The following is a 57,671-nucleotide window of genomic DNA, read 5'->3' as shown; positions in this document are numbered from 1 at the left end:
TCTACAGGACGACCAAGGTGAGAAAACACCATAACCGCTGCGCCTTTTTCTAAAGCAGCTTGAATGGTCGGCAACGCTGCACGTAGACGTGCATCGCTAGTAATTTCCCCACTTTTTACAGGAACGTTTAAGTCTTCACGAATAAGAACACGTTTACCTGCTAAATCAAGGTCAGTCATGCGCTGGAAATTCATGGATGGCTCTCTAATTGATTTTAAAAACGGCACAATTTTAAATGATTCTCAAAAATAAAGGTGAGTTTTTTTTGTAGAAAAGCTGTCGAAAGCCTCACTTTTGATTATGATAACTCTCGTCTTTATATCTTTTTATTATTATGTCTATTCATCCAGATCCTAAAATTAATCGTTTAAACGTACTTGGCGAACCTTTAGCCAGTTGTTGTTATGACCCAATTACGGGTTACTTCCGTAATGGTTTCTGCCACACATCTACTACCGATTTAGGTCAGCACACCATGTGCGTGCAAATGACCTCTGAATTTTTAAATTTTTCCCAAAAAGTCGGCAATGATCTGATCACACCTTTGCCAGAAATGAGTTTCCCAGGTCTCAAACCTGGGGATTTCTGGTGTATCTGTGTGACACGCTGGGTAGAAGCCTATGAAGCAGGTCAAGCGCCACCGATCAAACTGAATGCCTGCCATAATGCAGTGCTTCACTATGTACCACTCAATATCCTTGTGGAATACGCAGTGTAATGAACCAGTTTGAGCTTATTTTGGCTTCAAGCAGCCAAACACGTAAAGCACTCATGGATCGCTTAGGCTTGGCTTATCACTGTATTTCGCCTGATATCGATGAGTCGGCAAATGGTGAAATGCATGCTGATGATCTGGCCAAACGTTTGGCTTATGAAAAGGCACGTGTTATTGCTGCACAACACCCCCATGCCATTGTGATCGGTTCTGATCAAGTGGCTTGGCGCGAACATGCACCTTATGACTTTATTGGTAAACCTTTAACCGTTGAAAATGCCATTCAACAACTACAAGCCAACTCAGGTAATACGGTCTTCTTTAGTACTGCTTTAAGTGTTCAACACGCACAATCAGGTTATGAAACCACGCTGGTTGAACATTACCAAGTAAAATTTCGCACACTAACGCTTGCTGAAATTGAACGTTATATTGAAATAGATCAGCCTTTGCATTGTGCCGGTAGTTTTAAATGCGAATGCTTGGGAATCAGCTTATTTGAAAAAATGATCGGTGATGACCAAACCACGTTGATGGGCTTACCCATGATTCAACTGTGTAAAATTTTGCGTCAGTTTGGGGTAAATGTGCCTTAAACGCCAATAAACTGCTGCTTAAGCCATTGTTGAAAAGACTGTAGCCCCTTGTGATCTACATGTCGCTTAGGCAGTATGGTGTAATAGCTGAACGGACTTTCCCAAGCAACTTGGCTAGAGTCATTTTCACATAACCAACCCTGTGCAACAGATTGCTGCACCAATATTTTACTAACCACAGCAACCCCCAACCCAGCCAAAGCAGCCTGAATGACCTGATTTTCATCCTCAAAAAAATCAGGCTTCGGATATTCTTGTCCTAATAATTGTGATAAGAAATCAGCGTGATCATGTTTTAACAAATCTGCATTTTTCCACTGAGTCATAAACAGTCTCATTTGAGATTGATCTGAGAGATTCGCCCAATATTGTTGAGTTGCAAATAAACCAAAAGTATCTTTTACAAGCGCGACAACATGAGAATTTTTAAGATCAGCTATACCGTAACGAATCGCCATATCGATACTTAAATCATGATTTATATCGACCACCTGATCATCTGCTTTAATTTGTATATCAATATCGGGATGTAAATTTTTAAAGTCATTTAGTCGTGGCACCAACCACATTGCTGCAAAAGCATTTGTGGTGCTAATGGTGATTTTCTTAGCACTAACTGTTAATTCAGACAAAGTTTGTTTTAATTCTGAGATCATTTTTGTACTGACCTCTGCAAGCTTTTCACCTGCTTCGGTTAACGTTACAGTTCTAAATTCACGTACAAATAGCTTTATTTCTAACTCTTTTTCCAGCTCACTGATTTGATGTGAAACCGCTGTGGGCGATACATTTAATTCTTGTGCAGCAGCTTTAAAGCTTTTTAAGCGCGCAGTGGCTTCAAACACTTTTATACTATTCAATGATGGTAATCGCTTCAGCATACTGCACTTCTTACTTAAGATGAGAAAATTTCATCTTATACAAAAATAATGTCATTTGTCAGCTCTTACACAAATCATCAAACTCTAAAGTATGTTCTATAAGATTGAGTAAATTTCAAATGACTACCCTGCTACATATTGATACTAGTGCCCGTTCATTTTACGGTGAAGGTGAAAAGCATAGTTCCATTTCTAAAATGTTAGGACAACACTTTTTTGCACATTGGAAAAATCAACATCATCACGATCAAATTATTCATCGAGATCTTGGAGCGCAACCACCAAACTTTGTTTCGCAAAAATGGCTTGAAGCGGTATTTACACCAGCGTCCAAACGTACTGAAGCACATAGAGTGTTACTGGCAGAATCTGATCAATATATTGATGAAGTTGCAAGAGCCGATATCATCTTGATCACCACACCAATGTATAATTACGGCATGCCTGCTGCGCTAAAAGCATGGTTTGATCAGGTGATACGAATCAATAAAACCTTTACTTTTGACTTAGCTAGAGGTGATTTTCCGCTTGAACCGATATTTTCAAATAAGACTTTAATTTTACTCAGTTCATGCGGAGAATTTGGTTTTGGTGAAGGAGGAATCAGGGAGCACATGAATCATCTTGGCACCCACATCAAAGTACTCAGTCATTATTTAGGTGTGGATCAATTCTTCGAAATTCGCTCTGAATATCAGGAATTTGGCGACAATAGACATGAAGGCTCAATACTCAGCGCAAAGCAAAAAATTGAAAAACTTGTATCCGAGCTAACAACAACGCAATCAAAGAAAATGCTCACTGCATAAATAAAGTACGAGCAACTTTGTTTTCACATACATTTCCCCTCATCCAGATGCTTGATTTGAATGAGGGGGATAAAATCTATCCTTCAACTGTGACTACTTTTTTCGGCAAAGCGAACCAAATAAATATGGTGAGTACCAAGAAAAGGAATGCAGCAACAGTCAAGACCGAGCGATGTGATTGGCTAAAAGCTTGTTTCGCCGCCTGAATGACGTTTTCAGCCACCACTGGCTGTAATTGTTTACTAGCTTGAATCGCCTCACCAATAGAACTGCTGGTTTGTTCTAGCAAATGATGAGGTAAATTGCTTGGTATCACGATCGAATTTGCATAGAACCACGAGAGCATCAACCCGAAAAATGCGATACCCAAACCAGCACCTAGCTCATACGCCATTCCTTCAATCGCACCTGCTGCTGTCGCCTTACTTGGCGGAACCGAAGACATAATCGCTGAGGTTGAAGCAAGTAAAGCAATTTCTACACTCAAACCTAATACCACCATCCAAGCCCACGCTTGTATTTGTGCTTGCATAAAATCAGTATTTGCTAGCCCCCACAAACTGATTGCACTCATCAACATCCCAAAAGATGCAACTGATCGTAAACCATAGCGATTTACCAGTAGACTTGCGATTGGACCACCCAGACTAATCGCAACCATGAATGGTAAAATAAACGCGCCTGCTGCGAGTGGTGAGAGTTGATAGACGAACTGAAGCTCTTGGGAGATGAGCAACTCAAACCCAACTAAAGCCATCATTGAAACAATCGCCATCACCACACCTGTGGCAATCACGGGATGCTTAAACAACTGAATATCAATCATCGGCGAAGTTGATGTTAATTGTTTACGAACAAAGCCAATCAATAAACCCAAGCCGACGACAAAGATTAAAATTGCCCCAATTGAACCTCCATGCATGGCAGATTTAATCGCATAAATCATACTCAGGATTGCGACCACGAGAACAATGGCCTGTAATAAGTTCAGACTTTGCTTTGGTTGCCCTGCTTGCTTAGGCACGACATAAGCAGCCAATACCAAAACAAACAACACAATCGGCACATTAATCAAGAATACTGCACCCCAATGAAAATGCTCCAGTAAAAAACCACCAACCAATGGACCAAAAGCTGCACCGCCACCGCCTACAGTCGCCCAAATACCCAAAGCAAAGTTACGTTGTTTTTCATCGAGGAAAGTATTCCGAACTGCCGATAAAGTTGCAGGCAAAATCATTGCCGCGCCAACAGCCAATAAAGCACGTGAACCAATCAATGCCCATGCTGTTGAGGAAAATGCAGCCGCTAATGATGCGAGACCAAATAAAATGCCGCCGATGATCATCAAACGTTTAAAACCGATGCGGTCGCCCAGTGCACCCATCGGTAAAATAAGTCCCGCCATGACCAATGAATAGATATCGATAATCCATAGCAGTTCATTTGCTGATAAAGAAAGCGACTCACTCAATGTAGGTGTCGCGACATGTAAAACGGTTGCATCGATGGAAACTGGGAGATAGATCAATACAACGATTGCAAGAATTAACCACTTGCGTGACATAAATGCCTCTAAATTTGGACAGATGTTCAAGTTGTTGCTATTATAATCAAAATTGAACACTTGTCCAATTTTAAAATTTAAGTTACTTTGTTGCTGGTTGTGACACAGCTCATCAGGTTTGGAAAAATGGCTTATTTAAATCGAGAACAACGTCGTGAAATGATTTTGCAGGCAGCAATGCAGGTTGCTTTAAACGAAGGATTTTCAGCAATGACGGTTCGGCGTATTGCAACTGAGGCACAAACCTCTACTGGACAAGTCCATCATCACTTTTCGTCAAATTCACATTTAAAAGCAGAAGCTTTTATCAAACTGATGCAACAGCTCGATGAAATTGAAAATCAAGTCGATACCGTGAATTCCTTACAACGCCTATCTTTACTACTTGGTTGTGAAAACATCGAACAGATTCAACCTTACCTTCGACTTTGGAATGAAGCAGAAGTGTTAATTGATCAAGATCAAGAAATAAAAAATGCCTATAACATTGCGATGCAAGACTGGCATAAATCAATCGTTAAAATGATTGATCAAGGCAAAACTCAAGGCGAGTTTAAATTTGAATCAAACAGCCAAGACATTGCTTGGCGTTTGATTGCATTTGTGTGCGGTCTCGAAGGGATTTATAAACTAGGACTCAATGGACTCAATGAAGCAGATTTCAAGCGTCATACTGAAATCATAATACGTGCAGAGTTATCTGCTGAAACTTAGTGTTCATGATCATGTGCATGCAACTCATGATCTTCAACGCCTTCGTCCATACTCTGTACAACACCCTGACCATTTTTGATTTCAGCGGTATAGTTGCCTTTATCGCTGTAAATCTGAATAATCGTATATTGATCTTTTTGACTTTGAGTAATGGTAAAGAAATTTCGTTCAGGGCTTCCTTGTTGAAAACGACCATGCCAGCGCAAAATATCATCATCCACTTTTTCAATTTCAACAATTTCACCGCTACGATTTATTCCATATTCAAGCATTTGAAACTTAACAATGTCTCCGACTTTTTTGGTCTCAATAATGTTTTGGTTGTAACGAACAGCCATTCCTTTACCGCTTTTCGACAAAGGTAATGCACTACTCACTTTCAAATCATCATCTTGTATTTCATGAAATAGAACCGTTTCTTTTACAGCTGTTTCCAATTCCGATTTAGAAAGATTTAAATTTTCTCTCGGAAAAACAGAAAGCTCTTGAACAGATGACTTTATTTTTGTTGAGGCATCATCTTGCGTGGATGCAGCAACATGATCTGGCTTTAAAAAGAAAATTAAACCTGCAATCACGATGAACGTGATTGCAAGTAGAAAAATAATTTTTGAATGCTTCATGCTCAAGAAATCACTTAATGGTATTGTGAAATTCGGACTGCAGTAGCGTTAATCACGCTGACTGCATCTTTTTTACCTTCTTCACCCAAACGTACACCATATTTAGGATTATACAAATACGGACTAGAATAAAAATTCAGATTGTTTCCACCCAATGCTGTACTACCTAATGGATGAGCAAAACCCGAACCTATATTGGTAGAGTCATTATGATATATACCCAAATTATGACCTACCTCATGACGCATAGCTGCAACCGAGCAGCCAGCAATATCATTAGCACCAATCATATTGTAGTAACTTGCATTAATCCACGCCCAACCACAACCACCAGCTCCAGGTTCATTCCCCTGATAATACACGCCATCCGCCAAAACTCGTTTTCGTTCATTTTGCACAGTTGTATCAGAACGCCCCACATAAATTGCATCTAATAATGTTGAAGCTGGCATCTTATAAGTGATGTATCCAGTTTGCCTCAAATAAAACTTAGCAGATGAATTTTCAGCCGTAACATTGGTTAAATTCAATCCTTCAATCAAACGGAGTTTTGCAGCGCTTTCTCCTATGATTGCAGTTACTTCAGGACTATTAACGAATAACATATCGATGGTATGACTATCGATAGTCCAACCTTGACTAGTAAAGATAAAACGACGGTTCTCGCCATTCTTAATCGTAGTCGACAAGCCATTTGTAGCCAAAACAAAACTATCTGTATCCGCTGTTGACGATAAGATGACTTTATCACCCACCCGTGCGCTTGTAGGCAAATTGATTGTTTGTCTCCAATTAGTATTGGAAATTCTGACTTTCAATGTTGGCTCAGTCATATTTGGTAAAACTGATGCAATACTGCCATTTGCTTCTATCACTTTGGTTGGTGCAGACATTAATACCCAATGCCCTTTATCACTCACAAACATGAACTCGTATTGATCACCCTTTTTAAGTGTTAAAGTCGCATCACTACTGATGTTGGTATTATTAATTTTTGCAGACCAAGTTGCAGTTGATTTTATCCAAATGCGGTCACGATCATTCGCAGTAGTCGGCAAGGTGAAATTAGGCACCCAATTTGCATCTGCAAAGTTAATTTCTGTCACTGGAGCAGTTACCGTAGTCAAACTTGCACCAATGTCTTTTACATTAATTTTTACAGGTTTAATAAATTCAGGTACCCACTTCTGCAATGCAGCATTGTATTTCAACCAGTATTCACTTCCTTGCGTAAGGTTGAAGCTACTCGGAAACAGTAAATTAGTTTTAGAGATTTCTGAAGGGTACGTCGCAGTAGAGGTAATTTGCACGAGAGTACCATCATTAACATTTGATGGTAGTGCGATCGTTTTCGCCCACTTACCATCAGCCAGTAGAATACGTTGCAATTTCGTATTGTTCAGGGCGATTTCTTCAAATTGTGCATTAGTGGTTGGGCTAATGGCTGCAAGCTGAGTTACCCATTTTTTTAGATTTGCATCATATACAAACTGGAAGGTGTCACCACTTTGAATTTCAAGTACTTCAATTGGCAAATTGGTATTGGAGGTATCCAAATAACTTTTCCAACCAGCACTTGATTGAATCGTAATCTTATCTTGGTGATTGGCAGTGTTTGGCAAATATATATTTTTTACCCAATTTCCATTAGATAAAACAAATTTTAAATCAGCATGACCGCTTGGGATACTGCCACTATTGTTAATCTGGTTTGGAGATAATGTCGTTGAAGCATATACAGCTGTTGTTACAAGCACACCAGCCAAACAAATCGCTTTGAGTCCAAATTTCATTTATAAGTCCTTTTTTGTGTATTTTTTACACACTCAACTTTAGCAAAATGCCTAGCCACCATCAAGCTTTAATTTTATAAATATTCATTAAATATCATGAGCTTATTTTTATCACATTTCTTTGGATATGTGTTTTCTAGCTCAAATTTCAAAGCAATAACACCAATTAGACGAGCAATTTTGAGCTTACTTAATACTGCGGCTGAATTATAGCTACAAGTGAGTTTTTGATCACAAAACAACCTATAGTTGTTTAGTTTTTATAAACAATACGGTTTTTTGATTACTTAACTTTAAATGTCAGCAGATTACTTCCATTACCTTACCTAAACTCAATTAATTTCAGTCTTAAAACGTTGTTTTTTAGACGCAATTTGAATTCAACTTATCTTTTTTGCAACATGGAAATTTTTAGAATCAAAAAAAAGGGGGTTAAAACCACCCTTTTCGCCCCGTCAGAATCGCATCTGCGCAACGTAATGCTTCTTGGCTTAATCCCCACAAACGATAATCACCTGTGGAAGAGGTAATATTAAAGTTGTGCGTATATGCAAAGCTCAGCTCGCGATCAAGATCACACCAAGCACCTGAACCATTAAAACCTATATGGCCAAAACCATGAGGCGTGCGTTTTCCCATCGTTAAAATACGGTGATAACCTAAGCGCCAATGCATTGGAATTGGCATTACCCGATCACGAGCCTTGTTTTGAACTGTACTGAGCTGCTTAAAAACGTCTGGACGAATTAATTGCTGTCCATCCCACTGCCCTTTATTGGCAAGCATGGCATACACTTTCGCAAGACTATTCGCAGTGAACACTCCATTTGCAGCAGGAATTGCAGCCTGTAACCCTAGATCGCTAAAAAAACTAAATCCACGCATGCCTTTAGGAATCATCGCATCTTTGAAATCTTGAGGATCTTGCCCAGAGAGTTCCAATAATTTTTCCGACCAAGAGCCTTTACGAGGTTGATTGGTTTTTTTGGTTGCTGGTTTCGGTGACGTCGGTGCTTTTGGCTTTTCTAAAAGACGTGCTACACGAGTTAATTCTTGTTCTGGCACGCCAAAGTACGCACCATCCAATGCCAATGGCTGGACCAAATAGTGTTGCATTAACCAATTTAGAGGTTGTTTTGCCGCTTTTTCCAATATACCGCCGACAATCCATCCATAAGTCAGTGGTTGGTAGGCAAAGCCTTCACCTGCTATAAAACGTGGTGTTGCTGCTGCGACAACATTTAACATATGGGGCCAATCCAGCATTTCCACGGCTTCATTGATCATATTACGAATATCAAACAAGCCACTTTGATGGGATAAGACATGACGCAAAGTCATATTGGCTTTGCCATTTTGAGCAAATTCAGGCCAATATTGCGCGATCGGTGTATCGTAATCGAGTAACCCCTCACTCACCAAAATATGTGCAAGTGTTGCCAGAATGCCCTTACCTGTGGAATAACACATCGAGAGGGTATCGGATTGCCAATCTTCTTGTTGAGATTTTTTACCTGTAAAAATATCGACAACTTTTTGCCCTTGAAAATAGACGACTAAAGCAGCGCCTCCTAAGTGACTTCGAGCATCCTGAAAACGACTGAATTGTGCTGCTAGATCAGTAAACCGTTCATCGACATTGCCTTGATAATGATGTGTATCGGCAAATAAAATTTCTTTCATCAATGCAAATATCCTTATAATATTTATGTTTTTAGAATATCCCTCTTGCGAACAAAAGGGATAATTTAGCATGCTATTTTGTATTAAAGCGCTTTCACTGTACCTGCAACATGAGGCTTTTTAGATTTCACATTACGAATCAAAAAGTCAGTTTGCTTTGCTTCAGCAACAGTTAAAAATTCAACTTTTGAAGGCAAATACATTGGTAATTTGAACCAAACGTCAGCTTCATAAGCCTCTGGAAGCTCCATATTTGCTAAAGCTTTTGCTTTGCTCCACATACCATGCGCAATTGCTTGTTTGAAACCAAACGCCTTCGCAGTTACTGCATGGATATGAATCAGGTTAAAATCTCCCGAAATCTTTGCATAACGGCGCCCCGTATTTTCTGAGATGTCCCATTCTGCTTGAACTTCATAAGCAGGTGCTTGAGTCTCTTTGGCTTTCTCAGCCGCTTTTTTCTCAGTTTTTTGGCGAGATAGGTAAGTCGTTAAGCTTTCCATTACCACTTCACCACCGACCTTAGCTGTGGTGATAAAATCAAACTGTAAGCCTTTATCATGTGGCTGAAGTTCACCGAATTTGCATGACAAGGTAATTTGTTCATTTACACCAATTTTGCGTGTCTGTTTGATTTGGTTGCGAATATGCACCAATCCCAAAATCGCAAATGGAAATGCTTCACTGGTCATCATGTGCATTTGCAAACTTTGGGACAAAACAGCTAAATAGATCGCAGGTACAAAACCATCATTTTTAAAACCACAGATTTCGTTGTAGCTTTCTAAATGCTTCGCATCAATCTGAAGTGTATCCACTACATATTCGACTTGTGGAAGTACTTTTTCGCCTTTTGGCTTTTTGAAAATTAAACCTTGAATGACTTTTGGATAAGCTAAGTAAGGTTTTGGTAATTGACTAAAATGACGTGTATTCATAATAAACCTTTCAATATTTTTTATAAAAAAGGGATGCACAAGCACCCCTCTTCAAAACCCTAATGCTTTACGCACCTAATAAGCTTTGACCACATACGCGAACAACGTTACCCGTCACACCTGTTGAACCAGTTGAAGCATACCAAGCAATCGCTTCAGCAACATCTACAGGTAAACCACCTTGGTTCATTGAGTTCATACGGCGACCAGCTTCACGAATCGCAAAAGGAATCGCAGCAGTCATCTGAGTTTCAATGAAACCAGGCGCAACCGCATTAATCGTAATGCCGTTCTTTAATGTTGGTGCAGTAAATTTAACTAAGCCAATCACACCTGCTTTAGAGACAGCATAGTTGGTTTGACCTAAGTTACCCGCGATACCACTGATTGATGATACACAAACGATACGGCCATTTGCATTTAAACCATCATTTGATAGTAAGTAATCGTTAACACGCTCGATCGCAGACAAGTTAATGTTGATCACAAGATCCCACAACTCTGGCTTCATGTTTGCCAAAGTCTTGTCACGAGTAATACCTGCGTTATGAACAATAACGTCTAAACCACCCTGTTTTGCAGCAGCAGTTTTGATTTTCTCACCAGCATCAGCAGCAGTAATATCAATCGCCAAAACTGAACCACCAATCGAACCTGCAACACGCTCAAGATCGGCTTGCTGTTGTGGAACGTCCAAGCAAATCACATGTGCGCCATCACGCGCAAGTACGTGAGCAATCGCTTCACCGATACCACGGCTTGCACCTGTAACTAGAGCAGTTTTACCGGCAAGTGGTTTCGCCCAATCTAAATCAACAGTATCTGCTTTAGAAATACGGATCACTTGACCAGATACATAAGCAGAACGCGGAGAAATTAAGAAACGTAAAGTTGATTCAAGATTCGCTTCAGCGCCTTGATCGACATAAACCACTTGAGCAGTAATACCCTTTTTAAACTCTTTGCCTGCAGACTTGACGAAACCTTCTAGCGCACGTTGCGCAATCGCTTGTTTTACTGTTTTAGCAGTTTCAGGTGTTGTACCAATGACAATGACACGACCTGAACTTGAAATTTGACGCGCGATTGGATTAAAGAAATTATACAATTCTTTAAGTTGTTCAGAATCCTGAATACCAGAAGCATCAAATACAACCGCTTTAAATTTAGATTCTTTATCATCTGCATTAAGTGGACGAAGATTTAACCCTACTTTTGCAGCAGTTTGTTGTAATTCAACATTATTACCCACATAGCTATCTGCATGGATATTGCTAAGCACTTGAGCAATTGCGCCAGAAATTGTGCTTGAAGGTGCTGCGCCAAGCAAAACTGCACCATTCACAACTGGTTGAGCGCTTTCAAAACGATCTAACGAAACTGGTGATGGTAAACCTAGATTTTTTACGACAAATTTACCCAAAGGTGATTGCGTAAATGCTTGGTATTGATCAGTCATGGTTATTATCTCTCATACAAATGAATTTTTTACAAACACATGCATCATGTTAGCGAAATAACATGAAATCAATGTCTGATTGACTCACAACAAATCATACTTGAGTTCATGTTCCGATGTCTTGACCTGAATGTGGTCTAAAGCGTCATTCTAGTCAATACCGCAATATCGTAAATATGCTATTGTTATAGCAAGAATATCGCAATTATGCTTGGAAAAGCCTTATGAGCAAAACAACTCAAGAAAATCCAGCAGTCGAGAATTCTGCTCAAGAGACTGTGTCAAATACATCAAAAGCAACTCCTACCAAGAGTAAGAGTGCTGGCACAACTCCTAAAGCAGCAAGTACGACAACTAAAACGACTCGCGTTCGTTCTGCTAGTCGTAGTACCAAAAGCACTGCTTCTTCTACATCTACAAAAGCTGCTACAGCTAAAACAACCAAACCTTCTGTTCAACAGGATAAAACCATGAGCCAAAACACTGTCCGTCGTGTAGCCATTATTGGCGGTAATCGTATTCCATTTGCTCGCTCAAATGGTGCTTATTTTAAAGCCTCTAATATGGATATGCTAACGGCTGCCTTAAACGGTTTGGTTGAGCGTTTCAACCTACAAGGTCAGCGTTTAGGTGAAGTGGTTGCTGGTGCTGTATTAAAGCACAGCCGTGACTTTAACATGACACGTGAATGTGTTTTAAACACACAACTTGCACCAGAAACACCTGCTTTTGACATTCAACAAGCATGTGGTACTGGTTTACAAGCTGCATTCCTTGTTGCAAACAAAATTGCGCTAGGTCAAATCGAAGTCGGTATTGCGGGTGGTGTAGATACAACTTCTGATGCCCCTATTGCTTTCGGTGATGGTTTACGTAAAGCTTTACTTGAACTTAACATCGCTAAAACAGGTAAAGATCGTTTAAAAGCACTCTCTAAAATCAATCTAAAAGATTTGATGGATGCACCTAAAAATGGTGAGCCACGTACTGGTCTTGCAATGGGTGATCATGCTGCAATCACAGCATTAGAGTGGAATATTGCTCGTGAAGCGCAAGATGAACTTGCTGCATCTTCTCACCAAAAAATGGCAAAAGCATACGAAGAAGGTTTCTTCGATGACTTAATCACACCATTTATGGGTTTAAGCCGTGATAATAATTTACGTGCTGACTCTACTGCTGAGAAATTAGCTAAATTAAAACCAGTATTTGGTAAAGGCGAAGCTGCGACGATGACAGCGGGTAACTCTACGCCACTTACTGATGGTGCTTCTTGTGTTCTTTTAGCTTCTGAAGAGTGGGCTAAAGCGAATGGTCACGAAGTTCTTGCTTACCTAACTTTCTCTGAAACTGCTGCGGTAGATTTCGTAGGTAAGAAAGAAGGCTTGTTGATGGCTCCTGCTTATGCAGTTCCACGTATGCTTGAGCGTGCTGGTCTTAAACTTCAAGATTTTGATTACTATGAAATCCACGAAGCTTTTGCATCACAAGTTCTTTCTACTTTGAAAGCTTGGGAAGATGAGAAATTCTGCAAAGAGCGTTTAGGTTTAGATGCACCTTTGGGTTCAATTGACATGAGCAAACTTAACGTTAAAGGTTCTTCTTTAGCTGCTGGTCACCCATTTGCTGCAACTGGCGGTCGTATCATCGCAACTGCTGCAAAACTATTGAATCAAAAAGGTTCAGGTCGTGTACTCGTTTCGATCTGTGCTGCTGGTGGTCAAGGTGTAACAGCAATTATTGAAAAATAATTTCTAAGCTGTTCAAAAAAGCTGAATCTCTTGATTCAGCTTTTTTTATGCATCAATTAAAAAAAGCATCTTCTAAAAGATGCTTTTTTTAATTTATTTTATTGTCCGTACTGCTTTTTTAGATATTCAACAATCTTGGCAGATTCAAACATCTTCACACCTGTGTTTGGATCAATCAAATAAGGCACTTGAATATCACGCCCCATGATTTCCACAACTTTCTCACGCTTGCCATTTGGTAATGGAATATATTGACCTGGTTTTAATCGCAAAATCGCAGGTCCCATATCTTGCCAACGCTCTTTCGGTACGTTGTGCAAAACATATGGCAATTCTAATTCACATAACAATTCACGCACTAAACGTGTATATGGGCTCGCTTCAAAGCTCCATAATTCCAATAATTGCTCCGGCTCAGGACGATCAATTATTTGTTTATTGATCCAAACACCTCGCGCCGCATTGACCACCGTTGCTAAGGTAGACACATAAGGGAGCTTAGGATAATGACTAAATTTCCTAGGTGTTTGTCCTGTTTTCCCATAATGCTTAAAAAGATGATGAATAATTTCTTGTGACTCATAAAGTTGATCACCTGTATTTTCATCAATCAAAAAGGGAAACTGCCTTTTCCCACCTTTTTCTTTTACGATCTTGCGATATTTTTGGCCACCTTTAGGGCATGGATAAACTTCCACGTCCAAATTCAATAAGGTGATGACTTCACGAACACGACGACAAAATGGTGAGCCCTCAAACTCATATAATTTAATCGGCTTTGATGGTTGATTCGGAAATGGAGTTCCCGATACACCTCGCCCACCTTCTATTAGCGTTGCCGCAACAGATTGTAAAATCTTGAATTGATGATTCACCATTTTTAGCATATCGCGATCCTTTTAGCAGTCGACCAATTTTTCTTTTGCGATCACGATTCCATTATTATCCGCATAGATATAATCACCAGAATTGATCGTTACACCACCAAAATACAGTGCAATATCAACTTCACCTATGCCCTTACGGTTACTTTTTTGCGGAATTGCAGCCAATGCATGCACACCTAAATCAAGCTCTGCTATTGCATCCACATCACGTACACAACCGTAAATTACCACACCGTTCCAGTGATTTTTTACTGCAGACTCAGCAATTAAATCACCCATCAATGCACAACGCATAGAAGCGCCGCCATCAACCACCAGTACTTTGCCAGTACCGTCTGTTGCCAAAAGCTCTTTTACCCGAGAATTGTCCTCAAAACACTTCACAGTTACGATTTGCCCACCAAAAGTCTTACGTGCGCCATAACTTTTAAAAAACTTACCATCCATCGATGGCGTTACCACTTGTAAGTCTTTTTCAGGATTATCATCTAACAAATCACACGTTACAAAAGCTGCTGTTGTCACCGAAGTTCTCCATTATTGGGTCTGTTGTATACTCAAATTATCATATAGCTTAAAAGCCGCAGTTTGGCTCTGAGCTGCGACAAGCATAGTATGCGCCAATTGCTCAGCTGTTACAGGCTTAAATTTAAACGGTTTCGTCCACTTTTTTTCAACCAATTTAAATAAAGTTTGGGCCATATCTTCAAGAAAACGCATCTCACTGCGCTTACCAATTAAAAGCGAAGGTTGAAAAATGGATAGCTTATAAATAGATAAACTTTTTAAGTAGGTTTCCAGCTCACCTTTCACTTTATTATAGAAAACTGGTGAATTAGCATTCGCTCCTAATGCACTAACCACTAAAAAATGAATATTTTTATCCTGGATCAAATCAGCAAAATGAGCATTAATTTCATAGTCAATTGCATAAAAAGCTTGTTTTGATCCAGCCTGTTTTATGGTGCTACCCAGACAACTAAATGCATGGGTATGAGCATTGACATCTTCATCATTGAGCAAAAGAAGATCTTCCACAACGAGCTGTGTAACTTTACTATAAGAGTCTAATATAGTTGATTTTTTACGAACGACTACAGTGATTGAGTGAAAGTCATCTGACTGCTGTAATTCATTGACTAACGCCTGCCCCACCAAACCCGTTGCACCAATTACGATTGCTTTTTTATCACCGATGCTCATTTATAGTTCTTCCAATTCATCATTTAGATTAATGTAACGTTTTCTTGCGTGATTATCATCTGTTAAATGCACTTAAAAACATTACAAGGCTTGACTTCGGGGCGTAGTTTCCTCAAAATATGCCACTTGTTTACGGGCTGGTGAATGTTGCCAATTATTTGGTTTTAACTTCAGCCCGCCCAGACCAACTTATTTTTAAGGAGTGCACGAGTGGCAAACTCTGCTCAAGCTAAAAAACGTGCTCGTCAAAACGTTAAAGCACGCAAACACAACGCAAGCTTGCGTTCTATGGTTCGTACTTACATCAAGCGTACAGTAAATGCGATCGCTGCTGGTGACTATACAGTTGCTTCAGAAGCTTACAAAACAGCTGTTCCAGTAATCGACCGTATGGCTGACAAAGGCATCATCCACAAAAATAAAGCAGCTCGTCATAAGAGCCGCTTAAACGCACAAGTTAAAGCTTTAGCTAACTAATTTGATGCATGTAAAAAAGCCCGTTTTCGGGCTTTTTTATTGTCTTTAATTTTTTATATAGGGCTGTAGCGCTGTTCCCTCATCTTCTACTATCTTTAGTAGCTTTTGGCAAAGCTTATAACTTTCTTCCAATAAACCTAAATCATGCGCCCGAGCTTTATTCTGTGTGAATAATGCTTTTTGCTTCTGATAACACAGCTCCAATTGCTCTACATCTTGACTCAAAGCAATCATCATCAGTTCAAAACGAAAATCCAAATCAATTATCATATCAGACGGCATATCCCCATAAACCCAAGCCTGTAGCGTCTCTAATCTACCTTGCCCCAAATGAAAAAATATAAAATTGATATACTCATTTAGATTTTTAAAAAAGTCCTGAATATCCGCTTCACTGTCCCATCGTCCGATCAAAGGAAAGCACACTTCAGACCGCTTACTTGATGTAGAGGGTTGATGAATATCCATAGAGCGTAAACGGAAAATTAAACGTTCAGGTAACTGGTCTTGTAAATGTTGAGGAATAAAATAATCGGTAAAATCCATTGCAAACGACAACATTGGAGTTACCGTTAGTTTTCTTAATACCATTTTCAACTGATAAAAAACACCTGCTTGCTTTTGAGTCAGCAAAAAACAGCGGTAGCCTGCATCCAACGCTAATTCAGGACGTTCCAAATTCCCCCAGTTAGAAATAAAGTCGTGTGCGATATTAAAGACATCAAGCTGCAAATCTTTCGTGTAGGTCTGCTGCTCAAACCATTGACGTATGAGTTGTTCAGCCTCTGGCATCGTTTTGGGTGCTTGAAAGTGCTCATCTTCCCAAACTGATATAGGTTGCACATTCAATGCTGTCACTTTCTGAAGCTGAAGAGGTTCTAACAAATAAGGTTGTAACATCTGTTCAACTGCATTTTCTGGCGATTGTAATTCACCAATTGCCCATACATTATAATTTGGCTCATAGAAACCAACCCCAGTTTCACGTACCGCTTCATAAAACACGCGGTACACAGCATCATTCTGTGCATCTTGTGCTAAAGCTTCTAATTGAATAATGGCACAGACATTTTGCGAAAATTCTTCTTTAATGCTCTGAATCCATTGTTGAGTTTGTGCTGGGAAAAAAGATTGGTTCTGAGGATCACAAATTTTATCCGCAAATGAAAATAGCCATGCCCGTAGAGTTTGCCCATGGCTAGGAATATGGCCATATTGTTGATGTAATTCAAATGCCACTTGATATGAGTTATCTTCTGAGGGAACTTTGCCTGTGAAAATTTCAGGCTCCCACAAATAAATCGTGTTTAATGACATATTTTTATCCATTTATGTGTCTAATTTCTCTTTTTATTTTCATATAATGACGAATAAAAATTATTTTTAAAAGTAAATTCTTTATTTTTATAAGCAGGACCGATTGAAATTCCAATCGGTCCTGTCTTCTCTTGATCATCAAAAGTAATCTCAATATCTATATATCAATCGATTACTATTTTAAAAACGTCTAAAGATATTAAGGATTACCCATTAGTTTTTTGGTAAGCGCTAAGTTATTAGCAGACAGCCCTGCAAGCATTAAACTATGATTGACATCAGGTATCGTCCACTTTTGATTTGCACCTCCAGTACAAGTGTAACGGATTAAACGTGCACGATGATTTATTAAACTCCCGCCCTCCAAATCAAAACATTGATTTGTTTGCTTAATCGTTTGCAATGATAAATCCATCGACCAAACCTGAGTGCTCAGATCACGACCACAAGGCATGAGATTGATGACATTGCCTGCTGTCGTTGTTAAACATTGGCCCACATATTTTTTATTGTGAATTTTGCCTAGAGCATCATAAATCCACTGTTCAACATCATCCCCAATACAGCCATTAGCACCACTGATATATACATTTAATTCACCATTTTCTAGTGATTCAGCTTTAAGACAATACGTTCGGTTCATCAATGTTACAGCCGAATTCAGATTGAAATCACTCTTCAGTCCAAGCTTTTCAACAAATAAATGAAAGGCACTCACTGCCTCCGTATTGAGATTGTTTAGTTCCTCATGGTAAAGATTCATCCAACGATTTAAACGATGTAAAACTGCCTGTTGTTGAATATATCGAGACATTTCATTTTGAGCACCTGTTGAAAGCTGTTCTTTAAATGGGTGATATGAATCAAAAAGTAACTTTGACTCTGGAGATAAGCTCACCACAGCTTTCCCTTTATTCTCAAGTAATGCTTGCTCAAATTGCGGAAGTTCAATTGTTCTCAGCGCTGAATATCCCACTGTCTTACCAATTTCAACATATGGCGCCAATACAGATGTATCCGTTGTGTCTATGGCTATCGTCGATAGTAAAGTGGCTGCTTGATTGGCTCTTTTACAATATAAATTTACTTTTTGTGGAGCGTCACTTTGTGCAAGATTGATATGAAATTTATTTGCATGGCTATTTGCATTCACTCGTTGAGGCGCTAATGCAATATTTTGAGTCCCCTTAGCAAACTCAACCTTGAGCCAACAATTCGCCGTCGTATTACTCGGATCTACTTGAGGCAAATTGAACACATTACCCCAGTTGCCTTTTGCCGCCGGATAAATCAATCCAACCTGATTATCTGGATCATACCCACCCAAAATCGTATAAACAGGTACCCCAAATAATCGTGGTTTTAAATAGTTCCCATCAGCACTGTTGTACCAAACATTTGATGAGCGTGGTGTTTTAGGTTGGCTAACCTCCATCATTCGAGTGGTTGAGTTCCATTTTTTATAACCCGTCGGAGAGTTTACATCCCAAACGTAACGATCCAGTGCAGGTTGAATTTTTGAATAAGTGCTATAGCCCGTATAATGTGTATATTTGGAAATACTGCTGGATGTTCCCCCACCAGACATTGCGTCCCAACCATACGCATATTTATTTAGAAAATTTGGAACACCATTATTACCATCACCCAGATTTGTCGTAGTCCAATTTAAATTACTACGCATTTTATTTCTAAAGGCAATATACCCCCAACCGCTATCGGCGTGATGAGCTGCCCAAAACATATTATCGCCAACCGAACCCGGATAATGCCCCAACCCAAAATGATGACCAATTTCATGACTAAACTCATTTCCGATAGAGTCAATCAACGTCAACATACCATTCCCACCACTTAAACCATGTGTAACATCACCATTACTATACTTACCACGAGCATAGTGAGTCACAACACTCTGAGTAAGTTGTGGCTGCTCTTGGCTTGCCATAGATGCACTGGTCACGCCCCAGTTCGCCAAATTAATGCCGACACCAAAGGTTGATTTAGCCGTATTCTCACGCATATCACCACTATAAACATCTCCCGTGGTTACACTTGCCGTATCATAAATTACTCCACTCGCCACCATGACCTTATTTAGTTTGAGATCATCGTATTTGGTCACGATCATACGTGCAGCCGGAATCGTCTGAAAATAATCTGTTCCAGCTTTTTCAGGCGCTAGCAGCATATGATGCCCATTTGATTTCGGTGGATCAGTCAACAAACCCAATCGAATATTCTGTACAACCAGCTCAGCAGGCGCTGCAAAGTCAATATCTTCTGCACGTAGATCACCATTTCGCTGATTGAATGGATCAATGACTTTGATACTTAAACCTGCCCGAATCTCATCCCACTTTAAAGCAGCAGTCCATGCACGTTTTGAATAACTCACAGGTGGACGTCCATCAGAATTGGACTGATCTGATGCAGCGATTTGCGATGGCTCGATTAAACGAATCATTCTTAAAAGTTTATTTTGATAATATATTTCAGCGTCTAGGGCCTGAATATCCCCCATTTCTGCTAATGGGGATACCAGCAACAAAGCCTCCTTTTCACTGGTCAGCCTTGGCATATAGTCTTTTTCATTGTTATTTGGATTGACTACATGGTTTTGCGCAAACTGAACCATCGCTGCGAAACTACCATTTAGATCGTTTCGTAAAGTTCGAGTTTGGCCTAATTTGTCATAGTCATAAAAGCCCAAAGTGGACTCATCAATCATATCCCGAGTCGATTCTGGATATTTATCCAGTACAGAAGGAAGCGTATTTTTATCATCCCCACCTGCACTTTTTGTTTCCCCACTCCCGCCACCACAAGCCAACAACATAACTGGAAGCAGACAAGCTGTTAAATACTTAAGTCGCAATTGCATCACATTCCCCAAATTAAAATACAATGAATTATCGTTAGTGATAAATTTTGTGAAATAGTTAATTTAATAAAATCATATATTTATATATAATATCAGCTTAATTTTATCGCTGTTAATTAATTTTTAAATTTAAAAGAGATAAAAAATTCTATGCGAAATTTATCAAAATACGAATGATGCCTTATCGGCAAATATAGATTTTATTTATTTTGAAAATGCTCAATGATCAACTCTTGTTGCTTACCTCGCCAAATCCATTTCAATTTGCTGCTCGCAAAGTCTTCACCCTCAAACCACACGAATAAGCCCTCCATCATCTCAGGCCAGTCGGTTTGTTCAATTTGATTTTTACCTGAAATGACAGCAATGATAGCTGCAAGAATGGTGTCATGGCTGACTGCCAAGCTTAAACCATTATGATGGGTTGGATGTGTGTGATATAGCAGTTCCAGTACATCAAATACGCCTGTTATCGGGTGCTTCATTCCCGGCAAGTCATTATTGACAAAACTATTAATGAACCCCAATGCGCCTTGCTTACGGAAATAGGGTGCAGCTTGTTGAATATCTAATACAAAACTTCCTGGTTCTACCAACAATCGCTGTTCTACAATCTCAATAGTATGCGTATTGATTGCTTTATGCACCCCATCTGCACCTTCAATCATTAAAGCGGCGGTATCTACACAACGCTGGATCGGGCTGGAAATACAATGTTGAATAGCGCGATCTGTATTTTGAATTAAATACTCTCCCCATGCATAAGCCAAATCACGCCCAGATTCGGTCAATTGCAGATCGTACCCTGCCAAACCCTGCCCACTCAGTAACTCACGCAAAGAATGGCGAGTAAATAAAGTTACTGGTGTTGAAGCATTCGGGAGGAGATCAATTGCTTCAAACATACTTTTCGGCAATAAATGCAAGGCCATATTTAACATCAAAAAATGAAATCTATTCCACTATACCATGTGCCAAATAACTCTCAATCTAAAATGCCAGAATGGCTCAACGCATCATAAGCAATATTTCTGCAGTGTTGATCTCTGAAAGCGATAAAACCACCATTCAAAACGGTTTCACGTTGATTATATTGAAATGGCTTTCCAGACAAAGTCATTAATCCACCACCAATACTTTCCAAGAAGGCTTGTCCTGAACTGGTATCCCACTCTGACGTTGGATGGAATCGTGGATAAATATCAATCTCACCCTCCAGCATCATACAAAATTTATATGCACTCCCCGCTTCACGACGAATCACTTCATGCTGCTGCAAAATAGGTTCAATAAAGTTTTTATATTTGGGGTTTTTACTATTATGACTCAGCCCAACCTGAATCGGCGCTGCATGATTATGCTCTTCAATCTGATATTGAAACCATTCTTGGCGGCTAAAGCTATATTTATAAGGAAGTTGTGAATGATAACCAATGTACATCACTTGCTCACAAGGCACCGCGATGATCGCAAATGTCGTCTGATGATTTTCAATTAAACTGAGATTAATCGTGAATTCATCACGTTCATGAATAAACTCTTTGGTACCATCTAATGGATCAAGCATCCAACAACGCGGCCATGCTTGTCGGGCTGAATAATCACTTTCTTCTGATAAAACAGGCAAATCAGGTGTAATTTCAGCTAAACACTTCAATATAAAGTGATTTACTTTTAAGTCTGCCTGTGTCACTGGAGAATCGTCACTTTTTTCCTGAATATTAAACTCACCACCCGCACAATAATTTTGATATTCTTCCAGTAATATTTGACTAGCCTGCGCCATGATGGGAACAAGTTGCAAGATGATGTGATCTTGTGGGGCAAGCGTTTTAATAAACATAGATCAACCTTATGTCATATTCAGATTTACAGCGGCCAATTATCATGTTTGATATGGACGGCACATTACTTGATTTAGCCTTTGATGATTTTATTTGGAATCATTGTTTGCCTGAGCGTCATGCACAAGTCCATCAATGCAGTCTTGAGCAAAGCCAACAGACACTATTTCAATTCTACCACCAACATAAGCATACACTATCTTGGTATTCTTCGGCGTATTGGACGGCTAAAGTCGGTGTTGATGTACTACAACTACAATATGAGCATCGAGATAAAATCCAAGCACGTATTGGCTGCCATCAACTGCTCGAACAACTAACTACACAAGGTTATCGTTGTTGGTTATTGACCAATGCTGATCGGGCTGGATTACAGCTTAAACTTGAAAATATCCAACTCAGCCCTTATTTTGAATTAATGATCAGTAGTGAAGAATTAGGCCACGCCAAAGAAGATGTCGAATTTTGGCAAAAGCTTCAACAACTTCACCCTTTTGATCCTGCTCGTGCGGTATTTATTGATGATACCGTTGCAGTGCTTAAAGGTGCAGAAGATTTTGGTATTACGCAGCTATTTAGTATCTTACAGCCCTCTAGTAATAAAGGTGTAAGAGTCGCAACTGAGATTCCTTACCCTGCACTTGACCATTTAACTGAACTTTTTGATTATCTTGAAAACTCACAGGTAATAGATGCCAAAACAGCATGAACCAGCAAGCATGGATGCCATGCGGATTGACAAATGGCTTTGGGCAGCACGTTTTTTTAAAACTCGCTCAATCGCTAAAGCTGCCATAGAAGGTGGGAAAGTACATCACAACAATGAACGCGTCAAAGTATCAAGAGATGTGCGTGTTGGAATGCAACTCACCATTCAACAAGGTTTTGAGAAAAAAACGGTACTGGTAAAAGCACTTTCAGCCGTGCGCGGTGGTGCACCTATAGCTCAGCAACTTTATGAAGAAACAGCCGAAAGTATCGAAAAACGAGAGTTGCAAGCCTCACAGCGAAAATTGCATAATCTAGCCCGACCAGATCATCGACCGAGCAAGAAAGATCGTCGTGATATCAATCGTTTTAAACAGGAAAATACGCAATCATGGACCTTCCATGAAGAGTAAGAATTTCTAATTATGGGTACGTCATCTCGTGTCGCACAGACACAGATACGATGTAGAATAAACAACTAGAATCTGCCACTATACTCAAGTCCCAACAAGTTGAGATTCAATACATCCACTTGGGTTAGTCGTTAAGAAGATAAAGTTTTGAGGTTTTGAGATGGATGATAATAAAAGCAAAGCGTTGCAAGCTGCGTTAAGCCAAATTGAAAAACAATTTGGTAAAAATACAGTAATGCGCTTAGGCGATAATACGGTACTAGCAGTTGAAGCTGTTTCTACAGGTTCTCTAACGCTAGATATCGCATTAGGGATTGGCGGATTACCTAAAGGCCGTATCATCGAAATTTACGGTCCAGAATCATCAGGTAAAACCACCATGACATTGCAAGCCATTGCACAATGTCAAAAAACTGGCGGTACATGTGCCTTTATCGATGCTGAGCATGCATTAGATCCTGAATATGCGCGCAAGCTAGGCGTAGATATTGATAACCTACTGGTTTCTCAACCAGACAATGGCGAACAAGCCTTAGAAATCGCAGACATGCTCGTTCGCTCGGGTGCGATTGACATGATCGTTGTCGACTCGGTTGCTGCCCTTACTCCAAAAGCAGAAATTGAGGGTGAAATGGGCGACTCTCACATGGGCTTACAAGCGCGTTTGATGAGTCAGGCTTTACGTAAAATCACAGGTAATGCAAAACGTTCGAACTGCATGGTGATCTTCATTAACCAAATTCGTATGAAGATTGGTGTAATGTTTGGTAGCCCTGAAACCACAACAGGTGGTAATGCGCTTAAATTCTATGCCTCTATTCGCTTAGACATTCGTCGTATCGGTGCAGTCAAAGAAGGCGATGAAATTACAGGTAATGAAACGAGAGTCAAAGTTGTTAAAAACAAAATGGCGCCACCTTTTAGAGAAGCTGTTTTCCAGATCATGTATGGTAAAGGTACCAACCAATTGGGTGAACTCGTTGATCTAGCGGTTCAACAAGAAATTGTCCAAAAAGCTGGTGCATGGTATTCATACAAAGGCAATAAGATCGGTCAAGGTAAGAATAACGTGATTCGTCATTTTGAAGAAAATCCGCTTATCGCTCAAGAAATTGAAAAGCTTATTCGTGAATTGCTTTTAACCAAGAATAATGAAGCAGTGCAACCTGAAGATGAAAAAGAACCCGATTTGTTAGAAAGCTAAGCCAGAACGCCCTTCGGGGCGTTTTTATTTCAGAGGAAAGAATGTTTAACACCCATAAATCTGATAAGCCTAAAACCCTCACAGGACAAAGACTTCGTTCATACGCCTTTGCACTGCTGACTCGCCGCGATTATTCCCAAGCCGAGCTGATTGAGCGACTCAATCGATATGCAGCCAACCCCGAAGAAGTGAATGATTTAGTTGCAGAATTAGCACAACAAAACTATCAGAGTGATCAACGTGTCGCTGAACTCACACTTGCAAGCCAAATTCGAAAAGGGAAAGGTTTACAACGCATCAAACAGGCGTTAAAAAGCAAACAACTTGATGCCGAACTGATTACAGATGAATTAAGAGAGGTTGACTGGCTCGAACAAGCCTACCAACTAAAGATCAAAAAATTTGGGCAAGAAATTGCGAAGGACCCCAAAGTCAAGGCAAAGCAGATTCGTTTTTTACAGTATCGAGGTTTTGATATGGATGTGATTCTAAAAGCGATTGCTCGAACGAGCGAAGAAGAATAATTAGATATAAAATGGTGGCAACCCTACCAGCATGACTTCGGCACATCATAATTCTACTACCGTTGCTACCTTCCGGTCCTGGCGGGGTTCGTAGAGTACAATTGCGAAGCTACCAGCAGGGCTACCATTGCAAGACAAAGTATAGAGATTTTTATGTCAGTTGCAAGACTTGTCTCTGTTTTTCAGTGAGTTTTTAGTTCAACCGCCTAATTCCTCATCAATTACAATCCCATTAATGATCTATTTTTAAAAGATGTACAAACATTGAACAACAATAAACCAATTCCCGCTAAAAGTGCTTGAAGATTGTAAATGCTTATTGCATTTAAGCGAGTTGCTGTTTTAATGACTTAATCAGAACGTATATATGCTGTGCTACACGTAAAGAGTGAAGACTTGTTCGCCCACAGCTTTATTTTTCAACTTAATGGATAAATTTTCATGCTAAAAAAGCATTCTGTACTTTTTGTTGCCTTACTCAGCAGTGCACATTTATATGCCAATGTCCCAATTGAATCTCGAGCATTAAGCCAACAGACTGCCAATAATGGCAATACCGCAAACTCAGGTTCAAACTTAAATTGGGATCTCATTCAGAAAAATCAAAGACTCGAAGAAGAAGTCCGTAAATTACGCGGCCAACTCGAAGAGCATGATAATGCGATCGAACAACTCAAAAAAGAACTCACAAATCGCTATACCGATTTAGACCAACGCTTGGAATTACTGTCTCAGAAGATTGATCCTCCTGAGGAACATGCAGATGAGGCTATTGATGCTTCACAACCAGTTTCGAATACTATTGTGGCAAGCACACCTGTTGAAGCACAGCCTCAACCCAGTACGGCAGCTGCGAATATCAATGCAAACAATCAACTAGAATTAGAAAAAGCCGCGTATACGGTGGCGCTAGATGCATACAAACAAGGTGGCGCGAAACAAGCTATTCAACCGATGCAGAATTTCATTAAAAATCATCCAAACGGAATTTATATTGGGAATGCATATTTTTGGTTGGCTGAATTTTATTTAGCAATTACCCCAGCCAACTATACCGCAGCTAAACAAAACTATAATACCGTCGTAAATAAATATCCAAACTCTGCGAGAGCCTCACGTGCATTGTATCAACTGTATAGCATCGCAACTGAAGTCGATAAAAATACAGCACAAGCAAATCAGTATAAAACCAAGTTGTTGGCTCAATACCCGCAATCAGAAGAAGCTAAATTTATTCAAAAGAAATAATTTTCAACTCTGCATAAAAAAAGCCAGTTCAATGAACTGGCTTTTTTGCTTCAATCAAACTTATTTGATTTCCGCTTGTGATTTTAAATACTCAGTGTAATCTTCCAAAATTTGTTGCCCGCGGAACTGTTGATAAAGTTGCTTCAACTCTTTCAACTCTTTTTCTGGCAAACTACTTGCTACACTACTATCTACTTTTGAAACCGCAACGATCACCAACTCATTTGGCAGCTTAGTCGTTGTTGCAGACCACATCCCCTCTTTGCTCGGTGCTGCAAGACTAAATGCAGCACGCTCAATCGCACGTTTCAAACCTTGGGAACGCGCAAAAGTACCTGCATTTTCAAAAGAAACTTTTGATTTTGCAATAACATTAACGGCTGGTTGAGCCTTGAAATCGGCTAAGGTCGTCGCAACTTTTGCTTGTGCTGCTTTATAAGCCTTCTCTTCAATCACTTTGCTTTTCACAGCAGCTGTGACCTGTGTCAATGGCTTTGTGCCCGCTGGATGATAATTCCGAACTTTAATCCAAATAGTATCGCCATTCGCCAATTGAATATTAGATGAGGCATTGCGATCACCATTTTTCACATCATCGCTGAACAATTTTGCTTTGACATTTAAATCACTTAAAACTGGATTTTGTGTTGCTAGAGTCACTGTATTTGCAGATTCGATACGTGCACCTTTAATCTCTTGCGCAACCACATCTAAGGAGTCGCCCCCTACAACCATTTCATTTAAGTTGTTCACGGTATCGCTAAACAAATTAGCAACTTTCGTCTTTTCAACTTCTGCTGTTAAACGTGCTTTTTCAGATTCAAATGATGGAACTTTTGCTTCTGGCGCGTTGGTCTCAATAATATGATAACCATATTGAGTTTTCACAGGTTTAGAAATTTGACCATTCTTCAGGGCATTTACGGCACCGTCAAAATCAGCCGAGAAAGCACCAGGTGCATAAGATTCAACTAAACCACCTTGCGACTTTGAGCTAGGATCATCAGAGAATTGTGCTGCAGCTTGAGCAAATGTCATCCCTGCTTGGATTTTTGCATAAACGTCATTCGCAAGCTTTTGAGCAGCAGCATCACCACGCTCGTCCGCTGTAATCAAAATATGTTTAACTTCACGCTGTACATCTTTTTGTTGTTTTTCCACAAACGCCGCATAAGCCTGTTGTAAATCAGTCTCTGTTACAGCCAAATTTGCTTGAGGCAATAAAGCTGGGCTTAAAACAACATAATCAACATCCACACTTGCAACTTGCTTAAATTCATTTTTATGCTTGTTGTAGTAATCAGTGATTTCTTGATTAGTGGCTGTTATCCCTTTTTTGTAGTCATCTAATTTGATACTTGCTAAATGTAAAGTACGCTGTTCCGTTTGTAAATTAGCAAGTTGCTGTAAATCAGACTTGCTTACCAATGCATATTCCATTAATGATGAAGAAATCATTTTCAAAGCATGATCTTGGCGCAGACTTGCAATCAACCCCTGATTGGTCATACCTGCAGAGCGTAAATAGTTTTCGTATAATTTTTGAGAAAACTGACCATTTTCTTGAAAACCTGGCTGTTGAGCTAACATTTGCTCGAGTTGCACATCACTTAAAGAGATCCCTAACTTATCTGCTTGTTGTGACAATAAACTACGAGCAACGAGTGCATCTGATGCTTTTTCTTGGATAACAGGCATATTCAACAGTGACTCATCACCTTGAACCATTGCTAAATATTGATCTTTATAATTTTTGACCGCACTTTCTAATTCTTTATTAGAAATATCCTGACCATTTACCGATTTGGCAACATCTACTTTATTGCCACCACTAAAATATCCTTCAATACCTACAAGTGCTAAAGGGGTCAAAAACAAAACTAATAGGACTTTGCCAAGCCAACCCTTAATGACTGTACGAAATGATTCCATAAGTATTCCAATATTTTATTTCGAGGCAATTTTAACTGAAAAAACAAAGTGAATGAATGCCCAATGAAAATCAAATTAATTTTTTCATTCGATAAATAAAAAACGCACCCAAAATGGTGCGTTTATTGATTTAGAAAGATTACGCAACCGAATCTTTTAAACCCTTACCAGCTTTGAAGCTAGGTACTTTGCTTGCTTTGATTTGAAGCTCTTCACCAGTTTTAGGATTACGACCAGTACGTGCAGCACGTTCTTTTACGCTAAAAGTACCAAAACCGACTAAAGTAACCGTATCACCCTTTTTAAGTGCTTCAGTGATTGATGCGATTGTCGCGTCGAGTGCTTTACCAGCATCCGACTTAGACACTCCCCCTTTCTCAGCGATCGCATCAATTAATTCTGATTTATTCATGATAAAAAATATCCTCTTAATATCGTTTGTTAAGATCCAAGGCTATAGTTTAAAAGGCCATGCAGCCTTTATAGCAATGCTTTAGGGGAGAACGCAATACTAGAAAGACCTTTTAATTAAAATAAATACCGAAATACGACATAAACGGACGAGTTGCTAGCAATTTTTTTACTTTTTATTCAATTTAGCCTTAAGTTGATCATTTTCTTCGATTAAAGCATCAACTTTAATATGAAGTTGCACCAATAACTGTTCAATATGCTGAAGATCCTTTGGTGTGACCAAACCAATTCGATTTAAAGAGTGGTTCACCCCACTATCTAAAATCTTTTCAACCTTATCTTTAGTGTCTGTAACTGATTCTTTGGCTTTCTCAGTGACCTTTCCTACGGTGTTATCAGCAAAATCTACGGTCTTTGACTCTAACTCTTCCCCAACCTTAACCAAAGAGTCAAATAATTTATTTCCTTCTTCTTCTGCGCGAGAAAATGCCCCCAAACCGGCTAACCAAATTTGTTGTGTGTATTTTTTAAAATCAAGCGCTGATTTTTTGGAACTCTTTGATTTTAGCTTAGTTCCCGCCTCTGCTTCTTCACTTACATTTTCTCTATTTGCCTTATCCATGAACCATTACTCCTAAGCACTTTACAAACAACATGTCGTATTTAACCATAAAAATGTTTTTATAATATCAAAAATAGGACTTGATCGTTTTAAAAAACTGTTCTACAAAGCAATATAGTCATGTAAATTGTTTTTAACAGTTGAGTAAGGATACTCAAGTTTACAGACTTTGCTTTTTAGATTAATCAGGTAAGGAAAAAGAGACTTATGAGTGATACGCAACAAAGACATAAACACCCACATTTGTTGCTAAACATTGTCATCATTGTTTTAGAAACTTTTTTCTCTTTCATCCTCACACATGATGCCGCATTACGTTTGCAAGCAAAAAATTTAATTGATCAAAAAATCACGATTCGTATTAACAGCTATATCCCATTCTTTGACTTTTATATTCAATTCACAGAAAAAGGTCTGTTGTTTGATATGAAAGCCCTCGATCGGAAAATAGATTTAGAAATTAATAGCACGCTTATCGATCTGATTAAAATCTTTGTGTTTAACAATCAACGCAGTATTAATAATATGCGTATTTTAGGCGACGCGACACTCGCTGAACAATTTACTGATCTCGTTCCTCACTTTACTTTATCGAGCATCCTGGTTAACTGGAAACAATGGTTGAACACTTTTGGTGATGATGCAGATACTATTGCTTCACAGCATCGGATTGCCCCACTACTCGATAAAATTGACCAACAACGCTCCGAAATCAACACATTACTTGTAGAGGTGAAACAACATCAAAACCGTCTTCTCCGTTTACAAAAACGTCAGCGTTTGATCAATATTAGCTTCGCGGTATTAAGCTTTATTTTCATTGCTTTTTTTGTTTATAATACGTGGATACAATAAATCCAAGCTATTTTACTTTTCACCTGCACAATGGCAATTAAAAAACTTGACTATTTTAGTCGGAATTCATAAAATTTAGACATCTAGTCTAACCATGTGTATCGAATCATGCGCCTTACTACTCGCGGTCGTTACGCAGTGACTGCTCTACTTGATTTAGCTTTGCAGCCAACTGAACAAACGATCACGCTTGCTGAAATAGCAAATCGTCAATCCATCTCAGTCGCTTATTTAGAACAGTTATTCGCAAAACTCAAACGACATGGCTTGGTTTCAAGCGTTCGTGGTGCAAATGGCGGATATCATCTTGCTCGCAAAGCAAGTGAAATCACAGTACTAGCAATTATTGAAGCTGTAAATGAAACTGTCGATGCAACACGTTGTGACCATAAAGGCAACTGCCAAAATGGTGCAATGTGTCTAACGCACGACTTATGGCAAGAACTCTCCCACCATATTGCCGATTATCTTGCAAAAATCACCCTTGCCGATCTAATCGCTCGTGACAACGTGCAAACCGTTGCAGTCCGTCAAAATTCAGCAAGTTTAGATTCAGCCCTTCTATCGGTTACAGGTATTTGACATGAAACGTCCAATTTATCTTGATTACGCAGCAACCACTCCCGTACTTCCTGAAGTTGCGGAACGTATGATGGAATGCTTAACCTTCGAAGGGTCTTTCGGTAACCCTGCTTCACGTTCGCATGCCTATGGTTGGCAGGCTGAAGAAAAAGCTGAATATGCACGTGAGCAAGTTGCGAATTTAATCAAAGCAGATCCACGCGAAATCGTTTGGACTTCAGGTGCAACTGAATCAGACAACTTGGCTCTAAAAGGCATTGCCCAGTTTTACGGCTCAAGAGGCAAACACATCATCACAAGTAAAATCGAACACAAAGCAGTGTTGGATCCTTGTCGTGAACTTGAAGAACAAGGTTTTGAAATCACCTATTTAGAACCCGAACCACGCACGGGTTTAATTACCCCTGAAATGGTTCAGGCTGCTTTACGCCCAGATACGATTCTTGTCTCATTGATGATGGTCAATAACGAAATTGGTACAGTAACAGACGTTGCTGCGATCGGTGAATTGACACGTGCCAACAAAACCTTTTTCCATGTTGATGCGGCTCAAGCAGCAGGTAAAGTTGAAATTGATCTTTCAACAATGAAAATCGATTTGATGAGTTTCTCAGCACACAAAATTTATGGTCCTAAAGGTATTGGTGCACTCTTCGTTCGCCGTAGTCCACGTGTTCGCCTTAAAGCACAAGTGCACGGTGGCGGTCATGAGCGCGGTATGCGTTCAGGTACTTTAGCGACACATCAAATTGTGGGTATGGGTGAAGCTTTTGAAATTGCGGGCAAAAACCTGCAAGCAGAACAAACACGTATTCGTCAGCTCCGTGACAAGTTATGGAATGGTTTACAAGACCTTGAACAAGTCTTTTTAAATGGTCACCAAACTCAAAGCGTTGCAAATTATTTAAATGTCAGCTTCAACTTTGTTGAAGGTGAATCCCTGATGATGGCACTAAAAGATGCAGCTGTTTCAAGTGGTTCTGCTTGTACCTCTGCAACACTAGAACCATCATACGTTTTACGTGCTTTAGGTTTATCAGATGAGTTAGCACATAGTTCAATCCGTTTTAGTTTTGGTAAATACACAACTGAAGCAGATATTGACCACGTGTTAACAATTACCAAAGCTGCTGTTGAGAAATTACGTGAACTTTCTCCGCTTTGGGATATGTATAAAGAAGGTATTGACCTTTCTACAGTTGAGTGGGCTGAACACTAATTCATTGAACTTACAATTGAAAAACGTGTTTTAACCCTCATATTAATATTAGGCTGACCCCGAGGTTTGGAGAAGCAACATGGCTTATAGCGAAAAGGTAATTGATCATTACGAAAATCCTCGTAATGTTGGTGTTTTAGACAAAAATGCAGAAAATGTAGGTACAGGTATGGTTGGCGCACCAGCGTGCGGCGATGTCATGCGTTTACAAATTCAAGTCGATGATAATGGTGTCATTGAAGAAGCTCGCTTTAAAACTTATGGTTGTGGTTCTGCGATCGCATCAAGCTCTCTTGTAACCGAATGGTTAAAAGGCAAGACGCTAGATGAAGCTCAAGCAATCAAAAATATTGATATTGCTACTGAGTTAGCACTTCCTCCAGTAAAAGTACACTGTTCTGTATTGGCTGAAGATGCGATTAAAGCTGCGATTGAAGATTATCGCGGCAAAAAAGTTAAAGCTTAATTGATGACCGATCAAACATTGGAGTTTTCATGATCCATTTAACTGAAAATGCTGCGACTCATATCAGCAATTACCTCAAAAATAGAGGTAAAGGTGAAGGCATTCGTGTTGGTGTGAAAACTTCAGGTTGTTCTGGTTTGGCGTATGTGCTCGAATTTGTTGATAACATAGACACACATGATCAAATTTTTGAACAATCTGGCGTTAAAGTTTTTGTTGATCCTAAAAGCCTAGTATATCTCGATGGTCTAGAAATGGACTATGTGAAAAACGGCTTAAATGAAGGCTTTGAGTTTAGCAACCCAAATCAAAAAGGTGAATGTGGCTGCGGTGAATCATTTACTGTTTAACCACACGCTCCTTTCTTTCTTCTCGTCAAAACAGTGTGTTCCGCACTGTTTTAACGTATTTAACAATAGCGGAATTCATCTCCCATGAATCATTTTGAGTTGTTCTTATTACCCGAAGCACTCGATATAGATTTAGCAGCTTTAAAAAAACAGTTTTTAAGTTTGCAACAGCAATATCATCCAGATAAAACGAGTGATAAAGATCAAGCTTTGATCAAGTCAAGCGACATCAATCAAGCGTATAAAGTTTTATCACACGTTGATAGCCGCGCTGCGTATTTGCTCGCCTTAAAAAAGCAGGATCATCATCTTGATCAATCCATCAATGATTTTGAGTTCTTACAATCTGCACTGGAAATGCGTGAGCAACTCGATGAAGCAACATCGACAGATCAACTCCACACCTTAAAAATAGATGTTCAACAGTGGATTGATAGCTTAGTACGCGAGTTTAAAATTGATTATGCAGACGAAGATTGGGCTGAGGCACGCGATACTGTACGTAAGCTACGTTTCTTTCAACGTGTTATGAATGATATTGATAAAGCTGAAGATCGCATGTTCGACGCAGAAGATAGCTTCGATTTAGACGATGATTTTTAGTCCGCTTTAACCGATTATTTTCAAGGGATAACTCACGCATGGCACTTTTGCAAATTGCTGAACCTGGTCAATCTACTGCCCCGCATCAACATCGTATCGCGATTGGCATTGACTTAGGGACAACCCACTCTTTAGTGGCGACAGTGCTATCGGGAAAACCGAAAGTTCTACAAGATGAAAAAAATAGAGTGTTATTACCCTCTATTGTTCATTATGCAAAGGATATAACAACGTTTGGTTATGAAGCCAAACCCTTTATGATGACCGATCCCAAAAACACTATCGTTTCAGTTAAACGATTTATGGGACGCTCACAATCCGATATTAAATTTCAGCACCCTTATACGCTTGTTGGTGCTGACAATGAAATGCCAGCTTTTGAAACACCAGCGGGTCGTAAAACCCCTGTTGAAATTTCTGCTGAAATTTTACAACAACTCAAACAACGTGCCGAAGCAAGTTTCAATAATCCAGTGAATGGTGCTGTCATCACTGTTCCAGCTTATTTTGATGAAGCACAACGTCAAGCAACCCGTGATGCAGCCGAACTGGCAGGTCTGAATGTTTTACGCTTGTTGAACGAACCCACTGCCGCTGCCGTTGCTTACGGCCTTGATCAAGAAACCAATTTGAGTACTGATCGTAACTATGTGATTTACGATTTAGGTGGTGGTACATTTGATGTATCTATCTTGCGTTTTTCACAAGGTGTATTTGAAGTATTAGCGACCGGTGGACACACTGCATTAGGCGGAGATGACCTAGACCGTCTCATCGTGAAATGGGCAAAAAAACAACTCAACATTGAGACACTCAATGATGAAGAATATGCCGTTTTCATTGTTGCTGCTCGCCAAGCAAAAGAATATTTAACAGACCACGATTCTGCTGAATTAAAACTATTAGATGACCGTTTAACTTTAGATCGTTCGACTTTTGAATCAATCATTCAAGTAGCACTCGATAAAACTATAAGTGTATGCAAACGCGTTCTACGTGATGCAAAACTTAAATTAGATGATATTGAAAACGTGGTTTTAGTCGGCGGCTCAACACGTTCTTATGCTGTTAAAAAAGCAGTAGCTGAACTGTTTGAACGTGAACCTTTGTGCACAATTAACCCTGACGAAGTTGTTGCGATCGGTGCATCGATTACAGCCAATCAACTAATTGGAAATAGCCAGGATGGTTCACTCCTGCTGGATGTGACACCCCTTTCTCTTGGTTTAGAAACCATGGGTGGCTTAGTCGAACGCTTAATCTCACGTAACACTGCGATTCCAGTGGCTCGCCGTCAAGAGTTCACCACCTATCAAGATGGTCAAACAGCAATGTTAATTCATGTTGTACAAGGTGAGCGTGATTTAGTAGAACACTGTCGTTCATTAGGGCGATTTGTTTTACATGGCATTCCACCAATGACAGCTGGTCAAGCCCGCATTGAGGTGACTTTCCAAGTGGATGCAGATGGACTTCTGACCGTATCCGCAAAAGAAACCACATCTGGCGTTCAAGCTAAAATTGACATCAAACCTTCGTATGGTTTGTCATCAACAGATACCGAACGCTTACTCATAGAAGGTTTCCAACATGCCGAAGAAGATAAACAACTCCGCCATTTGCAAGAAACCAAAGTTGAGGCACAGCGTGAGCTAGAAGCTTTAGAACAAGCTTTAAAAGCAGATACGGATTTATTAACGCAGCAACAAGCTCGTGATTTAATCCTAGCCGCTGAAGCTTTAAAAGTTCGTCTTGAAACCAATGAACTTGAAGCGATAGAAACTGCTGTTCAACAACTTAAAACTCATAGTGATGCATTTGCTGCACTTCGTATGAACCGACATATTGACCATGCCTTAAAGGGTACAAAACTTGAAGATTGGTCAGACTCAAACTAACGGTATAGGTGATCAATATGCCACGTATTAAAGTTCTCCCTCACGCCCAAATTTGTCCTGAAGGTGCTGAATTTGAAGTCGAACATAATGCCAATTTATGCCAGAGCTTACTCAAGCAAGGTATTAAAATTGAGCACGCATGCGACATGTCATGTGCTTGTACAACTTGTCACGTCGTTGTTCGCAAAGGTTTTGATAGCCTTGAAGAAATGGATGATGTAGAAGCCGATTTACTTGATCGCGCATGGGGTCTTGAACCAGATTCTCGCCTATCATGCCAAGTGGTCATCGTTGATGAAGATTTAGAAATTGAGATTCCTAAATACACCATCAACCATGCTTCGGAAAATCATTAAGTTAATCGCTAAATGATGTAAAAAATCCTCTTTTAAAAGAGGATTTTTTTATTTCTGAAATGAAAAATATGACGAATTGAGCTTTATTGCTTAACTTCATCATCTAGTGTGAGTTTCGGAACACCCTGTGCATTGGTAATTTTTTGATGCGTCTGAATGCGCTCAATCATGGTTTCTAAAATCTCAACCAACTCAGGATATTCATAGTTTTGGACTTCCTCTAGGTTCAAGACCAAATGGAAACCCTTATAATCATAATCAAACCATTTTTGTGTATCAGATTTTTTGCCTGTGAACTTTTCCATCACTTGCCAAGTTTTAACAGGTCCTTGAATTCCTTTTAAGTAGATCGGAACTTTAGGCACACAAAGAAATTCACTTTTGATGAGTTGATGTGTGTCATCGGCAATAAGGATCTCGTCAACTTCTGCGGCAGATTGTAATCGTGATGCCAAATTCACATCGCGTCCGACGATAGTATACGCCATACGATGTGATGCACCATAATTGCCTACGTGGCAATACCCTGTACTTATTCCCATGCGTATATGAAGTGCTGGATAGCCCATTTTCTTCCATCGCTCACGCAACAATTTCATTTGTTGACGCATCGCAATCGCCATTTCCACACAAGATTTTGCATCTTGTTCTGTACCTTGCGAGTTCGGATCACCAAAGAAAATGAGAATGGCATCTCCCATAAACTTATCTACAGTTGCTTCATATTGTTTAGCGATTTCAGTCATATGACTTAAATAGTCATTGAGTAAAAAAGCCAAATCATCTGGAATAAGCGTTTCTGACAGTTCAGTAAAACCTTGTATATCAGAGAAGAAAATGGTGAGTTTTTTACGCTTGTATTCAATTTTTGCTTCAGCTTCACCGCGCATAATCGATTGCCACAATTGTAGTGGTGCGTAGCGACTTAACTGGTTTGCGAAAGCGATATAGCGTGTCATTTGATTATGATAATGCTGACGCTGCTGACCCAAGATACTCAAACGACGATGCTGGTAATAATTACCAATCACGATAAAGACCATTAAACCCAACAAACTGACTACGGTTAATTCAGGGTTGGTCGGCTCAAAATATTGCTCAGCGCCGAATATAAAAAAAGTACTAAAATAAAACGTAATAACGCCAATAAGCCCGATTAGACAAGCAATCGGTAAAGAAATCCTATTGTTCAATCCAACATATAATAAGGCAAAGATAATAACAAAGGTTGGAACTAAACTTAAATGAAGTGCAGCAAGAACGATAGAAACAATGATCGCCTCATTGGCAAAAAAAACATTTTTTTCAGTTTTTTTATCGTATTTATATTGCAGCCATTTTTCCAATCGAGGACAAAATAAAAAATAAATTAATAATAAAGGGAGGATATAAAGTTGATAGTTAGCACTCGATGAGGTAAATGTATAAATTACCAAAATTAGTGACAGAATCGAATACCCCATCAAACGATGAAAGTAAGCGAACTGTCTAGGTTCTTTATCAATCAACCTATCTAGCGGCACTCTATCCTCCTTTCTTATTATAGAATACTATTTTTCTTCTATTTTTTAGATCAGTCCATGCGCCAATCGAATGGCATATCACCTTGACCACGCAATGCAAGCATTAATGTTTGGCGCATATGTGCCAATACTTCATTACTGTAAGGAACTGCTGGAGCTCCCCATACAGGTTTAGGCCATGCAACATCATTTTGATAACGCACGACATGATGAAAATGCAATTGAGGTACAACGTTTCCTAAAGCAGCAACATTCATTTTATCCGCACGGAATACACGCGAAAGTTGGCTTGATAACCAGCTTGATTCACGTAAAAACTGTTCCTGATCTGCTTGGCTGAGTTCATATAACTCTGTTACACCTGGCACTCGCGGCACAAGGATCAACCAAGGAAATTGCATATCATTCATTAAACGACATGTTGAAAGCGGGAAATCGCCTACAAAAAATGTATCTTGAGCAAGTTGGGGATGCAAACTAAACATATCTTTATAAATGATGCAGAATAATGATGATCAATACTACCACATCAGTTCTAATGTGAATATTCTAAGTATGCTATTTGATTACAAATAACAATGATTTTCCTCATTTATTAGATAAGGGTTCGATCAAAAAAAGTCGTTAGCTTGCAAAAAACCAAACTTGCTCAATTAATCAACAAATCATGGTTTTCTGTTAGTCATTTATTTCACTTAATAATTTATTCAATAAATCTACAATAAATTGAATACGCTTATCATATTCAGCAAGCTGCACCATAATTTTCAGGCGCTGACCACCTTCCATCCGATAATAAGTCGGATTTTTCTGCATTAATTGAATAATACTAACCGCTTGTACTGGCGTATCAGGTGAAAATTCAACATAGCCTCCATTGCTATTGACATCAACTTTAGTTATCCCAAGTTGTTCAGCTCTTAAGCGGATTTGATGAACGCTAAAGAGTTGCTTAACAGGTTGTGGTGGAATACCAAAACGGTCAATCAATTCCATGCGGATATTATCCAACTTCTCCTGAGTATCGGTATTACTAATACGCTTATAGAACAGCAATCGCTGATGTACATCACCCAAATAATCATCTGGAATGAGTGCTGGCATATGCAGATTAATCTCAGCAGTCAACGACAACGGCGCATCAAAGTTTGGCGTTTTACCTTTTTGAATTGCTTTGGTCGCTTTTTCAAGCATTTCCATATACAAACTATATCCAATGGCGTGCATTGAACCACTTTGCTGTTCCCCGAGCAGTTCACCCGCGCCACGAATTTCCAAATCCTCTGTCGCCAGCATAAAACCAGCACCCAAAGTCGAGGCGCGCTGAATCGCATCCAAACGCTTTTCTGCATCACCTTTTAAGTGTTTCAGTGAAGGTACAAGTAAATAAGCATAAGCTTGATGATGCGAACGACCAACACGTCCTCGCAACTGGTGTAATTGTGCTAAACCTAACTTATCTGCACGTTCGATGATAATCGTATTGGCATTTGGGACATCGATCCCTGTTTCAATAATCGTCGAGCAAACTAAAACGTTGTATTCTTTGTGATAAAACTGCTGCATGATTTGTTCAAGTTCACGTTCTCGCATTTGTCCATGCGCGACTGCGACACGAGCCTCAGGTACTAAGGTACGAATGGTTTCTGCTGCGCGCTCAATACTTTCCACTTCATTGTGCAGAAGATAGACCTGCCCCCCACGTAACAACTCACGTAAGATTGCTTCTTTGATTGAGTCATCGGTATGTTCTTGTACGAAGGTTTTGACCGCTAGACGGCGTGCAGGAGGCGTGGCAATAATTGATAAATCCCGCATGCCCGAAAAGGCCATGTTAAGCGTACGTGGAATCGGCGTTGCCGTTAAAGTCAGCATATCGACATCAGCACGCAAAGCCTTGATTCGCTCTTTGTCTCGAACACCAAAGCGATGTTCTTCATCCACAATCATCAAACCTAAATTATTAAATTGGATATTTTCTTGAAGAATCTTATGTGTACCAACCACAATATCGACTTTACCATCCGCCAAATCTTCGATGATTTTTAAGTGGGTTTTGTTACTGCCAAAACGAGATAAAACCTCAATTCTGACGGCAGTATCGGCAAAGCGATCCTTAAATGATTCAAAATGCTGTTGCGCCAATAATGTGGTCGGTACCAATACAGCAACTTGTTTGCCATTTTGAACAGCAACAAAGGCCGCTCGCATTGCAACTTCGGTTTTACCAAAACCAACATCACCACACACTAGCCGATCCATCGGTTTAGCCAGTTGCATATCATGCAATGTGGCATCAATGGCATTGGCTTGATCCAACGTTTCTTCATAAGCAAAACCACTGGAAAATTGCATATACGCTGTTTGATCAAGTTCAAATGCAAAACCTGGTTTAGCTTGACGACGGGCCTGAATATGTAACAACTCAGCAGCTACATCATGAATTTGCTCTAAAGCTTTGCGTTTGGCTTTGCTCCACGTATCTGTACCAATTTTATGTAAAGGCGCAAGATCAGGATCACCACCGCTATAACGACTGATTAAATGTAAATTGGTAACGGGTACATAAATTTTTGCGCTATCAGCATAATCAAGTTGTAAGAACTCATGATCTTGTCGATCAATTTCAAGTGTAATTAATCCTGCATAACGCCCCACACCATGATCAATGTGAACGACTGGTGCGCCAATATTTAACTCAGTCAAACTACGGACTAAAAACTCTTCAGAAACTTCTTGTTGACGTTTTCGACGGCGTTGCACGACACGATGTTCATACAACTGATTTTCTGAAATAACGGTCAATTGATCCGTTAACAATAATCCACGATCTAAAGGTGCATTAGTAATCGCGACACGTAACTTTTCTTTTTGGAATTGAGCAAAACTTTCTACAGTCGTAATCTCACCCAACGCAGAACGTAATGCATCTTTTAAGGTTTCACGACGACCCGCACTTTCAGCCACCAATAAAACAGGATGATTACTTTGATCTACATAGCGTTTGACGGCTTCAAAGGGCTGCTCTTTTTTTGGTTCCACTGCAAGTTTAGTGGGTTGCTCTGCCGCTAAATTAAGTACGCCCGTTTTGTTTTCAAAAGCATCAGCAGAAGCAATAATACGTGGAAGTTGATTCAATGCCTGCAACACATGATTTGGCATCAAGAATAATTCTTCAGGTGGAAGAATAGGTTGATCAATATTGTGACGGCGGTCTTCGTAACGGCGTACGACTTCTTTCCAAAAATTGATTAATTCATCTTCAATTTCATTATTTGTAATGACAATGCAATTCTTTGGTAAGTACGTCGTTAGCATACTTTGTGCTTCCATTATCTTTTTATCAAAAAATAATGGTAAGTAAAACTCCAATCCTGGTGTTGCAATCCCCTCTAATACATCTTGGTAAATGGGATTTTTCTTCGGATTGGCCGTCGGAAAACTTTCCGCATAACGATCTCTAAAAGTAGAGCGCCCTTCTTTTAAAGGAAATTCTTTTGCAGGTAAAACTGTGAAGTTTTTTAAAGATTCAGTCGTTCTTTGGGTTTCGGGATCAAAGAATTTCAGGCTTTCAATTTCATCATCAAAGAGATCTATTCGAATCGGTTGCTCTTGTCCAGACGCAAAAATATCCATGATGCTGCCTCGAACAGCAAACTCACCATGATCATAAACGGTATCGACTAAACGATAACCGGCCTGTACCAGTTGCTTCTTTTGAACCTCTAAATCTAGTTTTTGTCCCACTTTTATATCAAAGTGTTCACCGACCACCCATGAATAAGGCGCGACTCGTTGTGCTAATGTACTAGCGGATACAAGTAAAATGCCCTTTTGTGGCATGTTAGATAAAATCGCCAATCGCTCTGAAACAATATCTTGATGCGGAGACAATCGGTCATAAGGTAAAATTTCCCAGTCCGGGAAAATGATTGGTTTTATGCCATAAAATTCGAGTTCACTTTCTAATTGGGCAAGATGCTGATTATTCCTCGTTACAATCACATATAGATTTGAACTTTGAGTCGCGATTTCTTTAAATAATAGTGCTGCCGACGATCCAAGTAGTGAACCAATCCAGCGTTTTTCGCCTGCTTTGAGTTGTTGTAGGTTTAATTGAGAGATTTCTTGCTGAAACATAGAGAAAATCGTGCAATTTATAATGACAAGTGGCTTATTTTAGCATGATGTTTTTTATGTTGATATGAATCTAGAAAGAAGACTAACTGGATTTATCTTTTAATTTTTTCTCTAGCTGCTGATCCATCAAGCGGAATAATGGTCGGGTTAGATTCATCACAGTAGCTGGAGCAATGTTGAGTAAAACATTTGCAATTGCACCACTGGTACTGGTGATACGATATGATTTATGTTCCACTGCTTTAACGATCCATTCTGCTGCGGTAGATGTGTCTAACATCCGCATATGTTTATAAATTTTTGTTTTAGAGGACATCGGTGTTCTCACCATTGGGAAATATACAATACTCACATCAATCCCTTTCTCACCTAGTTCCATCTCCATCGAACGAGAAAATGACTCTAATGCTGATTTACTAGCCAAATAGGCTGAAAACAATGGGATAGGAACTTGAGTAGACATTGTTGAAATATTGATGACATGCCCACTCCCATTTAAAAGAAAGTGTGGCAATATGCCTAATGTCATAAGTACTGCCGCAAAGTAGTTAATTTGCATGGTACGCTCAAAATCGTGCAAACGATCCAATGCCTGAATAATAGGACGACGTATAGAACGAGCAGCATTATTAATCAACACATCAATTTTCGCATGTTCTTTTAATATCTGTTCAATACAATTTTTTGAAGCATTATCCTCTGTAATATCAGCAGGATAAATCCATGCTTGACCACCACGTTTTTGAATAATCTGCTGAACTCGTTTTAACTCATCTTCACGGCGGGCGATCAGACACATTTTAGCACCTAACAACGCAAGCTGAATGGCAGCCTGTTCACCAATCCCACCCGATGCACCAGTGATTACAATCGTTTTCCCTTTTAAACCCTTCATTCTTTTACCTAATTATTTTCATTACTCTTATATAACTTATCTTGCTTTTCTCAGTTTGACCTAAAGTTATTTTTTTGTTTGCCACTTTAATCAAGCACAGATAATTCTTATGATCTAACGTTATATATATTTTGATTTCGCTATTAGATCTTACAGTCTTATGATTTTTTTAAAAAAATTTGGATATTACTTAGGCTATATCATTATTTTCTGATCACATTATCAGGTGTAATATAAATTTCCAGCTCATCGCCTTGAACAGTTGCATTGAGCATTTTCGCAATCTCTATCATTTTATTAATCGCTTCTGGACTTGGATTTTTTGTAAATAGATCACAAGAGTCGTAGCTATACCATAATGGGAATACTTGCTCATTTACAGAAACTATAAAATCCTGTTCTGAATTATGAGGATCAACAATTACAAAGGGATCAGTTTCCAAATAGGATCGCCATTCTACTGGTGTAATACACTTACCTTCATTCAAATAAAATTCCTTTTTCGTTATATAGACATTATAACCTGCATAACTCGCAGGGCTAATTATCAATAAAACAAGGGAAATTAATTTAATTATACTCATTTATCCCAACCCCATCTACTTAGGCTATTTACATGAAAGCATTCTTAAAGCGCTAGGCTTAAAGAATGCTTTTTTATCAATCGTTATTGCGCGGCTAACTTCGCATTTGGGAAGAAACGCCCCTCTACTGAGTCATAACACCACTGGAAGATAAAAGTATAAACCAAGATACACATGGTCAAACCAAAATCTAAGATTAATGCATCAATGAAGCTCATATGCATCATATAGGCAATAATTGGAATTGTTGCGAGCATCAAACCGCCCTCAAAGCCAATCGCATGCAAAATACGCACTGGAATCGTTCTTTCCCACTGATATTTATATTCAACCTTTTCAAAATAATGGTTAAAAACCATATTCCAAAATACGGAAATAACGGCCATGATCGTACCTAAAACACCCGTAACTTCTAACGGCATGCTAAAAATAAAACTTAACGCAATTGCGATGATGACCAATAAAATCACTTCATAGACAATCGCATGAATGAGTCTTCTTTTGGAAATCAACATTTTTAAAACACTCTATTGTTTGGATATGGCTCATTTTATTTTTATAATGTTGATTAATCTAATCAGGTTCTTTCATTTTTTTTGATAGATGAGCATCTTTGATCAATGAATATAAATCAAGAACAACTCCTCATGTTTCAAACCGTCATTGAAACAGGTTCATTTTCCGCCGCCGCCCGGAAATTAGGTAAAGTGCCTTCTGCGGTAAGTATGTCGATTGCGAACTTGGAGATAGATCTCAATCTCAACCTATTTGATCGTATTGGACGCGAGCCAACGCCAACAGCAGAAGCAATCGTCCTTTACGAAAAAACACAACAACTTTTGATTGAAATGAATCAATGGAAACAGCATGCCTATGCACTCAGTACAGGTTTAGAATCGACTTTAAATATTGTCGTGGTATCAGAGCTATTACATACCAACTGGACAGATTACATCACGCTACTTGAACAACAGTTCCCTAGCCTTGCGATTAATATCGTTTCTGCTCCGCAAGAAGATGCGCTGCAAATGTTGCTCGACCAGTCTGCACAATTGGCTTTAATGTTTGAACGAGAACATTTAGATAGTCGTGAACAGTTTGTTGAACTAAAACGAGAAGCTTTAGTTCCTGTAATTGCTGAAAATCATCCTTTGGCTCAACTTGAAAAAGTATCATTTGAACAAATGGTGCAAACACGTCAAATCGTTGTCGCGAGTCGTGATAAAAACATCAAACCTGAACTACTCTTTTCCAAAGACTATTGGCGGACAGATAACCACCACTCAGCTTGTATGATGATTGTACGTAATTTAGGTTGGGGTGTTCTGCCTTTAGAAATGTTCAATGAAAATCCTGAATTAAAGAAAAAACTCAAGATCTTAAATTTATACGATTTTAGTCCAAAATTTGAATACTACGTTGATCTCGTTTGGAGTCGTGAAAGTGAGTTAGGCGCTGCCGCACGTTTTTTGATTGAACATATTCGGAATCAACGTCAAAAAATGAAATAGCTCGGTCAACAGACCCTCAACATTTCTCTAAAATGCGGTGCTTTGCTTTCCTGTGGATTGTGTTATAAATGAAGTCACCCATAATATTGTTTAAGAAAGAACGTTATATCAATGACTCAAACCGCATTAGACCAATTAAAGAATTTAACGACTGTTGTCGCAGATAGTAGTGATCTGGAAGCAATTGAAAAATTTCGTCCATTAGACGCAACAACAAATCCATCACTGATTACTGCGGCGGCTGAACAGCCAGAAAGCAAAGAACTGATTGAAGATGCTTATGCACAAGCAAAACAAGAAGGTTATCAAAGTGATGTGTTAATTGAACGTACCATTGATATTTTAACAGTCAAATTTGGCGTTGAAATTTTAAAGTTGATTGATGGTCGTGTTTCAACTGAGGTTGATGCCTTACTGTCTTATGATACGGAAGCAACGATTGCTAAAGCTCGTGAACTTTCCAAACTCTATAAGGATTATGGAATTGAACAATCACGTATCTTGATTAAAATTGCGTCTACATGGGAAGGCATTCAAGCTGCTAAGGTGCTAGAGGCAGAAGGAATTCCATGTAACCTCACTTTATTGTTTGGTTTACATCAGGCACAAGCTTGTGCAGATGCAAAAGTGACTTTGATCTCACCGTTCGTAGGTCGTATTTTAGATTGGTATAAAAAAGCTGAAGGCGTGGATCAATATCCTATCGAAAAAGATCCTGGTGTCTTGTCTGTTAAGAAAATTTATAACTACTACAAACAACAAGGGATCGCAACTCAAGTCATGGGAGCGAGTTTTCGCAGCACAGCTCAAGTGCTTGGCTTAGCAGGTTGTGATTTATTAACCATTGCTCCAAACTTATTAGATCAATTAGAAAAAGATCAACAAGTCGTTGAAGCTCAACTCTCAACTACTTCCGCTCAACAAGCTGACAAAATCGAACGCTCTGCTCAGACAAAAGAAAGTTTTAAAGCTGAACTGGAACACGATTTAATGGCATTTCAGCTGCTCCAAGGTGGAATAGATGGCTTTATTAAAGCGCGAAACCAATTAAGTTTACTCCTTCGTCAATCTTTTGGTATTGATGCTGAAATCAGCCCATAATTAGCTGAATTTTCACCTATTAAAAACCGATTTTTGCTATATTAGTGAAAATCGGTTTTTTTAAGAGTTCAGTGTGTTCGGTATCACAGATTTAACGACTTATATTATTGGTACGCTCTTAATCGTGTTATTACCGGGTCCCAATTCTATCTATGTTATGTCTGTTGCTTCCCGCTATGGAATACATACAGGTTACGCTGCTGCTTGCGGCGTGTTTACTGGCGATTTTATTTTAATTATTTGTACTGTTTTAGGTGCGGCATCTTTATTAAAAGCGTTCCCGATTCTGTTTGTTATTCTCAAAATAACAGGCGCTTGTTATCTCACTTATTTGGGTTTCAAACTGCTACAAAGTGCCTATCAAACGTGGAAGAAACCGCCACATCACGCAGAAATGGCTGATTTACCGCAATTAGATAAAGTGCATCCCTATCGAACTGCGCTTAGCATTAGTCTATTGAACCCCAAAGCAATTCTATTTTTCCTATCGTTTTTTGTGCAATTCGTTGAGCCAAATTATCCCTATCCAATGTTGAGTTTCTTGGTACTGGCATTGATTTTACAAATCGTCAGCTTTAGTTATCTAACAGCGCTTATTTTTTCAGGCATAAAGTTAGCTGGTTTTTTCAAACATAATTATAAACTCGCAGCAGGCGGTGTATTTTTGGTCGGGATTTTATTCTTCGGCTTCGGCTTAAGGCTCGCAACTTCAACCTTGTCCTGATCTAGATCAACATTAAATTCACGCCAAGAAAGTAGCTCATGATGTTTCATCCCCATCTGTTTTAATCGAGTCATCAATTTATTCAATCATCTTTGAACTACGATTTAAGCCATATTAACGATATACTTTTCAACAAATTTTAATCAAGTATAGATGCATATAATGCAACGCCTAATTCAAGATTTTTCGATCCCTGCGGTATTTGCTGGCTTTATCACCTTTTTGATTGGCATTAGTGTTTCGGCTGTTCTCGTCATTCAAGGTGCCCAATCTTTAGGTGCGAACACGTCACAAATCAGTTCATGGTTCTGGGCACTCGGTTTAGCGATTGGACTTTCTGGTTTAATCCTCTCTTGGAAATATAAATATCCTGTTGCTACTGCATGGTCGACCCCCGGTATCGCACTCATCATTGCCTCTACTGGACATTATGATCTTTATGAAGCCATCGGTGCGTTTGTCATCTGTGGTATTGCCATTGCGATTGTTGGATTTTCTGGCGTTTTTCAAAGACTATTGGCACATATCCCAACCAGTTTAACTTGCGCCATGCTGGCTGGAATTTTACTCAAATTTGGAATTCAGATCTTTAGCGGTCTACAAAGCCACCTTGGTTTCATCTTAAGCATGTTAGTGATATATCTTGTCTCTAAGCGCTTATTTCAACGCTATAGCATCGTTTTGACTGTGCTTTTAGGTGCAGCAATTTGCCCCCTGTTTATTGATTTTCAGCTGCAACCAATTACATGGTCTTTGACTCAACCTGTATGGATGCAACCCGCATTTTCATGGTCTGCCGTTCTTGGTTTAGCGCTTCCGTTATTTGTGATCAATATGACTTCACAAAATTTACCCGGTATAGCGATGATTAAAAGTTATGGCTATCACCCTCACGTCAATCAACTCGTGGGTTGGACAGGTGTTGCGCATACCCTTTTTGCACCTTTTGGCTGTTTTTCGGTCAATTTAGCAGCAATTAGTGCCGCAGTGAGTTTAGATGATCAAGTTCATCCCGATCCAAGCAAACGCTACATCGCGGGGATTAGTTGTGGGCTGTTTTATATTTTAATGGGGCTTTTCGCAGCAACTTTAGTTAGCCTGCTCATGTCATTTCCACAAATTTTTATTGTGGCACTTGCAGGCATTGCATTATTTGCCACCATCAGCCATAACATTGCAGTTGCTTTTTCCAACGTTGAAGAACGCGAAGCTGCCCTACTGACCTTTTTATGTAGTGCATCTGGTGTCCAGTTTTGGGGAATAGGTTCAGCATTTTGGGGGCTAATTCTGGGTATTTTTGTCTTAATATTATTTAGATTTAAAAATAAGCCTTAGTTTCGACTAAGGCTTATTTACTTACATTGCAAAAAAGCACTTAAATCTATTTATCGTCTAGATCCTTTAATGCTTCATCATTTAAGATTCGTCCAGCCTGTTTTGGTCGAATCAGTGGTTCTGTAGGCCGTGGATGTGTATGCGAGTATTGTAAACCGACGCCAGCATAAACATCATCTGCTGCAATTTCAGTTTCAAAACGCTCATCATCACGGTCACGAATTTCATTGCTAATACGTTTCACTTCATCCTGATCAACACCTAACTCTTTTAAAATCACCCCACCAAACTTAATGGCTGATTCAAAGGTTTCACGGACCATATAATCGACTTTCTGTTTGACCAAATACAACGAATGTTCACGGTCATAAGATCTCACAAGTAGTTTTGCAAGTGGAAATTCATGCCCCACCAATTCGACGATTTTATTGGTTGTTGCCTTACTATCCACACAAACTACAATGGCTTGTGCATTTTTAGCACCCGAGGCATGTAAAATATCTAAACGTGCACCATCGCCATAATAGATTTTAAAACCAAATTTCTCTGCGTTTTGAATCATATCAATATCGTTATCAATAATAGTGACATCAACGCCTCTAGCCAACAATAACTGACTGGCGACCTGACCAAAACGACCAAATCCAATCATCAGAACACTGCCACTTAGACCTTCTGCTATATTGACGTTTTCCAGAGAAATCGTATCTTTTTTCTCTGTAAATCGTTTGAAAATAATACCAAAAATAGGCGTGAGTACCATTGAAAGTACCACAATCGCGGTAAGGTTTGACCTAATTGTATTATCAATGACTTGTGCACTGACGGCCGCAGCAAATAGTACAAACGCAAATTCACCACCTTGAGCCATGAGTAAAGCACGATCCAAAGCATCGATATGAGAACTTTTCGTGACACGCGCAACGATATAAATCATCAGTGCTTTTACAAACATCATGGCTAAAACGCCACTAATGATGAGCTGCCAATTTTGTGCAACTACGGATAAATCAAGTGACATCCCGACACCGAGGAAAAAGAGCCCCAGTAACAACCCTCGAAACGGCTCAATATCTGCCTCAATTTGATGTCGAAAAGTTGACTCTGATAACAATACACCCGCTAGAAATGCACCCATGGCCATAGATAAACCGCTGACTTGCATCAACAATGCCGCACCCAATACCACCAAAAGCGCTGCGGCTGTCATAACTTCTCTGGCTTTTGCTGCCGCCAAGAGCCTAAATAGCGGATTGAGTAACCAGTAACCTGCTGCAATAAGACCAGCTATCGCAATCAAACCGATACCAATGGTTTCTAATCGTGCTGAAGTTGTTTCTACCACATGATTAGGTGCCATAAATGCAATTAAAGCCAATAACGGAACAATGAGAAGGTCTTCAAATAATAGTATTGAAACCACCTTTTGCCCCCGAGGTTGAGCAATATCTCCCCGATCACCCAGTAACTGCATCACTATGGCGGTTGAGGTTAGTACAAAACCTGCTGCTGCAATAAAAGCAATTTGCCATGTAAATCCAAATAAAATGCCCACGCCCGTTAAAGCCAAAGCACTCACTATGATTTGCAAAGTACCTAAACCAAAGATTTCCCGCCTAAGACTCCATAAATGTGAGGGCTGCATTTCCAAACCAATCACGAATAAGTACATCACAATGCCCAATTCAGCAATATGCAGGATGGATGTGGATTCATGGAAAAAGGCCAAACCAAATGGCCCAATAATCAAACCAGCAATTAGATAACCTAATACCGAACCCAGTCCAATTCGCTTAAAAATGGGTACAGCAATCACCGCCGCAGCCAATAAAACGACGGGAGCAATTAAACTTATTGAATCAGCCTCTGAACTCATACTGTTCTCATTGTTATCAATTTGATTTTATTCTATTTGAAAGAATAAAAGACGGATAGCGCATTTATGGGATAATGCATCCCATTTATTTGCATAGACAGCCACCAACGTTCTTAGTCGGTTGCATTCTTATCCCAAAAAGCTTGGCGTATTTGTGGCATTGCATTCAAATGATTAATGATGTGTTGTGCCTCATCAGCCTCGATTGAGGTAGCAATCAAAGTCACCTCTATCTCCACTTCTTTTTCACCAAAGGGCGTAACATCAATGTCTTTAGCTGGGTAATTATGATGTTTAAGCGTCGAATTTAGTTCATCCATCACCACCTTACTATGACTGCGGTCGCAAACAATATAGATCACATGCAGCACTTCCGTTTCATCATCTAATGGGCGACGATCAATTGCATGCACGATGGGTCTCAATAACGTATTTGCTGCCAAAATAAATAATGTCGCCAAGATTGCTTCTATGATCAGATCTGAGCCCGCAGATGCTCCCACTGCTGCCGAACACCATAAAGTTGCGGCTGTGTTTAATCCATGGATGTTTCCTTCTTGACGCATAATCACACCTGCGCCCAAAAAGCCGATACCTGATACCACGTAAGCAATTACTCGGACTGCCCCATCTGCACCGGTTAAATTGATTGCGATATCGACAAAGATCGCAGCACCCACAGCGACCAGCACATTGGTTCTTAATCCTGCGGTTCGTTGGCGATATTGTCTTTCAAAACCAATGAGTGCGCCTAAAATGAAGGCGACGCTAAGACTAATTAGCGTATCAACGGTATTGATTAAATCAATATTTTGTAGAAATTTTAATTGCATTAGATGCCTCTAATCATTATTGCCAGCCATAACGACGGGTATACATATTTTTTGCCTATTGTGTTAGACCCATTTAGGCAATCCAAATAATGGGTAAATATAGAAAATTTAGATGATAAAGAAATGAATCTTTATGGTGATGCAGGGGTAAAACTTAGCCCGAATCCAAACCATCGTTGTCTTAAATCATGGAGACGATCACCCAAAGAAGCTTCTAAAGTTAAGACATTGGGAATAAGACTGTAATGCACAGCCGTTTGAAAGAGTGGCGCTTGACGATCTTGATTATAAGTTTCAACACTTAAAGCTAGACGATCCGTTAGCGCATAATTTGTGGCAATACTCCAACGTAATAACCGTGCATGATCTTGAGCATATTGATACCCTAAGTTACTATGCAGCGCTAAACGTTGATCTAGAAAATTAAAACTTACAGGTACATTTAAAAACCAATCCAAATCAGTACGCTGTTCTGCCTGATTGTCTCTGGACAGCGTCAAACTGGTTGCAATACCCCAGTCATTTTCCATCGGTTTTACGACAGTTTTTACTTGTGCTGAAAAACCGCGTATCTGATCAAGCTCTTTAGTCGCATGATAGCCAATTGAAACTTCTAAATTCTGATTTAGATTACAGGCAGGTGTGGCTTGATATGACCACGCACCGTCTTTTAAATATAAATAAGATGTTTCTAATTGACAGCGATAAGCGTCTGTAATTGAAGCGTCGTCGGTATTTAATAATGGATCTGCTTTGCTCTGTTGAGTAGGCAGCAATAATCCACACAGCGCCAATATACTGATAACACCGTAATATTGAATGGAAGCATGAAAAAACATAGGCTTCTCCCCATTTTAGGTGAGAAACTAAACAGGTCGTATTCAAATACAATAAATTTTTGCAGATAGATAAAAATTTTATAGAAGGGTTAATACAATTTTAATCAAAGCTATCCCATTGCAAGATAGCCGACCTAAAAGGCTATATTGCTCAGTATTCGCTTTGGTTTGATTGATAACTAAACCCGAACCTCGAACAACTTCCCATTTAGGATCTCCGTTGAATAAACTCATCGGCATTATAGGGCGCGTTAACGCATAAACAAGCCCTATAATGTGAATTTTTTATAACAAGGCAAACTTGTGCCGAAAAAACGCTCGATATTAAAGCTCTTTCACCACAACTGTTTTAGCCATTTTGTCATGCCAGCCTTGCTTTTTCGGATCGAACGCCACCCAGATTAAACCAATAAACAATACGATCATTGCAGGGAAATAACCAATATAGCGAATGATACCTTGACCAACAGACACCTGTTCACCAGTTTTCTCGTCCAACACTTTTAAACGTAATAAACGTTTGCCTGGTGTTCCTGCGAATATGACCCAGCAAAATATACAATAAACTGCGATAAAAATTTGCCAAAACCAATCCCATGTCGACATGAACTGAAATGAAGAATAGCCATTTGTCGAAGCCGTAGTGTCACCGCCACCAAAAAGCATAGTAAGAGGAATCAAAGCAACAACAATAATAATATTATCAATAATCGCTGCACCAAAGCGTATCCAAAAACCTGCATACTCATATTTATGAGACATTTTCCCCTCACTTTTTATTTCTATATTAAAATTAAAGACAAATACTGATAAATAATAAACTGTTGATGCAATAAATCATATTACCTTTTGTTTTAATTCACGGTCAAAAAACTCGACTGTACGCTGCCAAACCAATGCTGACTCAGGACGATCTCGACTAACTGTACGAAAACCATGTGGCATCGGATAAGTATAAGCTTCTACACGATCACCCAATTGCTCAATCAACTTATTACGCTTTTTAGCTGGGCAAAATGGATCAAATTGATCAGACCAATGACCTTGTAGTAAGCGAATTTCGTCTAATGATTCTGTTTTCGGTACTCCCGCTCCTTCAATCCCCAAAGAATGGTGATAGACAACTGGCGCCAACATATCTTCTCGCTTCGCCATTTGGATCACATATCCACCTGTTAAACACTGCCCTAACATGCCTAAACGACCATTTGATCTTGGATCAACTTTTAATGCATCTAACAATACATGAATTTCTTTATTGACATCACTGTCTGCTGCATTGCTACGACCTGCTTTAGCCACCATTGCTCGAATGCAATATTTGACTACTCCGCCACTATATAAGTTCGGCACATAAACCAAATAGCCTCGATCTGCTAAATCTTGCGCATCTTCACGATAAGCATCAATGACGCCATATAATTCATGCAGTAATAGAATCGCGGGGAGTTTCTCAGTGGATTGAGTCGGTGTATACACCTCAACTTCGATTTGACGAGTGGGTAAAGTGATTGTTTTTATTTCCATTTTAGTGATCTATGTTATATAAATTACATCCATACTATTTGTGACAATATTAATTGTCAAATAAAAAAGGATGTCTGACGACCTCCTTTTTTATGATTAAAAATGAATAACTAAATACCAAGGGTAATTAAAAAATTTAGCACTCGATCGAATTGACCGCCAAACCACCTTTTGAGGTTTCTTTATATTTATCAGACATGTCTTTGCCTGTTTCTTTCATAGTTTGAATCACTTTATCCAGCGAAATATAATGCTCACCATCACCATGTAATGCCATCTGAGCAGCATTAATCGCTTTCACTGCTGCAATTGCATTCCGTTCAATACAAGGCACTTGTACCAAACCACCAACAGGGTCACAGGTCAGTCCTAAATTATGTTCCAGCCCAATTTCAGCAGCATGTTCAACCTGTTCAGGCGTACCGTCTAAAATTTCAGCCAATCCAGCCGAAGCCATCGCGCAAGCTGACCCCACCTCTCCTTGACAACCTACTTCAGCCCCAGAAATTGAGGCATTCAATTTACATAAAATACCGACAGCTGCTGCACTCAAGAAAAATCGAACGATGGTGTCTTCAGACTCATCGTGAGAAAAATTCACGTAATATGATAAAACTGCGGGAATAATTCCTGCTGCACCATTGGTGGGTGCAGTGACGACACGCCCACCCGCGGCATTTTCCTCATTGACTGCAAGTGCGTATAGATTCACCCATTCCATCGCATTAAATGTGGTTGCAATCAAATTTTCATTTTCTTTTTTGAGTAAGCGTTGATGAATGTTTTTAGCTCGGCGTTTCACATTTAATCCACCAGCTAAAATCCCCTCATGCTGCAATCCATTTTGGATGCAAACTTGCATGACTTGCCAAATCTGCATAATTTTGGCACGTATTTCAGCTTCACTGCGCCAACTCTTTTCATTTTCCAACATCAAATGACTGATGCTACATTGATGGGTTTTGCACAACGCCAATAATTCTTTAGCACTCTGAAATGGATAAGGAACGACCGTATGATCATCAATAAAACTTCCTTGATCTATTTGACTCTCATCGATGATGAATCCACCACCAATTGAATAATATATGTTTGAATAAAGCTCATTTCCCTCAGCATCTTCGGTCTTTATCATCATTGCATTCGGGTGATAAGGCAAAGCTTCATCAATAAAAATAATATCTTGGCGTGGATCAAAGTCGATCGCATGAATCGCATCTATTTTGAGTATTTTGGATTCAAACACATCCTCTAAAAGAACTTGGCTAAGCGGAATATCAATAGTTTCAGGATCATTTCCCATCAAACCTAAAAGGGTAGCTTTGTCAGTACCATGCCCTACGCCTGTTGAAGACAATGAACCGTATAAAAAAATCTGAACTTTCGCGACCTTGTTTAAAATATCTTGAACTTTCAATATTTGAGTAAAGCGATACGCCGCACGCATAGGCGCAACAGTATGTGAACTTGAAGGCCCGACACCGATTTTAAAAAGATCAAACACGCTTAATGCCATATATTATTGTCCTATGTTATCCCGTTTTACTTTTTTAATTTTTTTAAGAATGGGAACGTCCATATTAAAATTTAAATAAAAAAAACATAACCACAACCGTCATCACGATTGTGGTTATAAAACTTTCCTGCGCTTAAATACTTAACAAGCTATTTAAAGTTTCTGAAACATTCTTCGATTTTACCTTTGGTTGCAAAGCGATTAACGCCTGTTGTACCTGACTGCGCTGTGGTTCAATCAAGGTATACCAACGGGAAAGTACTTGTAATAAACGAGAACCCAAAATTGGATTTTTCTCATCTAAATAAGCTGCCAACTGTACAAAATGAGCAACACCAAAACTCCATGTATTAACTGGATTATTGGCCAAACCACCGCTGACTGAACGAATACGATTTGGAGTCATTAAATCATAATCTGCATGTTGAGTGAGATATTCAATCGTTTTCGCTGTCGCACAAGGATTGGATGCTTGAATCGTGAACCATTGATCTAAAGATAAGGCTTCATCTTTAAATCGATTATAGAAATCGTCCAATGCTGCTTGTGCTTGTGGCGCATCATTCCATACCAGTACGCGTAAAGCACCTAAACGTTCTGACATATTCCGCGTGTTTTTATATTGTGCGTCCGCCAACTCAAATACCGAAGCATCACCCTGACGTGCCAACATACTTAACATGATATTTTTCAATGCGCGAACCCCCATTGCCAAAGAAAATTCTTTTTGCATATCTGGGTCTAAAGCTAAATAAGTATCTTTCCAGAAAGAACCCAGTTCTCGTGCTAAACGATTCAATACCGCTTCACGTTTCTCACGGACGAGTTCAGGTTCGTAATCTTGATCAATACGACTACCTAAATAGTTTTCACTTGGCACATCAAACAAACGTGATGCGAGCAATGGATCTTTGTTTACCAATTCAGGCAAGGTGTTTTTAATCGCCTGAATATAAGTATCCACCTGATGATCTTCTAACAGAATACGCTCTAACAAGGTTTGAGTCGCTTGCCATTGGTTAAAACCATTGGTTTCGTGTTGAATCAAAAATGCAAGATCATCATTTGAATAATCAAACACCAAATTGACTGGCGCAGAGAAATTACGCAACAACGATGCAACAGGTTGTTCAGTCACCCCAGTAAATTCGATCGTTGCTTCATCTTGATCAAACAAATACACACCATCTTTGACATCATTTACAAACAGATCAGCACTATGCAGAGTGTATTGTTCGCCTGTATGGGCATTGAACAAAGCCAAAGCCACAGGAATTGGCACTGCTTTTAAGTTCGGATATTTAGGATGTGCTTTAAGGCTTTGTTTTAAGCTCAAACGATAGGTCTGTGTCGCAGCATCATATTCACCTTTGGCATCTAACTTTGGTGTCCCCGGTTGATTATACCAAGTAAGAAAGTTAAATAAATCAACACCAGAGCCCGCACTTAATGCAGCAACCCAATCCTCAACCGTGACGGCTTGACCATCATGACGGCGGAAGTATTCGTCTGTACCTTGACGGTATTTTTCTTTACCTAATAAGGTCGCCATCATGCGGTTGATTTCCGCACCTTTTTCATAGACCGTAGCGGTATAGAAATTATTAATTTCTACAAAATGATCTGGACGTGGCGGATGTGACAATGGTCCTGCATCTTCGGGGAATTGGTGAGATTTTAATACCGCTACATCATCAATCCTTTGTACCGCTGCTGATTGTAAATCTTCAGAGAAGGATTGGTCACGGAACACCGTTAAGCCTTCTTTTAGGCACAACTGGAACCAGTCACGACAGGTAATACGGTTGCCTGTCCAGTTATGGAAATATTCATGCGCAATCACAGATTGTACGCGCATGATCGCGGCATCCGTGGTGAATTCTTCGTCAGCAAGTACGCATGAAGTATTAAAGATATTTAAACCTTTATTCTCCATGGCACCCATGTTGAACTGACTCACCGCCACAATCATATAATTGTCGAGATCATAAGGACGACCGTAATGTTCTTCATCCCAACGCATCGAATGCTTTAATGCTTCCATCGCAATGTGACATTTAGGGATATCTTTTTCGATCGCGTAAATTTCTAAAGCAACATCACGACCTTCTGAAGTGGTGTAACGATCTTTTAAGACCGCTAAATCACCAATCACACATGCAAATAAGTAACTTGGTTTCTTGGTTGGATCTTGCCAAATCGCATAGTGCCGACCTTCTCCCGCCTCACCTGTTTCAAGCAAGTTACCATTGGCAAGTAGTACAGGATATTTTTTATCGGCTTCCACACGAGTGGTAAATTCAGCCAAAATGTCTGGACGATCTGGATAAAAGGTGATTTTACGGAATCCTTCAGGTTCATTCTGCGTAACGAATAAATCACCCGCTTTATAAAGCCCTTCAAGCTGGGTATTCGACTCAGGATGAATGATCACTTGCGTTTGAAGAATGACCTCATCTGGTGCATCAGCGATCACTAATTGTTCATCATCTAAATGATATTGATCAGCACTGAGTAATTGTCCATTTAGTTGAATCGACTTTAGCTCTAAATCTCGACCCAATAGTACCATTGCACCTGCTGCTTGACGCTTCATCACTAGTGTTGAATCGACAATGGTCTGATCACTATAAACTTGAATATCTAAATGAATTGATTCAACCAAGAATGATGGCTTTTGATAGTCTTTTAAATAAATGGTTTGATCCGTTTGAACAGGAGGTTGAGCCGCGATATTCATCAGTATTCCTTATCTTTCATAATTTCATGTACATGGTCTTGTTGACAAGACTTCTTGAAGCGTCTTTTACTAGCATAAATTATGCCGTTTGGTCTAAAAATATCGCATTCAAAACAATTGTGGTTGCGATTATCTCAGATATCTGCACAAATCATACGCCAACAAATAAAAGCTGTCTGTAAGACCTGACATGCGTTTAAAATTTTTATTGGGTTGAGACCAAGCATTTTCAAATAGAATTTGAAGCATCAGCCTATCGTTTAGACAAAATTACAACATCATTTTCTATTATTAAATAAAAATGACAAAATCCATGATCTTTGCCTGCTCAGCTTACATTCTTTGCTTAAGTTATACATTTTGTGCACGGTTATTGCTTATGTATTTATGCCAATCTAGGTAAATAAAATAACAAGCGAGGGCTATAACGATGGAATTAAAAGCACATTTGTATCGTCTAGAAAACATTAAAGCAATCCATGATCTTGCAACCGCAGGTGTTGATCATCATGTGATCTCTGTTTTTTTGTCCGCAGAAGGAATTGAACTCACCACCTTAGAAGTAACCAATATTGTAAATACCTATGACGCTCTTGGGAAAGAAAAAGTGCCGAGTAAAAAAGTACAAGCACTCATCGCTGCCAAGAAAATCAGTCAGGAGGATGAAAACTTACCATGCCCTGTTTAACATTTCCGTTCTCACTCAATAAAAAAACCTCAAATCAACGTCTGATTTGAGGTTTTTTTTCAAGAATAACTTATGGATTTGCGCTGTTGGTCCGAATCCAAACCACAGTGCGTCCTAAAGCGGACACGCCCATGTAACCACGCATACGGAGACGCTTACCTTCACCTGAAACCACGCCTTTGCCTTTGTATACACGGCCACTGGTTGCTTCCAATACAAGACCATCAACATATGCATTTGGATCATTTGGATCTTGTCTAAATCCTGACAAAATTTCTAAACCAACAAGGGGCTTATTCGTGTG

56 protein-coding genes and 1 other RNA gene (2 of these 57 cut by a window edge) are annotated in these 57,671 nt (G+C 39.4%); 24 read left to right on the top strand and 33 right to left on the bottom strand.

Annotated elements, in window-relative coordinates:
- Positions 1 to 194: the start of a phosphoglycerate kinase gene (locus EXE30_RS13015; RefSeq protein WP_130162764.1), read on the bottom strand. Its footprint begins 997 nt before the window's first position; the window shows 194 of its 1,191 coding nt (coding positions 1-194); its start codon is at positions 192 to 194; its stop codon lies beyond the left edge, outside the window.
- A 140-nt stretch (positions 195 to 334) separates the two neighbouring features.
- On the opposite strand from EXE30_RS13015, the gene EXE30_RS13010 reads away from it, so the two are divergent.
- A complete protein-coding gene (locus EXE30_RS13010; protein WP_004671539.1) occupies positions 335 to 718 on the top strand; it encodes a DUF2237 family protein in 384 nt (127 codons plus the stop codon).
- Positions 718 to 1,311 (top strand): Maf family protein, encoded by a 594-nt coding sequence (locus tag EXE30_RS13005; protein ID WP_130162763.1) that lies wholly within the window; start codon positions 718 to 720, stop codon positions 1,309 to 1,311. Before EXE30_RS13010 ends, EXE30_RS13005 begins: the two co-directional genes overlap by 1 nt.
- On the opposite strand, the gene EXE30_RS13000 is transcribed toward EXE30_RS13005, so the two are convergent.
- Positions 1,308 to 2,192 (bottom strand): LysR family transcriptional regulator, encoded by an 885-nt coding sequence (locus EXE30_RS13000; RefSeq protein ID WP_130162762.1) that lies wholly within the window; start codon positions 2,190 to 2,192, stop codon positions 1,308 to 1,310. The two genes, EXE30_RS13005 and EXE30_RS13000, sit on opposite strands and share 4 nt — an antisense overlap.
- A gap of 119 nt (positions 2,193 to 2,311) precedes the next feature.
- On the opposite strand from EXE30_RS13000, the gene EXE30_RS12995 reads away from it, so the two are divergent.
- Positions 2,312 to 3,001 carry an FMN-dependent NADH-azoreductase gene (locus EXE30_RS12995; protein ID WP_130162761.1) on the top strand — a complete coding sequence of 230 codons (690 nt, stop codon included), beginning with the start codon at positions 2,312 to 2,314 and terminating at the stop codon, positions 2,999 to 3,001.
- Positions 3,002 to 3,077: 76 nt separating this feature from the next.
- Here the strand turns inward: EXE30_RS12995 and EXE30_RS12990 are convergent, their stop codons facing one another.
- A complete protein-coding gene (locus tag EXE30_RS12990) occupies positions 3,078 to 4,568 on the bottom strand; it encodes an MFS transporter (protein WP_130162760.1) in 1,491 nt (496 codons plus the stop codon).
- A 126-nt stretch (positions 4,569 to 4,694) separates the two neighbouring features.
- Here EXE30_RS12990 and EXE30_RS12985 point away from each other — a divergent pair, with 126 nt between their 5' ends.
- Positions 4,695 to 5,282, top strand: coding sequence for a TetR family transcriptional regulator (locus EXE30_RS12985; RefSeq protein WP_130162759.1), 588 nt, complete (start codon positions 4,695 to 4,697; stop codon positions 5,280 to 5,282).
- On the opposite strand, the gene cpaB is transcribed toward EXE30_RS12985, so the two are convergent.
- The 5 genes from cpaB to EXE30_RS12960 form a co-directional block, all read right to left on the bottom strand.
- Positions 5,279 to 5,905, bottom strand: a complete 627-nt coding sequence (cpaB, locus tag EXE30_RS12980) for a metalloprotease secretion chaperone CpaB (RefSeq protein ID WP_130162758.1) — start codon at positions 5,903 to 5,905, stop codon at positions 5,279 to 5,281. The two genes, EXE30_RS12985 and cpaB, sit on opposite strands and share 4 nt — an antisense overlap.
- Before the next feature lie 14 nt (positions 5,906 to 5,919).
- Positions 5,920 to 7,698 carry a metalloendopeptidase CpaA gene (cpaA, locus tag EXE30_RS12975; RefSeq protein WP_130162757.1) on the bottom strand — a complete coding sequence of 593 codons (1,779 nt, stop codon included), beginning with the start codon at positions 7,696 to 7,698 and terminating at the stop codon, positions 5,920 to 5,922.
- 432 nt (positions 7,699 to 8,130) lie between these two features.
- A complete protein-coding gene (locus EXE30_RS12970; protein ID WP_130162756.1) occupies positions 8,131 to 9,384 on the bottom strand; it encodes a serine hydrolase domain-containing protein in 1,254 nt (417 codons plus the stop codon).
- An 80-nt stretch (positions 9,385 to 9,464) separates the two neighbouring features.
- Entirely contained in the window at positions 9,465 to 10,319 is an 855-nt protein-coding gene (locus tag EXE30_RS12965) for a MaoC family dehydratase (RefSeq protein WP_130162755.1), read from the bottom strand.
- 67 nt (positions 10,320 to 10,386) lie between these two features.
- Complete coding sequence (locus tag EXE30_RS12960) at positions 10,387 to 11,778, bottom strand: 3-oxoacyl-ACP reductase (RefSeq protein ID WP_130162754.1); 1,392 nt, start codon at positions 11,776 to 11,778, stop codon at positions 10,387 to 10,389.
- 224 nt (positions 11,779 to 12,002) lie between these two features.
- On the opposite strand from EXE30_RS12960, the gene EXE30_RS12955 reads away from it, so the two are divergent.
- Positions 12,003 to 13,529, top strand: coding sequence for an acetyl-CoA C-acetyltransferase (locus EXE30_RS12955; protein ID WP_130162753.1), 1,527 nt, complete (start codon positions 12,003 to 12,005; stop codon positions 13,527 to 13,529).
- A gap of 98 nt (positions 13,530 to 13,627) precedes the next feature.
- Here EXE30_RS12955 and EXE30_RS12950 read toward each other — a convergent pair whose 3' ends face one another.
- From EXE30_RS12950 to EXE30_RS12940, 3 genes are read right to left on the bottom strand one after another with little or no spacing between them, the layout of a single operon-like run.
- The gene (locus EXE30_RS12950) at positions 13,628 to 14,416 is read right to left on the bottom strand and encodes a glutathione S-transferase N-terminal domain-containing protein (protein WP_130162752.1); all 789 of its coding nucleotides are present in this window, start codon (positions 14,414 to 14,416) and stop codon (positions 13,628 to 13,630) included.
- Positions 14,417 to 14,428: 12 nt separating this feature from the next.
- The gene (rraA, locus tag EXE30_RS12945; protein ID WP_130162751.1) at positions 14,429 to 14,941 is read right to left on the bottom strand and encodes a ribonuclease E activity regulator RraA; all 513 of its coding nucleotides are present in this window, start codon (positions 14,939 to 14,941) and stop codon (positions 14,429 to 14,431) included.
- A gap of 12 nt (positions 14,942 to 14,953) precedes the next feature.
- Entirely contained in the window at positions 14,954 to 15,619 is a 666-nt protein-coding gene (locus EXE30_RS12940) for an NAD(P)H-binding protein (RefSeq protein WP_130162750.1), read from the bottom strand.
- A gap of 210 nt (positions 15,620 to 15,829) precedes the next feature.
- On the opposite strand from EXE30_RS12940, the gene rpsT reads away from it, so the two are divergent.
- Positions 15,830 to 16,096 (top strand): 30S ribosomal protein S20, encoded by a 267-nt coding sequence (rpsT, locus tag EXE30_RS12935; protein ID WP_004671564.1) that lies wholly within the window; start codon positions 15,830 to 15,832, stop codon positions 16,094 to 16,096.
- A gap of 45 nt (positions 16,097 to 16,141) precedes the next feature.
- Here rpsT and EXE30_RS12930 read toward each other — a convergent pair whose 3' ends face one another.
- From EXE30_RS12930 to EXE30_RS12915, 4 genes are all read right to left on the bottom strand, one after another.
- Positions 16,142 to 17,413 (bottom strand): hypothetical protein, encoded by a 1,272-nt coding sequence (locus tag EXE30_RS12930; RefSeq protein ID WP_130162749.1) that lies wholly within the window; start codon positions 17,411 to 17,413, stop codon positions 16,142 to 16,144.
- Positions 17,414 to 17,612: 199 nt separating this feature from the next.
- Positions 17,613 to 20,297: a M66 family metalloprotease gene (locus tag EXE30_RS12925; protein ID WP_130162748.1), complete on the bottom strand. Its 2,685-nt coding sequence runs from the start codon at positions 20,295 to 20,297 to the stop codon at positions 17,613 to 17,615.
- Between the two features lie 200 nt (positions 20,298 to 20,497).
- The gene (locus EXE30_RS12920) at positions 20,498 to 21,229 is read right to left on the bottom strand and encodes a histidine phosphatase family protein (protein WP_130162747.1); all 732 of its coding nucleotides are present in this window, start codon (positions 21,227 to 21,229) and stop codon (positions 20,498 to 20,500) included.
- 53 nt (positions 21,230 to 21,282) lie between these two features.
- Positions 21,283 to 22,140 (bottom strand): 3'(2'),5'-bisphosphate nucleotidase CysQ family protein, encoded by an 858-nt coding sequence (locus EXE30_RS12915; protein ID WP_130162746.1) that lies wholly within the window; start codon positions 22,138 to 22,140, stop codon positions 21,283 to 21,285.
- 11 nt (positions 22,141 to 22,151) lie between these two features.
- Here EXE30_RS12915 and EXE30_RS12910 point away from each other — a divergent pair, with 11 nt between their 5' ends.
- From EXE30_RS12910 to EXE30_RS12895, 4 genes are all read left to right on the top strand, one after another.
- The gene (locus EXE30_RS12910; protein WP_130162745.1) at positions 22,152 to 22,850 is read left to right on the top strand and encodes an HAD-IA family hydrolase; all 699 of its coding nucleotides are present in this window, start codon (positions 22,152 to 22,154) and stop codon (positions 22,848 to 22,850) included.
- A complete protein-coding gene (locus EXE30_RS12905; RefSeq protein ID WP_130162744.1) occupies positions 22,834 to 23,262 on the top strand; it encodes an RNA-binding S4 domain-containing protein in 429 nt (142 codons plus the stop codon). The genes EXE30_RS12910 and EXE30_RS12905 overlap by 17 nt, the downstream gene beginning before the upstream one ends.
- A gap of 160 nt (positions 23,263 to 23,422) precedes the next feature.
- Complete coding sequence (gene recA, locus EXE30_RS12900; protein ID WP_130162743.1) at positions 23,423 to 24,466, top strand: recombinase RecA; 1,044 nt, start codon at positions 23,423 to 23,425, stop codon at positions 24,464 to 24,466.
- Between the two features lie 41 nt (positions 24,467 to 24,507).
- Positions 24,508 to 24,990: a regulatory protein RecX gene (locus tag EXE30_RS12895; protein ID WP_130162742.1), complete on the top strand. Its 483-nt coding sequence runs from the start codon at positions 24,508 to 24,510 to the stop codon at positions 24,988 to 24,990.
- Positions 24,991 to 25,011: 21 nt separating this feature from the next.
- Here EXE30_RS12895 and ffs read toward each other — a convergent pair.
- An RNA gene (gene ffs / locus EXE30_RS12890) (signal recognition particle sRNA small type) lies at positions 25,012 to 25,108 on the bottom strand.
- A gap of 323 nt (positions 25,109 to 25,431) precedes the next feature.
- On the opposite strand from ffs, the gene EXE30_RS12885 reads away from it, so the two are divergent.
- A complete protein-coding gene (locus EXE30_RS12885) occupies positions 25,432 to 26,238 on the top strand; it encodes a YbgF trimerization domain-containing protein (protein ID WP_130162741.1) in 807 nt (268 codons plus the stop codon).
- A gap of 60 nt (positions 26,239 to 26,298) precedes the next feature.
- On the opposite strand, the gene EXE30_RS12880 is transcribed toward EXE30_RS12885, so the two are convergent.
- The 3 genes from EXE30_RS12880 to EXE30_RS12870 all read right to left on the bottom strand — a co-directional run bounded on the left by EXE30_RS12880 (position 26,299) and on the right by EXE30_RS12870 (position 29,206).
- Positions 26,299 to 28,170 carry a SurA N-terminal domain-containing protein gene (locus tag EXE30_RS12880; protein ID WP_130162740.1) on the bottom strand — a complete coding sequence of 624 codons (1,872 nt, stop codon included), beginning with the start codon at positions 28,168 to 28,170 and terminating at the stop codon, positions 26,299 to 26,301.
- 139 nt (positions 28,171 to 28,309) lie between these two features.
- A complete protein-coding gene (locus EXE30_RS12875; RefSeq protein ID WP_004639426.1) occupies positions 28,310 to 28,582 on the bottom strand; it encodes an HU family DNA-binding protein in 273 nt (90 codons plus the stop codon).
- A 168-nt stretch (positions 28,583 to 28,750) separates the two neighbouring features.
- Positions 28,751 to 29,206 carry a phasin family protein gene (locus EXE30_RS12870; RefSeq protein ID WP_130162739.1) on the bottom strand — a complete coding sequence of 152 codons (456 nt, stop codon included), beginning with the start codon at positions 29,204 to 29,206 and terminating at the stop codon, positions 28,751 to 28,753.
- A gap of 207 nt (positions 29,207 to 29,413) precedes the next feature.
- On the opposite strand from EXE30_RS12870, the gene EXE30_RS12865 reads away from it, so the two are divergent.
- The 8 genes from EXE30_RS12865 (at position 29,414) to fdx (ending at position 35,535) form a co-directional block, all read left to right on the top strand.
- Positions 29,414 to 30,061, top strand: coding sequence for a hypothetical protein (locus tag EXE30_RS12865; protein WP_130162738.1), 648 nt, complete (start codon positions 29,414 to 29,416; stop codon positions 30,059 to 30,061).
- Positions 30,062 to 30,169: 108 nt separating this feature from the next.
- Positions 30,170 to 30,643 carry an Rrf2 family transcriptional regulator gene (locus tag EXE30_RS12860; RefSeq protein ID WP_130162737.1) on the top strand — a complete coding sequence of 158 codons (474 nt, stop codon included), beginning with the start codon at positions 30,170 to 30,172 and terminating at the stop codon, positions 30,641 to 30,643.
- Between the two features lies 1 nt (position 30,644).
- Complete coding sequence (locus EXE30_RS12855) at positions 30,645 to 31,862, top strand: IscS subfamily cysteine desulfurase (RefSeq protein WP_004671590.1); 1,218 nt, start codon at positions 30,645 to 30,647, stop codon at positions 31,860 to 31,862.
- Between the two features lie 79 nt (positions 31,863 to 31,941).
- Positions 31,942 to 32,328: a Fe-S cluster assembly scaffold IscU gene (gene iscU, locus EXE30_RS12850; RefSeq protein ID WP_130162736.1), complete on the top strand. Its 387-nt coding sequence runs from the start codon at positions 31,942 to 31,944 to the stop codon at positions 32,326 to 32,328.
- Between the two features lie 29 nt (positions 32,329 to 32,357).
- The gene (iscA, locus tag EXE30_RS12845) at positions 32,358 to 32,678 is read left to right on the top strand and encodes an iron-sulfur cluster assembly protein IscA (RefSeq protein WP_130162735.1); all 321 of its coding nucleotides are present in this window, start codon (positions 32,358 to 32,360) and stop codon (positions 32,676 to 32,678) included.
- Positions 32,679 to 32,762: 84 nt separating this feature from the next.
- Positions 32,763 to 33,281, top strand: a complete 519-nt coding sequence (gene hscB / locus EXE30_RS12840) for a Fe-S protein assembly co-chaperone HscB (RefSeq protein WP_130162734.1) — start codon at positions 32,763 to 32,765, stop codon at positions 33,279 to 33,281.
- Between the two features lie 38 nt (positions 33,282 to 33,319).
- The gene (hscA, locus tag EXE30_RS12835) at positions 33,320 to 35,179 is read left to right on the top strand and encodes a Fe-S protein assembly chaperone HscA (protein WP_130162733.1); all 1,860 of its coding nucleotides are present in this window, start codon (positions 33,320 to 33,322) and stop codon (positions 35,177 to 35,179) included.
- 17 nt (positions 35,180 to 35,196) lie between these two features.
- The gene (gene fdx / locus EXE30_RS12830) at positions 35,197 to 35,535 is read left to right on the top strand and encodes an ISC system 2Fe-2S type ferredoxin (RefSeq protein WP_130162732.1); all 339 of its coding nucleotides are present in this window, start codon (positions 35,197 to 35,199) and stop codon (positions 35,533 to 35,535) included.
- 83 nt (positions 35,536 to 35,618) lie between these two features.
- On the opposite strand, the gene EXE30_RS12825 is transcribed toward fdx, so the two are convergent.
- The 6 genes from EXE30_RS12825 to aceI form a co-directional block, all read right to left on the bottom strand.
- On the bottom strand, positions 35,619 to 37,058 hold the full coding sequence (locus EXE30_RS12825) for an adenylate/guanylate cyclase domain-containing protein (RefSeq protein WP_130162731.1): 1,440 nt from the start codon (positions 37,056 to 37,058) through the stop codon (positions 35,619 to 35,621).
- A gap of 50 nt (positions 37,059 to 37,108) precedes the next feature.
- Positions 37,109 to 37,543, bottom strand: coding sequence for an HIT domain-containing protein (locus EXE30_RS12820; RefSeq protein WP_130162730.1), 435 nt, complete (start codon positions 37,541 to 37,543; stop codon positions 37,109 to 37,111).
- A 193-nt stretch (positions 37,544 to 37,736) separates the two neighbouring features.
- Positions 37,737 to 41,198, bottom strand: coding sequence for a transcription-repair coupling factor (gene mfd, locus EXE30_RS12815; protein WP_130162729.1), 3,462 nt, complete (start codon positions 41,196 to 41,198; stop codon positions 37,737 to 37,739).
- 82 nt (positions 41,199 to 41,280) lie between these two features.
- Positions 41,281 to 42,093 carry an SDR family NAD(P)-dependent oxidoreductase gene (locus tag EXE30_RS12810; RefSeq protein WP_130162728.1) on the bottom strand — a complete coding sequence of 271 codons (813 nt, stop codon included), beginning with the start codon at positions 42,091 to 42,093 and terminating at the stop codon, positions 41,281 to 41,283.
- A gap of 203 nt (positions 42,094 to 42,296) precedes the next feature.
- Positions 42,297 to 42,677 (bottom strand): hypothetical protein, encoded by a 381-nt coding sequence (locus tag EXE30_RS12805; protein WP_228256124.1) that lies wholly within the window; start codon positions 42,675 to 42,677, stop codon positions 42,297 to 42,299.
- An 83-nt stretch (positions 42,678 to 42,760) separates the two neighbouring features.
- Positions 42,761 to 43,192: a chlorhexidine efflux PACE transporter AceI gene (aceI, locus tag EXE30_RS12800; protein ID WP_005196664.1), complete on the bottom strand. Its 432-nt coding sequence runs from the start codon at positions 43,190 to 43,192 to the stop codon at positions 42,761 to 42,763.
- 105 nt (positions 43,193 to 43,297) lie between these two features.
- On the opposite strand from aceI, the gene aceR reads away from it, so the two are divergent.
- The 4 genes from aceR to EXE30_RS12780 all read left to right on the top strand — a co-directional run bounded on the left by aceR (position 43,298) and on the right by EXE30_RS12780 (position 47,348).
- Entirely contained in the window at positions 43,298 to 44,188 is an 891-nt protein-coding gene (gene aceR / locus EXE30_RS12795) for an HTH-type transcriptional regulator AceR (RefSeq protein WP_130162727.1), read from the top strand.
- Between the two features lie 111 nt (positions 44,189 to 44,299).
- Complete coding sequence (gene tal, locus EXE30_RS12790) at positions 44,300 to 45,289, top strand: transaldolase (protein WP_130162726.1); 990 nt, start codon at positions 44,300 to 44,302, stop codon at positions 45,287 to 45,289.
- A gap of 73 nt (positions 45,290 to 45,362) precedes the next feature.
- Positions 45,363 to 46,013, top strand: a complete 651-nt coding sequence (gene leuE / locus EXE30_RS12785; protein ID WP_130162725.1) for a leucine efflux protein LeuE — start codon at positions 45,363 to 45,365, stop codon at positions 46,011 to 46,013.
- Positions 46,014 to 46,175: 162 nt separating this feature from the next.
- Complete coding sequence (locus EXE30_RS12780; RefSeq protein ID WP_130162724.1) at positions 46,176 to 47,348, top strand: benzoate/H(+) symporter BenE family transporter; 1,173 nt, start codon at positions 46,176 to 46,178, stop codon at positions 47,346 to 47,348.
- A 46-nt stretch (positions 47,349 to 47,394) separates the two neighbouring features.
- On the opposite strand, the gene EXE30_RS12775 is transcribed toward EXE30_RS12780, so the two are convergent.
- The 7 genes from EXE30_RS12775 to pepN form a co-directional block, all read right to left on the bottom strand.
- Entirely contained in the window at positions 47,395 to 49,224 is a 1,830-nt protein-coding gene (locus EXE30_RS12775) for a monovalent cation:proton antiporter-2 (CPA2) family protein (protein ID WP_130162723.1), read from the bottom strand.
- Between the two features lie 113 nt (positions 49,225 to 49,337).
- Positions 49,338 to 50,057 (bottom strand): MgtC/SapB family protein, encoded by a 720-nt coding sequence (locus tag EXE30_RS12770; protein ID WP_121929927.1) that lies wholly within the window; start codon positions 50,055 to 50,057, stop codon positions 49,338 to 49,340.
- A gap of 131 nt (positions 50,058 to 50,188) precedes the next feature.
- Positions 50,189 to 50,896 carry a hypothetical protein gene (locus EXE30_RS12765; protein ID WP_130162722.1) on the bottom strand — a complete coding sequence of 236 codons (708 nt, stop codon included), beginning with the start codon at positions 50,894 to 50,896 and terminating at the stop codon, positions 50,189 to 50,191.
- 324 nt (positions 50,897 to 51,220) lie between these two features.
- Positions 51,221 to 51,658, bottom strand: coding sequence for an RDD family protein (locus EXE30_RS12760; RefSeq protein WP_130162721.1), 438 nt, complete (start codon positions 51,656 to 51,658; stop codon positions 51,221 to 51,223).
- Between the two features lie 75 nt (positions 51,659 to 51,733).
- Complete coding sequence (locus EXE30_RS12755) at positions 51,734 to 52,423, bottom strand: dienelactone hydrolase family protein (protein ID WP_130162720.1); 690 nt, start codon at positions 52,421 to 52,423, stop codon at positions 51,734 to 51,736.
- A gap of 136 nt (positions 52,424 to 52,559) precedes the next feature.
- Entirely contained in the window at positions 52,560 to 53,939 is a 1,380-nt protein-coding gene (locus EXE30_RS12750) for an L-serine ammonia-lyase (RefSeq protein ID WP_130162719.1), read from the bottom strand.
- A gap of 133 nt (positions 53,940 to 54,072) precedes the next feature.
- On the bottom strand, positions 54,073 to 56,679 hold the full coding sequence (gene pepN / locus EXE30_RS12745) for an aminopeptidase N (protein ID WP_130162718.1): 2,607 nt from the start codon (positions 56,677 to 56,679) through the stop codon (positions 54,073 to 54,075).
- A gap of 430 nt (positions 56,680 to 57,109) precedes the next feature.
- Here pepN and EXE30_RS12740 point away from each other — a divergent pair, with 430 nt between their 5' ends.
- Entirely contained in the window at positions 57,110 to 57,367 is a 258-nt protein-coding gene (locus EXE30_RS12740) for a hypothetical protein (protein ID WP_004671629.1), read from the top strand.
- 70 nt (positions 57,368 to 57,437) lie between these two features.
- Here EXE30_RS12740 and EXE30_RS12735 read toward each other — a convergent pair whose 3' ends face one another.
- On the bottom strand, positions 57,438 to 57,671 hold the 3' portion of the coding sequence (locus EXE30_RS12735) for a DUF2147 domain-containing protein (protein WP_130162717.1). It continues 228 nt past the right edge of the window; only the last 234 of its 462 coding nucleotides appear in the window; its start codon lies beyond the right edge, outside the window — the gene reads right to left on this strand; its stop codon occupies positions 57,438 to 57,440.

Origin of the sequence: Acinetobacter halotolerans (assembly GCF_004208515.1) — a bacterium.
Taxonomy (GTDB): domain Bacteria; phylum Pseudomonadota; class Gammaproteobacteria; order Pseudomonadales; family Moraxellaceae; genus Acinetobacter; species Acinetobacter halotolerans.
The sequence above is the reverse complement of the archived record's forward strand: the minus strand, read 5'-3'. Positions and strand labels throughout refer to the sequence as shown.

What these genes read in the sequence shown, in the direction of transcription:
- EXE30_RS12860 (WP_130162737.1), top strand. Translation starts at nt 30,170, where the DNA reads ATGCGCCTTACTACTCGCGGTCGTTACGCAGTGACTGCTCTACTTGAT.
- mfd (WP_130162729.1), bottom strand. Translation starts at nt 41,198, where the DNA reads ATGTTTCAGCAAGAAATCTCTCAATTAAACCTACAACAACTCAAAGCA.
- EXE30_RS12925 (WP_130162748.1), bottom strand. Translation starts at nt 20,297, where the DNA reads ATGCAATTGCGACTTAAGTATTTAACAGCTTGTCTGCTTCCAGTTATG.
- aceR (WP_130162727.1), top strand. Translation starts at nt 43,298, where the DNA reads ATGAATATAAATCAAGAACAACTCCTCATGTTTCAAACCGTCATTGAA.
- EXE30_RS12915 (WP_130162746.1), bottom strand. Translation starts at nt 22,140, where the DNA reads ATGTTTATTAAAACGCTTGCCCCACAAGATCACATCATCTTGCAACTT.
- EXE30_RS12820 (WP_130162730.1), bottom strand. Translation starts at nt 37,543, where the DNA reads ATGTTTAGTTTGCATCCCCAACTTGCTCAAGATACATTTTTTGTAGGC.
- EXE30_RS12870 (WP_130162739.1), bottom strand. Translation starts at nt 29,206, where the DNA reads ATGGATAAGGCAAATAGAGAAAATGTAAGTGAAGAAGCAGAGGCGGGA.
- EXE30_RS12755 (WP_130162720.1), bottom strand. Translation starts at nt 52,423, where the DNA reads ATGGAAATAAAAACAATCACTTTACCCACTCGTCAAATCGAAGTTGAG.
- EXE30_RS12950 (WP_130162752.1), bottom strand. Translation starts at nt 14,416, where the DNA reads ATGCTAAAAATGGTGAATCATCAATTCAAGATTTTACAATCTGTTGCG.
- EXE30_RS12770 (WP_121929927.1), bottom strand. Translation starts at nt 50,057, where the DNA reads ATGCAATTAAAATTTCTACAAAATATTGATTTAATCAATACCGTTGAT.
- EXE30_RS12750 (WP_130162719.1), bottom strand. Translation starts at nt 53,939, where the DNA reads ATGGCATTAAGCGTGTTTGATCTTTTTAAAATCGGTGTCGGGCCTTCA.
- EXE30_RS12960 (WP_130162754.1), bottom strand. Translation starts at nt 11,778, where the DNA reads ATGACTGATCAATACCAAGCATTTACGCAATCACCTTTGGGTAAATTT.
- tal (WP_130162726.1), top strand. Translation starts at nt 44,300, where the DNA reads ATGACTCAAACCGCATTAGACCAATTAAAGAATTTAACGACTGTTGTC.
- EXE30_RS13005 (WP_130162763.1), top strand. Translation starts at nt 718, where the DNA reads ATGAACCAGTTTGAGCTTATTTTGGCTTCAAGCAGCCAAACACGTAAA.
- EXE30_RS12885 (WP_130162741.1), top strand. Translation starts at nt 25,432, where the DNA reads ATGCTAAAAAAGCATTCTGTACTTTTTGTTGCCTTACTCAGCAGTGCA.
- aceI (WP_005196664.1), bottom strand. Translation starts at nt 43,192, where the DNA reads ATGTTGATTTCCAAAAGAAGACTCATTCATGCGATTGTCTATGAAGTG.
- EXE30_RS12955 (WP_130162753.1), top strand. Translation starts at nt 12,003, where the DNA reads ATGAGCAAAACAACTCAAGAAAATCCAGCAGTCGAGAATTCTGCTCAA.
- EXE30_RS12875 (WP_004639426.1), bottom strand. Translation starts at nt 28,582, where the DNA reads ATGAATAAATCAGAATTAATTGATGCGATCGCTGAGAAAGGGGGAGTG.
- iscU (WP_130162736.1), top strand. Translation starts at nt 31,942, where the DNA reads ATGGCTTATAGCGAAAAGGTAATTGATCATTACGAAAATCCTCGTAAT.
- hscB (WP_130162734.1), top strand. Translation starts at nt 32,763, where the DNA reads ATGAATCATTTTGAGTTGTTCTTATTACCCGAAGCACTCGATATAGAT.
- EXE30_RS12775 (WP_130162723.1), bottom strand. Translation starts at nt 49,224, where the DNA reads ATGAGTTCAGAGGCTGATTCAATAAGTTTAATTGCTCCCGTCGTTTTA.
- EXE30_RS12895 (WP_130162742.1), top strand. Translation starts at nt 24,508, where the DNA reads ATGTTTAACACCCATAAATCTGATAAGCCTAAAACCCTCACAGGACAA.
- cpaA (WP_130162757.1), bottom strand. Translation starts at nt 7,698, where the DNA reads ATGAAATTTGGACTCAAAGCGATTTGTTTGGCTGGTGTGCTTGTAACA.
- EXE30_RS12780 (WP_130162724.1), top strand. Translation starts at nt 46,176, where the DNA reads ATGCAACGCCTAATTCAAGATTTTTCGATCCCTGCGGTATTTGCTGGC.
- EXE30_RS12985 (WP_130162759.1), top strand. Translation starts at nt 4,695, where the DNA reads ATGGCTTATTTAAATCGAGAACAACGTCGTGAAATGATTTTGCAGGCA.
- EXE30_RS12865 (WP_130162738.1), top strand. Translation starts at nt 29,414, where the DNA reads ATGAGTGATACGCAACAAAGACATAAACACCCACATTTGTTGCTAAAC.
- EXE30_RS12880 (WP_130162740.1), bottom strand. Translation starts at nt 28,170, where the DNA reads ATGGAATCATTTCGTACAGTCATTAAGGGTTGGCTTGGCAAAGTCCTA.
- EXE30_RS12855 (WP_004671590.1), top strand. Translation starts at nt 30,645, where the DNA reads ATGAAACGTCCAATTTATCTTGATTACGCAGCAACCACTCCCGTACTT.
- EXE30_RS12965 (WP_130162755.1), bottom strand. Translation starts at nt 10,319, where the DNA reads ATGAATACACGTCATTTTAGTCAATTACCAAAACCTTACTTAGCTTAT.
- cpaB (WP_130162758.1), bottom strand. Translation starts at nt 5,905, where the DNA reads ATGAAGCATTCAAAAATTATTTTTCTACTTGCAATCACGTTCATCGTG.
- EXE30_RS12940 (WP_130162750.1), bottom strand. Translation starts at nt 15,619, where the DNA reads ATGAGCATCGGTGATAAAAAAGCAATCGTAATTGGTGCAACGGGTTTG.
- EXE30_RS12920 (WP_130162747.1), bottom strand. Translation starts at nt 21,229, where the DNA reads ATGGCCTTGCATTTATTGCCGAAAAGTATGTTTGAAGCAATTGATCTC.
- hscA (WP_130162733.1), top strand. Translation starts at nt 33,320, where the DNA reads ATGGCACTTTTGCAAATTGCTGAACCTGGTCAATCTACTGCCCCGCAT.
- iscA (WP_130162735.1), top strand. Translation starts at nt 32,358, where the DNA reads ATGATCCATTTAACTGAAAATGCTGCGACTCATATCAGCAATTACCTC.
- EXE30_RS12810 (WP_130162728.1), bottom strand. Translation starts at nt 42,093, where the DNA reads ATGAAGGGTTTAAAAGGGAAAACGATTGTAATCACTGGTGCATCGGGT.
- EXE30_RS12740 (WP_004671629.1), top strand. Translation starts at nt 57,110, where the DNA reads ATGGAATTAAAAGCACATTTGTATCGTCTAGAAAACATTAAAGCAATC.
- EXE30_RS12805 (WP_228256124.1), bottom strand. Translation starts at nt 42,677, where the DNA reads ATGAGTATAATTAAATTAATTTCCCTTGTTTTATTGATAATTAGCCCT.
- recA (WP_130162743.1), top strand. Translation starts at nt 23,423, where the DNA reads ATGGATGATAATAAAAGCAAAGCGTTGCAAGCTGCGTTAAGCCAAATT.
- EXE30_RS12910 (WP_130162745.1), top strand. Translation starts at nt 22,152, where the DNA reads ATGTCATATTCAGATTTACAGCGGCCAATTATCATGTTTGATATGGAC.
- pepN (WP_130162718.1), bottom strand. Translation starts at nt 56,679, where the DNA reads ATGAATATCGCGGCTCAACCTCCTGTTCAAACGGATCAAACCATTTAT.
- EXE30_RS12760 (WP_130162721.1), bottom strand. Translation starts at nt 51,658, where the DNA reads ATGTCTCATAAATATGAGTATGCAGGTTTTTGGATACGCTTTGGTGCA.
- EXE30_RS13010 (WP_004671539.1), top strand. Translation starts at nt 335, where the DNA reads ATGTCTATTCATCCAGATCCTAAAATTAATCGTTTAAACGTACTTGGC.
- EXE30_RS12995 (WP_130162761.1), top strand. Translation starts at nt 2,312, where the DNA reads ATGACTACCCTGCTACATATTGATACTAGTGCCCGTTCATTTTACGGT.
- EXE30_RS13000 (WP_130162762.1), bottom strand. Translation starts at nt 2,192, where the DNA reads ATGCTGAAGCGATTACCATCATTGAATAGTATAAAAGTGTTTGAAGCC.
- EXE30_RS12990 (WP_130162760.1), bottom strand. Translation starts at nt 4,568, where the DNA reads ATGTCACGCAAGTGGTTAATTCTTGCAATCGTTGTATTGATCTATCTC.
- EXE30_RS12930 (WP_130162749.1), bottom strand. Translation starts at nt 17,413, where the DNA reads ATGTCATTAAACACGATTTATTTGTGGGAGCCTGAAATTTTCACAGGC.
- EXE30_RS12905 (WP_130162744.1), top strand. Translation starts at nt 22,834, where the DNA reads ATGCCAAAACAGCATGAACCAGCAAGCATGGATGCCATGCGGATTGAC.
- EXE30_RS12765 (WP_130162722.1), bottom strand. Translation starts at nt 50,896, where the DNA reads ATGTTTTTTCATGCTTCCATTCAATATTACGGTGTTATCAGTATATTG.
- fdx (WP_130162732.1), top strand. Translation starts at nt 35,197, where the DNA reads ATGCCACGTATTAAAGTTCTCCCTCACGCCCAAATTTGTCCTGAAGGT.